The sequence below is a fragment of the Halomonas saccharevitans genome (assembly GCF_900116405.1).
GTDB lineage: Bacteria > Pseudomonadota > Gammaproteobacteria > Pseudomonadales > Halomonadaceae > Halomonas > Halomonas saccharevitans.
This window is the reverse complement of sequence record NZ_FPAQ01000003.1, coordinates 55,022-110,547: the sequence shown is the minus strand read 5'-3', so window position 1 is coordinate 110,547 and position 55,526 is coordinate 55,022. Positions and strand designations below refer to the sequence as shown.

Here is a 55,526-nt window from a genome sequence, read left to right as displayed (position 1 = left end):
GCTGGCGAGCACTCGTCCCATGGCCTCGGCGAGGCCATGGGGGGTGTCCTGTTCGCTGCCAAGCCCCTGCTGCCAGGCCAGCTCGGCCACCCAGGGGGAGTGTTCGTAGATCTCGCCGTACTGCTCGATAAAGCGCGCCTGATCGAGCTCGCTGGGGCGAGGAGAAAGGGTGTTGTCGCTCATGCCGTGACCTCCGTTGCGGGTGGTGATGCGTGTCTCGCAAGACAGACTTAGACTGTATACAAAAAATGCTTTGAAATGTACTCCCTTTCGAGCTAAAAATGTGTGTATCGCCATCCGGGGGAAGACGCCCGGCAGTACCATTCACTTGCTTGCCGGCCACCCGCGCCATGGGAGCCGGCTATCGCGGAGAGGAGAGACTCATGGGACGCTTGACCACACACGTGCTGGACACGGCACAGGGCCGGCCGGGGCAGGGCATTCGCATCGAGGTCTATCGCATCGAGGGCGAGAGCCGCAGCCGCATCGGCGAGGTCGTGACCAACGACGACGGCCGTTGCGACGCGCCGATCCTGGAGGGCGAGGCCCTCACGACGGGTGAATACGAGCTGGTCTTCCACGCCGGTGAATACCTCGATCGCCAGGGCCTGGCCGGCGACACCCCGCGCTTTCTCGACGTGATTCCGCTGCGCTTCGGCGTCGCCGACGCCTCCCAGCACTATCACGTGCCGCTGCTGGTATCGCCCTACAGCTACTCCACCTATCGCGGCAGCTGAGCCCACTCGGCGCCGCCTGCCCGGGTCTCCCCCTGCCCGGGCGATGACTAACAACGCACAAGACGAGAGCTGACTCATGCAAGCGTATCTACTGGACTTTGCCAACCTCCTGCTACGGTGGTTGCATGTGATCGCCGCCGTCGCTTGGATCGGCGAGTCCATCTACTTCGTGATGCTGGACAACGGCCTGCGACCGCCCAAGGCGGACGAGGACAAGAAGAAGGGCGTATTCGGCGAGATGTGGGCCGTGCACGGCGGCGGCTTCTACCACAACCAGAAGTACGCCAGTGCCCCGGCCAAGCTGCCCGCCGATCTGCACTGGTCGTTCTGGAAGGCCTATACCACCTGGCTCTCCGGTTTCGGCCTGTTCGTGCTGCTCTACATGACCAACCCCGGCTTCTATCTGGTCAACCCGGGCAGCGACTGGGCCTGGGCCGCCGAGCTGACCGGCTGGCAGGCCAACGCGGTGGCGCTGCTCTTCCTGCTGTCGGGCTGGGTGGTCTACAACGAGCTGTGCAAGCGCATCAGCCCCAACATGGAACGCGACGGCATCCTGAGTCTGGCCGTGGCGGTGATGATGGTGGTGGTCGCCTACCTGAGCACCCAGATCTTCGCCGGCCGCGCCGCCTTCCTGCTCACCGGTGCGGTGATGGCCACCGCCATGTCGGCCAACGTCTTCTTCTGGATCATCCCGGGCCAGCGCCGCATGGTGAAGGCGATGAAGGCCGGCGAGACCCCGAACCCGATCGACGGCAAGCGCGGTAAGCAGCGTTCGGTTCACAACACCTACTTCACGCTGCCGGTAGTGCTGCTGATGCTCAGCAACCACTACTCCTTCACCTACACCCATGAGCTCTCCTGGGTGATCATGGCGCTGTTCATCTTCGCCGGCGCGCTGATCCGCCAGTTCTTCGTGCTGATGCACGCGGGCTCGATCCAGCCGGCCTATCCGGCCGCGGGCGTCGCGCTGATCCTGGTGGCGATCTGGGTCGGTGCACCGACCGGCAACGACAACGTGGCCGCCGCTCACTCAGTATCCTCCTCGGTGAACGACGAGGAGCGGGTGCTGGCCGCATCGAGCTCGCTCAGCGAGGTGCACGAGATCATCGAGCAGCGCTGCGTGAGCTGTCACGCCCAGGCGCCCGAGCATGCCGGCTTCGCCGCGGCACCGGCCGGGGTGATCCTCGAGACCGAGGAGCAGCTGCTGCGCCAGATCGATCAGGTCCGGCAGGTGGTGGCGAGCGGCTACATGCCGCTGGGCAACATCACCCAGATGACCGATGCGGAGCGTGCCGAGGTGGCCGCCTGGACCCCGTGAGCTGAGGTCGCGCCATTCCGACGTTGACAGCCGCCCGCCATTTTGGCGGGCGGCTGTCGTGTTGGGGACCGAAAAGCGTATACAATGGCTGGAATATCGGGTTTTTCACGGAGGCGTAGCGTCCATGAACCAGCGTCAGTTCGTTGCCGAGGGCAAGTCCAGCGACGGCGGCGGTCGCTCCGGCAAGAACGGCGACGGCACCAAGCGTCACGAGGCGATCTATCAGTCGATCAGCGATGCGATCATCGAGCATCGCCTCAAGCCCGGGGCGCGCCTTCGCGAGGACGCCCTGGCCGAGGTGTTCGGTGTCAGCCGCACCGGGATTCGCAAGATCCTCCAGCGCCTGGCCTTGGAACACCTGGTGACCCTGACGCCGCGCCGCGGGGCCAGCGTGACGCGGCCTACCGCCGACGAGGCCAAGGACGTCTTCGATGCGCGGCTGATGGTCGAGTGCGGCCTGATGCCCGAGATCGCCAGGCGCATCACCGACGAGGATGCGATCGCGCTGCGTGACATGGCCATGCGCGAGCGCCAGGCCCTGAGAGCCGGCGAGCAGAGCACGGCGATCCGGCTTTCGGCGGATTTCCATACGCGCCTGGCGAGCATCTCGGGCAACGCCACCCTGGCCGGCTTCGTCGAGGGGCTCTGCTCGCGCTCCTCGCTGATCCTCGCCGTCTACGGCAACGCCGGCCACCTGGGCTGCGAGTCCCACGACCACGACGACCTGATCGGCTATCTCGAGGCCGGCAACGGCGAGCGTGCCGAGGCCTTCATGGGCCGGCACCTGAAGGCCATCGAGGCCTCGCTGTCGATCCACGTCGAGGAGGACGAGGCGCCGGACCTGTTCGAGATATTCTCCGGCTGACGCTTCTTCTCGCCGCGCCCGAACGACGACGCGCCCCGTGCCACTGGCACGGGGCGCGTCGCGTTGTGGGGCCGGGAAGGGCGGGACCCGCTACGACGGGCTCAGGAGTGAGCGGCGATCGGCTCTCGCTGGGTATGCATCAGCAGGAAGTAGAAGGCGCCGCCCAGGGCCGCCCCGATCAGCCAGGCATAGCCGCCCAGCGCTTCCAGGGCCGGCACCCACACCGAGGAGATCGAGAACAGCGCGGCGATGAATAATCTCCAACTCTCGGTCCGTCACGGCAGAGGGCGTCGCACTGATCATAATATTGTTCCATCGCGTTATCGGGGTCAGTTAATCTTCACTCCGTATTGCCTCGACCGCTGCCCGAGCCGCGGCATTGACGGCGACCACCAGCGGGACATCGAAGCGATGCTGCAGCCGCAGGGCGGAGGCCGAAAGCGGGCCACCACCCATGATCACGGCCTGGGCGCCATCCTCCTGGATGGATTCCTGCACCGCCTCCGCCAGAGCGGCATCGAGAGCGTCAGGTGACTGCACCAGCTCGGTGGGATCGCCCGGAGTGACCCTGACACCACGATAGAGGTGCTCATAGCCGAGGGATGCGGCCTTTTGCCGGAATGATTCGATAAGCGCCTCGTCAGGGGTCACGGTAACGATGCCGAATTCGCGACCATCGCGTGCCGCCTCGTGAAACACCTCCTCGCCAATACCGAAGACGGGGAGGTCGACTTCGGCTCTGAGCTCCTCGAGACCGGGGTCGCTGAAGGCCGAGACGATAATGGCAGCTACCCGTTCGTCCCGGGCTGCCTCGACGCCGATGGCAACGACGCCTGGCGTGGCGTCCACCATATCCTGGGGCGTGGTCAGCAGTGCCGGGGCACCGGTGTTGCTACGTTCGACGACAGTCGCCACGCCCTCGGTCTCTAGCCGGGCTAGCTCGGCCATCGAGCGGGTGGCATCGGCATTTGAGTTGGGGTTGATCAGCACGATGGCGCGGTCGGGGTCGGAGGCATTCGTGGCACTCACCGCCGGTGTGAAGACGGCGCAAAGGCAGGCGCCCAGCAGGCCATAGGCGGCCAGCTTGAGGCCCGAGATGGGAAGGGGATGCTTGCGCATGATGGAAGTACTCCGTTCGTTGTCGTTATTTTCGGGGTAAACACCGACGGGAATGTCGCTACCCGTCGGAGAGGAGCGCCCTATACGACGCCCCGGGGTTACAAAATTCCGTATCGATCAGCTGCAGAAGCGCTGGCAGGGGGCCCAGTGTTTCATCAGCAGGTAGTAGGTGAGGCCGGCCGGAATCAGGCTGGCGTACCAGGAAACGGAGGAGAAGGAGAGGGCGGCGAAGATGCCCACCACGGTGGCGATCAGGGCCGCGGGGTTGACGCCGCGGTAGGGCCCCTGCTCGTCGTAGAGCTTGCCGAGGTCCAGGGTGCGGCGGCGCACCAGGTAGTAGTCGACCACCAGGATGGCGAAGATCGGACCGAGGAAGGCGGAGTAGGTCTGCACGAACAGCTGCAGGCCGTCGGCGGAGTCCGGCTGCACCAGCTCCCAGGGGAAGGTCGCGAAGGCCAGCAGGCCGACGATCACGGTGGCGGTGCGGAACTTCAGCTTGAAGGCGTCCATCAGCACGTAGGTCGGCGGCACCACGTTGTTGAGCACGTTGGTGGTCACCTGGGCGAAGGCGATGAACAGCAGGGTGGTCATCAGCAGCGGGGTGTTGTCCACGGCGTTGGCGAACACCTGGACCGGGTCGGCGACGCCGGTGGCCTCGGAGACCATGTAGCCGATCAGGCCCATGAACAGGGTGCAGGGCAGGATCGACATGGCGTAGAGGGTGGTCAGCAGGCCCGGGCCGCTGCCTTCCTTGTGCTCGCGGGAGTAGTCGCTGACGTTGAGCATCATGGTGCTGTAGATGCCCAGGAACAGCATGGTGGCGCCCCAGAAGGGCATCCCCCAGGAGCCTTCCATGGTCAGCATGCTGGCCGAGAGCTCGTCGCCGTAGCGCTGCACGGTGCTATAGAACATGTAGACCAGCGAGGCCAGGATGAAGGCGCTGCCGATGTTCTCCAGCCACTTGATGCCCTGGAAGCCCAGCACCGAGAGGGCGATCTGCAGGAACTGGAAGGTGATGAAGAAAAATATCAGGTTGTCGAAGCCGAACAGGGTCGCCGAGACCATGTTCAGCGCGCCGGCGCCGATCCAGCTCTGGAAGCCGTACCAGACGATGGCGGGCACGGCGCGCACCAGCCCCGGCAGGCGGGTGCCGGCGAAGCCGAAGGCGCTGCGCGCCTGGACCATGAAGGGGATGCCGTACTTGTAGCCGGCGGCGCCGTTCAGGGCCAGGGCGATGCCGATCACGAAGCAGCCGATGGCGATCGCCAGGGTCGCCTGCAGCAGGTTCAGCGTGCCGACCACGCTGGAGCCCATGGTGAAGGTGCCGATCGAGACGCAGCCGCCGAACCAGGCCAGCAGGTAGGAGGTGCGCCCCATGATGCGGGTCTTCTGGGGGGCCAGCGATTCGCTGCCGGCGGCCTTGGTGTCGTGGGAAGCGTCGTGGGTCACCCGGGTATCATCGCCGGGGGCGGCGCGGGAAGTCGAGAGTGTCATGGTGCTCTCCTCGCAAGATGCTGCAGTCGTTGTGGTTGTTGTCCGACCCGCTCGGGGGCCGGGGCGCTTGCGGTGCGCTACCGGCGGGACCGGCGATGCAAGCGTCGGCGTCAGCGCAGGCCGGCGCCGTGGGACAGGTGCTCGAAGCGCCCGGTGAATGCCTTGGCGCGCGGGAAGGCGAGATCGCCCACCTTGCTGGTGCCGAGTCCCAGGCCGACCAGCGCCTCGGTCAGCTTGACCGCCGCGGTCACGCCCTCGACCACCGGCAGGCCGACGGCCTCGCTGATTTCGTCGGTGAGGTCGGCCATGCCGCCGCAGCCCAGCACGATGGCGCCGATACCATCCTCGTCCCGGGCGCGGCGGCCCTCTTCGATGATGCGGGTGAGCGCGGCGTCGCCGTCGTCTTCCAGGTCGAGCACCGGGATCTCGGCGGCGCGGACCCGCCGGCAGTGATGGCTGAAGCCGTACTGCTCGAGCAGGTGCTCGGCGATGATGCCGGTGCGGCCCAGGGTGGTGACCACCGAGAAGCGGGTGCTGATCAGCGTGGCCATGTGGAAGGCCGCCTCGGCGATGCCGATCACCGGGGCCCGGGTCAGCTCGCGGGCGGCCAGCAGGCCCGGATCGCCGAAGCAGGCGATGATATAGGCATCCACGCCGTCGCGCTCGCCGGCCATCACTTCTTCGAGCACGCCGACGGCGCTGATGGCCTCGTCGAAGTGACTCTCGATGGAGACCGGCCCGTGGGCCGGCTGGGTGGAGGTGATAACGGTGCCGGGGGCGGCGATGCCCTGGGCGGCGCTACCGATGGTGTCGGTCATGCCGCGGGTGGTGTTGGGGTTGATGACGCGAATCTGCATGGGGTCTCTCGCTGTGTCGTTATTCTTGTGAACAAGGAATTTGTTTCTTGTACACAAAATAGGACGGCGAGATCGGCAAATCAAGTCCGAACCGGGTGGCAGGTGTGTCCAATAAACCCATTAAAATCAGTGGTATAAATAATAGTTAGAGAAAATTTCGTGACCTCATTCTGTGTATACAATTAAGTGTCTATACCTTGTCTGCCAAAATGCATACATTTTTAATTGTGTAATGAATACAATGATGGTGATGACGATTCGCCGCTCCTGCCACCGGCTCCTGTCAGGGTCGGCTATTGCCGAGCGAGACGCTGAGGCGGGCAGCGTGTCGTGAGACGAGGGGGGCACTTACCTCTCGGTCGGGGGGTTGATTTCTTGTATACAAAAACGGATTCTGAGGGACGCGCCTCAGCTTTACCGGAGGAGACGCGATGCGCCTGCTGATGCTCAACGGCAACACCAATGCCGCCATGACCGCCGCCATGGCCACCCGGGCCAGGGCGTTTCTCGGCGAGGCGGTCGAGGTGGATGCCGAGACGGCCGAGCAGGGGGTGGCCTACATCGGCTCGCGGCGCGACTGTGCCCTGGCCGGCGCCGCCGTGGTGGCGAGCCTCGAGGCGCGTGCCGCGCAGGAGTACGAGGCCGTGCTGCTGGCCTGCTTCGGCGAGCCGGGGTTGGCGGCGGTGCGCGAGATCAGTTCGGTGCCGGTGGTTGGCCTGCTCGAGGCCTCGGTGCTCTCGGCGCTGCAGCTCGGCGCGCGCTTCGCGATCGTGACGCCGGGGCACCGCTGGCCGCGGATGATCGAGGACGTGCTGCACGACCTGGGCGCCGCTCGCCACTGCCTGGGCATCACGCCGGTGGAGATCGGCGACCTGTCCCTGCCGGCCGAGCGCGATGCCGCCCGCGAGCGGGTCCAGGCGGCCGTCGACGATCAGCAGGCGCGGCTATCGCCCGACGCGATCATCGTTGGCGGCGCCGCCTTTGTCGGCCTGGCCGCGGAGCTCTCCGCGCCCCCCGGGACCCGGCTGATCGACTCCCTGGACGCCGGCCTGGCCCAGAGCCTGGCGCTGATGCGGCTGACCGCCGACTGAAGGTGGGGATCTTGCAACTATAATGGGCACACCCTATCCTTTTATTGTATACATTTAGTGTTGCTCAAAATGGCCGCCATGTGCCATCGAGCCAGCCCCTAACAATCGGCCCTAACACCCGGCCTCTAACAAGAAGGAAGCTACGCCATGACCTCACCGATCCGAGGCGACTATCCGCGTGACCTGATCGGCTATGGCCGCACGCCGCCCCAGGCCAACTGGCCCGGCAAGGCGCGCATCGCCGTGCAGTTCGTGCTCAATTACGAAGAGGGCGGCGAGAACTGCGTGCTGCATGGCGACGAGGGCTCCGAGCAGTTCCTCTCCGAGATCATCGGCGCACCCTCCTTCCCCGATCGCCATCTGAGCATGGAGTCGATCTACGAGTACGGTTCCCGCACGGGCGTGTGGCGGATCCTGCGCGAGTTCGAGCGTCGCGGCCTGCCGCTGACCGTGTTCGGCGTGGCCATGGCGCTGGAGCGCAACCCCGAGGTGGCCCACGCCTTCAAGGAGCTGGGGCACGAGATCGCCTGCCACGGCTATCGCTGGATCCACTACCAGAACGTCCCGGAAGAGCTCGAGCGCGAGCACATGCGCAAGGCGATCGAGATCTTCCAGTCGCTGTACGGCGAGAAGCCGCTGGGCTGGTACACCGGCCGCGACAGCCCCAACACGCGCCGGCTGGTGCTCGACGAGGGCAACTTCCTCTACGACAGCGACTACTACGGCGACGACCTGCCGTTCTGGACCCGCGAGGCGGACAGCCAGGGCCAGGAGCGTAGTCACCTGGTGGTGCCCTACACCCTGGACACCAACGACATGCGCTTCGCCGCCCCCCAGGGGTTCAACACCGCGGATCACTTCTTCACCTACCTGCGTGATGCCTTCGACGTGCTCTATGCCGAGGGTGAGGACACCCCGAAGATGCTTTCCGTGGGCATGCACTGCCGGCTGCTCGGCCGTCCCGGACGCTTCCGCGCCCTGCAGCGCTTCCTCGACCACATCGAGGCCCACGATCGCGTCTGGGTCACCCGCCGCGTGGACATCGCCCGCCACTGGGCCGATCACCACCCGGCGCCCTGAGTCGGCGTCATACACCGCGCCGGGGCAGGCGGTTCGCCGCCCGCCCCGGCCTGCATTCTTCAGGAGCCGTCATGCTTGAACTCGAGGCCCAGCCCCTCACCCCGGAGGCCTTCGCGCCCTTTGGCGACGTGATCGATACGCGCACGTCCGACTACTTTCACATCAACGCCGGCCGCACCCGGCGCTACCACGACCTGGCCCGGGTCGAGACCCTCGGCGAGCAGGCCCACACGCTGATCAGCATCTTCGTCAGCCAGCCGGTCGAGGCGCCCCTCGAGCTGCCGTTCCTCGAGCGTCATCCCCAGGGCAGCCAGGCCTTCGTGCCGATGCACGAGGAGCGCTTCATCGTGGTGGTGGCGCCGCCCGGCGAGGCCATCGAGCCCGCCGCGGTGCGCGCCTTCGTGACCGACGGCCGTCAGGGCGTCAACTACCGTGCCGGTACCTGGCACGCCATCCAGTCGGTGCTCGAGCGCGAGGGCGAGTTCCTGGTGGTCGATCGCGGCGGCGAGGGCAACAACTGCGACGAGTACCCCATCGACATCCGCGTGACCCTGCCGCAAGGCGAGGCCGTCGCGCCGACCAGTAGCGAACAGGAGTCCACTTCATGAGTCAGCCGCGTCAGTCCTCTCACCAGTACTATGCCCCCCAGGGCGGCCACCCGAGCCAGAAGGTGATGACCACCGACCGCGCCATGTTCACCGAGGCCTTCGCGGTCATCCCCAAGGGCGTGTATCGCGACATCGTCACCAGCAAGCTGCCGCACTGGGAGAACACCCGGCTGTGGGTGCTGTCGCGTCCGCTCTCCGGCTTCGCCGAGACCTTCTCCCAGTACATCATGGAGGTCTCCCCGGGCGGCGGCAGCGAGCGTCCCGAGACCGACGCCGGTGCCGAGGGTGTACTGTTCGTGGTGGACGGCGAGATGACGCTGACCCTCAAAGGCGAAAAGCACCGCATGGTGCCCGGCGGCTACGCCTTCCTGCCGCCCGGCAGCGACTGGCAGCTGCGCAACGAGGCCGACGCCCCGGTGCGCTTCCATTGGATCCGCAAGGCCTACGAGTACGTCGACGGCATCGACGTGCCCGAGGCCTTCGTGGTCAACGAGAACGACATCGCGCCGACGGTGATGCCGGACTGCAACGAGGTATGGGCCACCACCCGCTTCGTCGACCCGGACGACCTGCGCCACGACATGCACGTGACCATCGTCACCTTCCAGCCCGGCGGCGTGATCCCCTTCGACGAGACCCACGTCATGGAGCACGGCCTCTACGTGCTCGAGGGCAAGGCGGTCTACCACCTCAACCAGCAGTGGGTCGAGGTCGAGGCCGGCGACTACATGTGGCTGCGCGCCTTCTGCCCGCAGGCCTGCTACGCGGGCGGCCCGGGGCCCTTCCGCTACCTGCTCTACAAGGACGTCAACCGGCATATGGCGCTGCCCTATAGCCAGCGCCGCTGAGGCTGAGGCCACGACTGCGCGACACGACGACACCCGCCAACAGGCGGGTGTCGTCGCTGTGGGGGAGGGTTGTGGAAGAGGTGAGGCGTCAGTCGCGATTGATCTGGGTGATCGACTCGCCGGTGTGCTGGACGTGATCGGCGAGCAGGCGCCGCGCCCGCTCGCCGTCGCGAGCCTTCAGGGCCTCGAGGATGGCGCGGTGCTCGTCGGTGGACTCCTGCCAGCGGCCGATGCGCTCCAGCGCCAGGTAGCGGGCACGCTCCAGGCGGCCGAGCAGCCGTCGGTGGGTCTCCTCCAGCACCGGGTTCTTGGCGCCGGCCACCAGCAGGGCATGGATCCGCTGGTTGAGCGCGAAGTAGCCGTCCCGGTCGCCCTTCTCGTGGAGCTTCTCCAGGCGCTCCTGCAGGGCCTCCAGCTGCTTGAGCTCGGTGTTGGTCATGCGCTCGGCGGCCAGGCTCACGGCGAGGCTCTCGATGCCGGCCTCGACCTCGAACAGGTGCTCGAGCTCGCGGGGGTCGATCCGCGTGACCACGGCATTACGGTTGCGCCGCGTGGCGATCAGGCCGTCGCTTGCCAGCATGCGCAGCGCCTCGCGCAGCGGCGTGCGGGAGATGCCCAGCTGCTCGCAGAGCGCCGGCTCGGCGATGCGCTCGCCGGGGGCCAGCTCACCGCGCACGATCATGCGCTGCAGCACCTCGTAGGCCTCCTGGGCCAGCGAGGTGGTCTGGATGCGGCGTCGGCCGGGCGGCGAGTCGGCGATGTCGGGTGCGGGGACGGCATCGCTGTCCATGGTCATGGGCAGGGCCTCCTTGGAGGGGCAGGAGCGGTGAGCAGGAAGAAGCCCGTCGGGCGAATGTGCTCAGTATAGGGTGCGTCACGGCGGGGCGGGAAGGCCGCCGGGGGGGTCCCGGCGGCCTGCTCCGCACGTGCTCAGGCCTGCGTGGTGGCCAGCGGCTGGCGGCCGACCAGTCGCGAGAGGGCCTCGCCCAGGCCCAGGCAGTCCTTGCTGGGCGGCACGGCGAAGCTTCCGCCGCGGGGCGCGGTGGGGGCCAGGTCGATCATCGCCTGGGCCTGGTGCAGGGCGCAGGTCACCCCGTCCAGTGCCGGCACCGGCAGGCGATGCGCCACCGTGCGGGCGAGCCCCGCCAGCGGCGCGCCGGCGAGTATCAGCACGTCGGCGCCGTCGTCGGCCACCGCCCGCTCGGCCAGCGCCACCAGGCGATCGCCCTGATCCTCCTGGACGCGGCCGATGTGGGCCAGCGGCTCGTCCAGGGCGCGGATGCTGGCCAGCCGGTCGGCGAAGCCGTAGCCCGCGATGGTCTCACGGTACCAGGCCTGGATGCGCTGGGAGATGGCGATCACCGAGAAGCGGCTGCCCTGCTGGCAGGCAGTGACCAGGGCGGCCTCAGTCATGCCGACCACCGGGATCGGCAGGATCTCGCGCAGCGCGGCAAGCCCGGGGTCGCCGAAGGCGGCGACCACTACGGCGTCGTGGTCGGCATGGGCCTCGGCGGCGACTTGCATGGCCGCGTAGCCGCCGACCTGGGACTCGGCCCGGGTCTCGATGTAGGCCACGCCGAAGGGCGCGGTGGCCATGGTCAGCTCGGTGCCGGGGCGGGTGCTGCGCCGCGCCTCGGCCTCGATCAGGCGGGTCACGTCGGTGGAGATGTTGGGGTTGATGACCAAAAGTTTCATGGCGTGCTCTCGTGTTCGGGTGTCGATGCCGCGCCCTGGGCGCAGGATCCCTCGCAACCCGCCCGTGAGGGTAGGCGGCGCGGCGTTCTCGTTATGGTCGGGTGTTCGTCAGTAGCCCAGGGTGCGGGGCAGCCAGGTGACGATGCCGGGGAAGGCGATGCAGGCGATCAGCACGGCGTACTGGAAGAGGATGAACGGCCAGGCACTCTTCATCAGCTCGTTGAGGCTGAGGTTGGAGATGCCGCACATCACGAACAGCAGCACGCCCACCGGCGGCGTCATCATGCCGACCACCAGGTTCATCACGAACAGGAAGCCGAACAGCAGCGGGTCGACGCCGTAGGCCAGGGCGATGGGGGCCAGCAGCGGGACCAGCATGATGTAGGCGGCGTTGGACTCGATGAACATGCCCACGCCGATCAGCAGCGCCATGACCAGCAGCAGGAACATCAGCGGGTCGTCGGTGAGTCCCTGGATCCAGTTGGTGAGCTGCATCGGGATCAGGTCGATGGTGAAGGCGAAGGTCATCGTCGAGGCGAAGGCGATCAGCGCGCCGACCATGGCGGCGGTCACCGCGGCGTTGAACATCGCCTTGGGCAGGTCCGAGAGGCGCAGCTGGCGAGTCACGAAGAAGCCGATCAGCAGCGCATAGACCACGGCGATGGCGGCCCCCTCGGTGGGGGTGAAGGCGCCGGCGACGATGCCGCCGACCACCACGATGGGCATCAGCAGGATCGGCAGCGCGCGCCAGGTCTGCACCAGCACGTGGCGCAGCCCCACCACGCCGCCGACCAGCGGATAGCCGCGGCGCATCGACAGGAAGCTCGCCAGGCCCATAAAGCCCACAGCAAGAATCACACCGGGTATGACTCCTGCCATAAACAGCCCGCCCACCGAGACCGAGGAGCCGGCCATCAGGGCGTAGATGATCATGGCGTTGCTGGGCGGGATGATGGCGCCCAGGTTGGCGGCCGAGGCCACCACGGCGCTGCTGTAGCCGGTGTCGTACTGCTGGCGCATGGAGGGCACCAGCGAGCTGCCCAGCGCACTGGCGCTGGCCACCGCGGCGCCGCTGACCGCAGCCAGCACCATGCCGGCGACGATGGCGACGTGGGCCAGGCCGCCGTGGACGCGACCGATCAGCGAGTTGGCGAAGTCGACCAGGCGCTGCAGGATGCCGGCGGCAACCATCAGCTCGCCGGCCAGCATGAACAGCGGGATGGCCATCAGCGGGAAGCTGTTGACCGAGTGCATCATGCGCTGGGGCATCACCGAGAAGTCCATGCCGCCGACGTAGAGGCCGACCAGCGAGGCCAGGCCCAGGGCGAAGGCCAGCGGCATGCGCAGCAGGGCGAAGCCCAGGAAGGTGAAGATGATGGCGGGGGTCATGAGGCGATCCCTCCTTGACGCTCCGGCGGGGCGCTTTGCAGCGGCTCCAGCCGGCAGGCCTGGGCGATCAGGTGCAGGCAGCAGTGGACGGCACAGACCAGCACGGCGATGTAGAAGACGGCGGCGGTGATCGGCAGGGTCGGCATCATCTCCTGCCACTTGTCGGCCACCGCGCCGAGGCTGATCCAGGCCAGCACCGCCATCAGCACGGCGCCGACCAGCGCCATCAGGCGCGCCAGCGAGTCCCGCACGCTCTTCGGCAGCAGGCTCACCAGGGCGTCGATGCCGACGTGGATGCCGACCTTGATGCCGTGGGGAATGGCCAGGAAGATCGCCCACACGAAGCACAGGCGCGACAGCTCATCGGCGGAGTCGATGGAGGTGCCGAGCACGTAGCGGGCGAACACCTGGGACGAGACCAGCACGGTCATCAGCGTCATGGCCAGCAGGATGGCGAAATAGGAGCTGCGATCCAGCAGCGCCAGGCCGTGCAGGAAATGGCGGGTGAGCGGGCTGGAGGCATGCGCCTCCAGCCGGTGCCAGGCGGGTGTCATGACCCCAGCTCCTCGAGCACCCGGTCAACGATCTCCGCGCCGATCTTGTCGCGCAGGTCATCGACCACGCCCTGGCTGGCGTCACGCAGCGCGCTGCGGGTCTCGTCGCTGATCGGGGTGAACTGCATGCCCCGCTCGATCAGCGTCTCGCGGGCCGCCGTGTCCTCTTCGGCGGCGGTCTCGCGCTGCCAGGCCACCGCCTCGGCCATCGCCTCGTTCACCGCCTGCTGCTCGTCCTCGCTCAGTCCCTCGAACTTGTCGCGATTGGCGACCACCACGATGTAGTCGTAGAAGTGGCCGGTATCGGAGAGATAATTCTGCACCTCGTCGAGGCGCTTGGTGCTGATGATGCTGTAGGGATTCTCCTGGCCGTCGAGCACGCCCTGCTGGAGGGCCCCGTAGACCTCGTTGATGTCCATGGAGACCGGGTTGGCGCCGATGGCCCGGAAGGTGTCCAGGTGGGTCTGGTTGGGCTGCAGGCGGATCTTGAGGTCCTGGAAGTCCTCCACGGTCTCGAGGGGGTGGACGCTGTTGGTGACGTGGCGGAAGCCGAGCTCCATGTAGCCGAGTGCCGTGAAGCCGGCCTCGGCGAGCTTCTCGTCGAGCAGCTCGCCGACCTCGCCGTCGATCAGCGCGAAGGCGTCCTCGCGGCTGTCGAAGGCGAAGGGCAGGCTCAGCGCCTCGAGCTCGGGCACGGTGCGCGACAGGTAGGAGATGCCGATCCAGGTGCCCATGATGGCGCCCGAGTTCACCTGGTCGACGTTCTCACCGGCGCCGCCTAGCTGCATGTTGGGGAACAGTTGGGCGGTCAGGTCGCCGTCGGTACGCTCGGCGAGCTGCTCCTGGAAGATCTCCATGGCGCGGCTGCTGGAGTGATCGTCGGTGAAGTTGCCACCGAAGCGCAGGGTGTCGGCGCCGGCCATCAGCGGCGCGCCGAGGCCCAGGGCCAACAGCAGGGGGGTGGTGTAACGAATGGTGCGCGTTGTTGTTGTCATCCGAAAATCCTTCGCGGCAATTGAGGAGGAAGCGGGGGGTGCCCAGGGGCAAGCCGACGCTTCAGGGAAACCATAGGCTAGCGTTTCTAAAAATTCAAAATACAGAATACGGTTTTTTTACTTATTCAATAAAATCATCAGATTGTGTTTTTACAAATTCCGAGCAGATAAGCGGCTGGGTGCATGTGGGCATGCGATCGCATCACTCGCCGAGAGGGCACTCGGCTCCAGTCGGCCCTCTGGGCGATGGGGCGATGGAGCAATGGATCGAAAGGGCGAAGGGGCGAGGAGGGAGATGGCCCAGCCGGCGCTAGGCAGCGGCCGGCCAGCGCCGGCAGGGCTCAGCGCGATGCCAGGCCCTCGAGCACCGCGTCGCCCGTCTTGCGCATGTGGTCGCGCATGGCGCAGGCCAGGGCCTCGCCGTCGCGGCGCTCCAGGGCGTCGAGGATGCGCTCGTGCTCGCGGGCCGACTCATCCCAGCGGCCGAGCTTCATGTTGGCCGCGTAGCGGGCGCGGGTGATCTTGAGGTTGAGCGCGGTCTCGAGCTCGAGCAGCACGCCATTGCCCGAGATCTCGGCCAATCGGCGGTGGATCCGCTGGTTGAGGCGGAAATACTCGGGCCGTTCCTGGCGCCGGTAGTGATCCAGCATCTGCCGGTGCAGCGCGCGCAACTCGGCGATCTCGGCCTCGCCGGCGCGCCGCGCGAGCAGGTGCCCGGAGAGCGCTTCCAGCTCCACCATCACCTCGAACAGGTCGGCGACCTCCCGCGGATCCACCTCGGTCACCTTGGCGCCGCGATTGGGCAACAGCTCCACGAGCCCCTCGTTGGCGAGCACCTTGAGGGCCTCGCGCAGCGGGGTGCGCGAGACCTCGAAGGACTCGCAGAGGCGCTTCTCGGAGATCCGGCTGCCCGGCAACAGCTCGCCCTCGAGCACCATCTCGCGAAGCTGCTCCGCCACCACCTCGTAGAGTGACAGGCGGCGAAGCGGCGCCGAGCCGGCGAGGGCCTCGGGGGCGTTCACATCTGCGGTGTCGTCCATGGACGTCTCCTGTTGGGAGGCGACGCGAACCCGCGTCGCCGGTTGCCGAAAAGTGTACTTGCAAAATCTGGATCTTGTGCGAGTCTTTGCATAATATATTTTGAATTCAAAATTCAGAGCACGCCAGAAGCCCGATAAGCGCGTCCAATAACAACGCCAACACGAACGCCGACAAGAACAAGGATCCTGCCCATGTCACGCACCCTGATCGGGATGCTCACTCCCTCCTCGAATACCGTGCTGGAGCCCTATACCGCGGCCCTGCTCGGCGAGCTGATGCCCGAGGTGACCGCCCACTTCCAGCGCTTCACGGTCAAGGAGATCTCCCTGAGCGACCAGGCGCTGGCGCAGTTCGACCCGGCCCCGCTGCTCGAGGCCGCCGGCCTGCTCAACGACGCCCGCATGGACGTCATCGCCTGGAACGGCACCTCGGCGAGCTGGCTGGGCTTCGAGGCCGACCGCCGGCTGTGCGCCGCCATCACCGAGGTGACCGGCGCGCCGGCGACCACCAGCGTGCTGGCGCTCAACGAGGCGCTCGAGCGCACCGGGGTGACCCGGCTCGGGCTGGTGACGCCCTATCTCGACGGCATTCAGGAGGCGATCGTCGCCAACTATCGATCCGAGGGGATCGAGGTGGTCGCCGAGCGCCACCTCAACGATCGCGGCAACTTCTCCTTCTCCGAGTATGACGAGGCCACCCTGGCCGAGATGGTGCGCGAGGTGGCCAAGGCGAACCCTCAGGCCATCACCATCCTCTGCACCAACCTGCGTGGCGCCGGCATCGTGCCCGAGCTCGAGCGCGAGCTCGGCATTCCCATCTACGACTCGGTCAGCGTCACCGTGTGGAAGACGCTGGCCCTGGCCGGGATCGATCCCGCTCGCATCACAGGCTGGGGAGGGCTGTTCCAGGATCCGCGCCTGACGGCCTGAGTTCGGCAACGCTCCCCGACATCAACGGCAAGACCACCACCAATAATCCCAATCACGAGGTGACCCGATGCCAACCATGACCCCCAAACAGATCGCACTCGGCGTATCGATGGCCGGCGGCCTGCTGATCGGCGGCCTGGCCCAGGCCGAGACCATGCTGCGAACCGTGGGCAATTTCTCCGGCAACAAGCTGCACGTCGAGCAGGTCGAGCGGCCCTTCTTCAACGAGCTGAATGCTCGGGACGACCTGGCGGTCGTCTACAACCCCATGGACGCCATCGGCGTCGAGGCGGCCGATGCCCTGCGCCTGATCCGCTCCGGCGCCTTCGACGTGATGTCGGTGCAGATCGGCATGGCCTCCCGGGACGAGCCGTTCTTCGAGGGCATCGACCTGGCCGGCGTGTCGCCGAGCCTGGATGCCCAGGGCGAGGCGGTCGATGCGGTGCGTGAGGCGTTCGATGCGCGCCTGCAGGAGCGCTTCAATGCCAAGCTGATGACGCTGTGGCCCTTCGGCCCGCAGATGATGTTCTGCAACGGCGACATCGACGGCGTCGAGGACCTCGCCGGCAAGAAGGTGCGCGTCTTCACCCCCTCCATGTCACGCCTGGTGGAAGGCCTTGGCGCCATCCCGGTGACGCTGCAGTTCAGCGAGGTCTACCTGGCCCTGCAGCGCGGCGTGGCCGACTGCGGCGTGACCGCGCCCTCCGCCGGTAATAACGGCAAGTGGCCGGAGGTCACCGACACCTTCGTGCCGCTGCCGCTGGCCTACTCGGTGCAGGGTCACTTCATGAACCTCGACACCTGGAACGGCTTCAGCGAGGAGCAGCAGCGTGAACTCACCGAGGCCTTCGCGCGTCTGGAAGAACAGATGTGGGGGCTGGCCTCCGACGTCAACGATGACGCCATCGCCTGCAACACCGGCCAGGAGAGCTGCACCAACCACGAGGCCTACGACATGGACCTGGTGGAGATCGATCCGAGCTCTCGCGAGCTCGTCGAGCAGATCACCAGCGAGGCGGTGCTGCCGGTGTGGGCCGAGACCTGCAGCAAGCAGTACGACGACTGCGCCGCGGTCTGGAATCGCACCGTGGGTGAGGCCTCCGGCCTGAGCATCCAGTAAGCGTCGTCAACCCGCGCCCCGGCCGCGGCCGGGGCGCCCCTGGAGGTGCCCGATGCTACCCCGGAATCCCTACTGGCTCGCCCGCAGCCTGGCCCACGGCGCCGCCGTGGCCGCCGGCTACGCCGCGCTGGGCCTGTCACTGTTGATCACCTTCGAGGTGATCGCGCGCAAGCTCTTCAACTTCTCCCTGCAGGGCGTCGACGAGATCGGCGGCTACGTGCTGGCGATCGGCGTCTCGTTCAGTTTCGCCTACGCCCTGCTGCACCGTGCCCACACCCGGGTCGACGTGCTGATGGCGCGGCTGCCGGCCGTGCTGCAGGCGCCGCTCAACGCCGCGGCGATGCTGATGCTCGCCGCCTTCTCGCTGTTCATGCTGTGGCGGGCGATCGAGACCCTCCACGAGACCCTGGAGTTCGGCAGCCTGGCCAGCACCCCGCTGCAGACCCCGCTGTGGATTCCCCAGAGCCTGTGGGTGATCGGCCTGGGGGTCTTCGCCCTGCTCACCAGCCTGCTGGCCCTGCACGCCCTGGCGCAGCTGGTCACCGGTCGTGTGCGTGCGCTCAACCGGGATTACGGTCCGCGCAGCGCCCAGGATGAGCTGGACGAGGCCCAGCAGGACTATGGCGGCAGCGTGTCCAACACCGCCACCCCCGCCACCCAGGGAGGAGACGCGACATGATCGGTGCATTCGAGGTCCTGATCGGTTTCGGCATCATGCTCGGCATGATGGCGGCCGGTATCCACGTGGCGGTGGCGATCTTCTCGGTCGCCGCCCTGGGTACCCTGATGTACCTGGGTACGCCGCTGCTCTACTCCTTCGGCGACACCCTGTGGGGTACCCTCAACGACTTCATCCTCACCGCCATCCCGCTGTTTATTCTGCTCGGCGAGCTGCTGCTGCGCAGCGGCATCACCGAGCGGATGTACAGCGCGCTCTCGGTGTGGCTCAACCGCATGCCCGGCGGGCTCCTGCACACCAACATCGGCGCCTCCTCGGTGTTCGCCGCCATGTCCGGCTCGTCGGTCGCCACCGCCGCTACCATCGGCACCGTGGCGCTGCCGGCCTTCGCCGAGCGGGGCTACAGCGAGCGCCTGGCGCTGGGTACCCTGGCCGCCGGGGCAACGCTGGGCATCCTGATCCCGCCCAGCATCAACATGATCATCTACGGCGCGATCACCAACACCTCCATCGGCAAGCTGTTCATCGCCGGCATCCTGCCGGGGCTGGCGCTGGCCGGGGCCTTCATGCTGGCGATCATGGCCTTCAGCCTGCTGCGCCCCGAAGTGGCCGGCGAGCGCGAGCCCAGGGTGGCGCTGCGTGCGCGCCTGGCCTCGCTGGTGGACCTGCTGCCGCCGGCCTTCGTCTTCGCCATCGTCATCGGCAGCATCTACAGCGGCTGGGCCACGCCCACCGAGGCCGCGGCGCTCGGCGTGGTCGCCGCGCTGCTGCTGGCCGCGATCAATCGCAAGCTGACGCTCACCATGCTCCACGAGTGCTTCCTGTCGATGGCGCGGACCACGGCGATGATCATGCTGATCATCGTGGCGGCCTTCTTCCTCAACTACATCGTCGGCATCCTCGGCATCCCCCATACCCTGACCCAGTGGGTCGCCGACCTGGGGCTCTCGCCGCTGGGGCTGATCCTCGCGCTGGTGATCTTCTACCTGGTGCTGGGCTGCTTCCTCGAGACGCTGTCGATGATGATCGCCACCGTGCCCATCGTGGTGCCGATGGTGGTGCAGTTCGGCTTCGACCCGGTGTGGTTCGGCATCTTCCTGGTGATCATGATGGAGATCTCGCTGATCACCCCGCCCATCGGCATGAACCTCTACGTGGTGCAGGGCGTGCGCGGACGCGGCTCGATCTCCGACGTGATGATCGGCAGCCTGCCGTTCCTCGCCATCATGCTGGCCTTCGTGGCGCTGATCATCATCTGGCCGGGCCTGGTGCTGTGGCTGCCCGAGGCCATGGGCTAGGACATGCCCGATGGCCATTTTGGCCTTTCCTAACGCTCGACGTTGACGGGCGCCGGGGGCAAGGCGACGCGAGGGTCTTTTGCCATGGATGGCAAAAGTAGCGCCCAGGGAAGGGTTTACAGCGCTCTCGCGAAGCTTGCCGCCGGATAAGCCCATCACGATCGAGGACCGTGGAAGGATTCCTGATTCGCTCCGGTCGGCCTCTGCGCCGGCTCATTCCGACACTTCAGACGAGGCACGCGACATGTCACGCTTCGACACCATCATCAAGAACGGCCAGCTGATCACCGCGGCTGACCGCTACACGGCCGACATCGGCATCAAGGGCGGGTGCATCATCGCCCTGGGCCAGGAACTGGGTGAGGCCGACGAGATCATCGACGCCCAGGGGCTCTGGGTGATGCCCGGCGGCATCGACGCCCACTGCCACCTCGACCAGCCGCTCGGCGACGGCGCGGTGATGGCCGACGACTTCTACACCGGCACCCGCTCGGCGGCCTGTGGCGGCACCACTACGGTGATTCCCTTCGCCGCCCAGCAGAAGGGCCAGAGCCTGCGCGCCGCCGTGGAGGACTATCACCGGCGCAGCGACGGCAAGGCCTTCATCGACTACGCCTTCCACATGATCGTCACCGACCCCACCGAGACGGTGCTCAAGGAGGAGCTGCCGGCGCTGATCAACGAGGGCTACAGCTCCTTCAAGATTTACCTGACCTACGACGACCTGAAGCTCAACGATCGTGAGGTGCTCAACGTGCTGGCCATGGCCCGCCGCGAGGGCGGCATGGTCATGGTCCACGCCGAGAACGCCGACTGCATCGCCTACCTGACCGAGCTGCTCGAGGCCCAGGGCCAGACCTCGCCCTACTACCACGGCGTGGCGCACTCGGCGATCGCCGAGCGCGAGGCCACCCACCGGGCCATCTCGCTGGCCGAGCTGATCGACGTGCCGCTGTTGATCGTGCACGTCTCCGGCCCCGAGGCGATCGAACAGATCCGCTGGGCCCAGGGGCGCGGGCTGCGCGTCTACGGCGAGACCTGCCCCCAGTACCTGATGCTGACCGCCTCCGACCTGGACCAGGAGGGCTTCGAGGGCGCCAAGTGCGTGTGCAGCCCGCCGCCCCGCGACAAGGCGGCCCAGGAGGCGGTATGGCAGGCACTGGAGAGCTGCGTCTTCCAGGTGTTCTCCTCGGACCACGCGCCGTTTCGCTACGACGATGCCCAGGGCAAGAAGCTGCACGGCGAATCGGCCAGCTTCGAGCACATCCCCAACGGCATCCCGGGGCTCGAGACGCGGCTCTCGATCCTGTTCTCCGAGGGGGTGGTCAAGGAGCGCATCGACCCGACGCGCTTCGTGGCCCTGACCGCGACCAACCCGGCCAAGATCTACGGCCTCTATCCGCAGAAGGGCACCATCGCCATCGGCAGCGACGCCGACCTGACGCTGTGGGATCCCGCCGCCCGCTCCACCATTCGCAACGCCGACCTGCACCATGCCGTCGACTACACCCCCTACGAGGGCGTGGAACTCACCGGCAAGCCGGTGCTGACGCTGTCCCGCGGCCAGGCGGTCTACCGGGACGGCGCCTTCACCGCGCCGGCCGGACACGGTCGCTTCCTGACCTGCGACAAGCCCACGCCCGCCCGGCCGCGTGGCCAGGCGAAGGGGTTCTGAGGATGGCGCAGCAAGAGCGAATCGACGAGCGGATCGACCGCGCCGCAAGGCGCCTGCTAGCGGCCTATCCCCCCGGAGCGATGATCCCGGTGCCGACCGACCTGGCGCTTGCGGACGAGCGCACGGCCTATGCCGTCCAGGCGCGGGTATCGGCCGCGCTGGGCACGCCCAGCGGCTGGAAGCTCGGCGGTATCGTGCCGGGCGAGACGCCACGCTACTCGCGGCTGTTCGCCGAGTGGAGCCAGGTCTCTCCGGCGTGCTTCTCGCGTGACGCCTTCCATCGCGTCTTCCTGGAGCCGGAGCTCGCCGTGGTCATGGGCGAGGCTCTGCCTTTTCGCGAGACGCCCTATCGGCTTGACGAGGTCGTCCCCCGCGTCGCGAGCCTGCACGCGGCCATCGAGCTGGTGGACAGCCGCTTCGACGAGTGGCCGGCGGTGCCGGCGCTCTGGCAGCTGGCCGACGGGCTCAGCCACGGCGCCTTCGTGCTGGGCGAGGCGGCGCCGGCGGGGGACCTTCGTCAGATGCGCGACGCCGCCTACCGCCTCGAGCTCGACGGCGAAACGGTGCTCGACGGCCAGGGCGGCCACCCGGGCGGCGACCCGGCGCGGCTGCTGGTGGAGATGATCAACGACCACATGGCGGCCACGGGGCAGGGCATCGCGGCCGGCGAGGTGATCACCACCGGCACCTTCAACGGCGTGGTGGAGATGCGCGCCGGCCAGCGGGCAAGGCTCGCCTTCGCCGGCATCGGCGAGGCCACGCTGGATCTCGACTAGCCTGACCTCGCGCCGCCTGGACGCGACGAACCGTGGCGCCTCGAAGGCGCCGCGGTTCGTCGCGTCATGCTGTGTCTTTCCCTCTCGAATCTCGCCCTCTCGAGCCTTCGCGATCCGAGCCACCGCCGCCTGGCGCTGGCTCGGGAGTCGCTGGGCGTTGCTCTGGAGTCTCTTGTGAGTCTCTTGTGAGAGGGGAGGCCGCTCAGAACGGCTTGTAGGGCAGGAACTTGCCGTCGAGGGTGATCACCGCGCGGGAGCCGCCCTCGGGATCTTCCACCTTCTGCACGTCGAGCTTGAAGTTGATGGCGCTGATGATGCCGTCGCCGAACTCCTCGTGCACCAGGGCCTTGAGGGTGGTGCCGTAGACCTGAATCATCTCGTAGAAGCGGTAGACGGTCGGATCGCTGGGGATGGCTTCCTCGAGGCTGCCGCGCAGCGGGATCGTCTGCAGCAGCGCCACGTCGTCGGCGTCGAGCTCGAGGGTCTTGCCCACGACCTCGGCGGCCTCTACGGGCAGGGGGTGCTGGCCCAGCAGCGCGGCGGTGACGAAGGCCTTGCTCAGGCCGGTGCCCGCGGTGATCTCGGCGAACGACAGGTCCTTCCTGGCCTTGGCGATCAGCACGCGGTCGGTCAGTGCCTGACGGGCGGCCTGGCGGTTCTGGGATTGCAGCATGATGGTATCTCCTTGGGTGATCAGACAGCTGCGGGCAGCTGCTCGGGGGTGGCGCGGGCCGTGGTGTGGTCCGCGAGGGAAACGAAGGTGTTGGTGCGGGCGTCGAGGGCGTCGATCTGGCCCGAGGCGATGTCGTAGACCCAGCCGTGCAGGGCCAGGCGTCCCTCATCGAGGGCGAAGCACACTGAGGGATGCGTCTTGATGTTGGCCAGCTGGGCGATCACGTTCTCGCGGACCAGGCCATCGACGCGTTCACGCTCGCTGTCGTAGTGGCGTGCCCGGTTGACGATCCGCGCGGAGTCGGCGTAGCGCAGCCACTTGTCGACGGCGGGCATGTGCTCCATGCACTGGCAGCTGGCGATGGCCGTCATGGCGCCGCAGTCGGAGTGGCCGCAGATCACGATGTCGGCCACGCCTAGGGCCGTCACCGCATACTCCACCGCGGCGGAGACGCCGCCGGGCTCCGGGCCATAGGAGGGCACGATGTTGCCGGCGTTGCGGATCACGAACAGGTCGCCGGGCTCGCGCTGGGTGACCAGCTCCGGGACCAGGCGGCTGTCGGAGCAGGAGATGAACAGCGCCCGAGGCGCCTGTCGGGAGGCCAGATCCTGGAACAGGGCGGCGCGCTGCGGGAAGGCGTCGCGCTGAAAGGTCAAGAAACCGTCGATGATGTCCTGCATGGTGGGCTCCGTCTGCGTCGTTGCGATGCAGGGAAATCTACGCCCGCCTTCCGATAAGGTAAAAGACCCATATACAATGATAGCCATAAGTATCAATTATGGTAATCAGGCATGCTGCTGCGTCATATCCACTACTTCCTCGCCGTCGCCGAGCACCGCGGCTTCACCCGGGCGGCCGCCGCCCTGCACGTCTCCCAGCCGGCGCTCTCTCAGCAGATCAAGCAGCTCGAGGAGCGGCTGGGGGCGCCGCTGTTCGACCGCTCCGGGCGCGCGATCCGCCTCACCGATGCCGGCGAGGTCTACGCGCGCTTCGCCCGGCTCGCCCTTAAGGATCTGGAGGCGGGCGAGCGCGCCATCCACGACGTCGGCGACCTCAGCGAGGGCAGCCTGCGCCTCGCGATCACGCCGACCTTCACCGCCTACCTGGTGGGCCCGCTCGTCGCCGCCTTCCACGCGCGCTATCCCGAGATCACGCTGAGCGTCGGCGAGATGTCTCAGGAGCGCATGGAGGAGCTGATCAACGACGACCGGATCGACGTGGGGATCGCCTTCGACGAGGTGCACTCCGCGGATCTCGAGGCGACCGAGTTGCTCGTCGAGACGCTGACCCTGGGGGTGGGGCGGGAGCATCCACTGGCCGGGCAGGCGCGCGTGGCGCTCGCCCGGCTCGACGCCCAGCCGATGATCCTGCTCGATGACGAGTTCGCCACCCGCGAGCGCATCGATCGCTACTGCCGCCAGCACGGCGTCTATCCCCGGGTGATGATGGAGGCCAACTCGATCAGCGCGGTGGTCGAGATCGTGCGCCGAACGTCTCTGGCGACCCTGCTGCCGGAGCCGATCGTCCGGCAACACGACGACCTGCTGGCCCTGGCCCTCGAGCCGGCCTCCTTCTTTCGCACGGCCGTTCTGCTGCAGCGCCGGGGCGCCTATCGCACCGCCGCGGCGCGCGCCTTCGTCGATCTGGCCCTGGAGCACTGTCGAGACCTCGCGCCGTCGCCCTGACCCCCGGTCGGGCTACGCCATCGCCACCCTCGCTACCCCCGCGAAACGCCGTGCCCCGCTGCCGTCGGGCGCGATCTGTCGCCACAATGCCGAAGGATTGCATACATAAATCTGAAGACTGTGCCGACAGTCGTCGGTGCGGCGCGGATGATGAAGCGGCATGCCATTGCCGCGGTGAACATTTTATATCTCGACAACCACCTGATATATAAGTGAGTTTTTTCGCCGAAAAATAAGCTGGAAATGTTTTCCAGAAAATCTTGACGGACCCCGGGAGTGGCGCCTAGTCTCTGTATACAGAAATATTTTCCAAAGAATAAAACCCGCCACTGGAGGAATCGTCATGGCTCGCATGACCGCCGCGGAAGCTGCCATTCACGTGCTGCGCAAGGAGGGCGTCGATGTCGCCTTCGGGGTGCCCGGCGCCGCCATCAACCCCTTCTACGCCGCGATGCGCAAGGTCGGAGGCGTCGATCACGTGCTGGCGCGCCATGTCGAAGGCGCCTCGCACATGGCCGAGGGCTATACTCGCACCCAGCCGGGCAACATCGGCGTGTGCATCGGTACCTCCGGCCCGGCCGGCACCGACATGATCACTGGGCTCTACTCTGCCTCGGCGGACTCCATCCCGATCCTGTGCATCACCGGCCAGGCACCGACCGGCAAGCTGCACAAGGAAGACTTCCAGGCGGTCGACATCCAGGCCATCGCCGGTCCGGTCACCAAGTGGGCAGTCACCGTGCTGGAGGCCGCCCAGGTGCCGCGCGCCTTCCAGCAGGCCTTCCAGCTGATGCGCAGCTCGCGTCCGGGTCCGGTGCTGCTCGACCTGCCCATCGACGTGCAGATGACCGAGATCGAGTTCGACCCGGACACCTATGAGCCGCTCCCCGCCTACAAGCCGGCCGCCAGCCGCGCCCAGGTGGAGAAGGCGCTTGGCATGCTCAACGAGGCCGACAAGCCGCTGCTGGTGGCCGGGGGCGGCATCATCAACGCCGATGCCGCCGACCAGCTCACCGAGTTCGCCGAGCTGACCGGGGTGCCGGTGATTCCGACCCTGATGGGCTGGGGCACCATTCCCGACGATCACCGCCTGATGGCGGGCATGGTCGGCCTGCAGACCTCGCACCGCTACGGCAACGCGACCATGCTCGAGTCCGACTTCGTGATGGGCATCGGCAACCGCTGGGCCAACCGCCACACCGGCACGCTCGAGACCTACACCAAGGATCGCAAGTTCGTTCACGTGGACATCGAGCCGACCCAGATCGGGCGCATCTTCGGCCCCGACTATGGCATCGTCTCCGACGCCAAGGCGGCGCTCGAGCTGTTCATCGAAGTGGCCCGCGAGTGGCAGGCCGAGGGTAAGCTCAAGGATCGCAGCGCCTGGGCCGAAGAGTGCCAGGAGCGCAAGCGCACCCTGCTGCGCAAGACCCACTTCGACGAGGTGCCGGTCAAGCCGCAGCGCGTCTACGAGGAGATGAACAAGGCGTTCGGCAAGAACACCCGCTACGTCAGCACCATCGGGCTCTCGCAGATCGCCGGCGCGCAGTTCCTGCACGTCTACAAGCCGCGCCACTGGATCAACTGTGGCCAGGCGGGGCCGCTGGGCTGGACCATCCCGGCCGCCCTGGGCGTGCGTCGCGCCGACCCGGATACCGATATCGTCGCGCTCTCCGGCGACTATGATTTCCAGTTCATGATCGAAGAGCTGGCGGTCGGGGCACAGTTCAACCTGCCCTACATCCACGTGGTGGTGAACAACTCCTACCTGGGACTGATTCGCCAGGCACAGCGCGGCTTCGAGATGGACTACCAGGTGCAGCTCGCCTTCGAGAACATCAACTGCCCGGAGATCAACGGCTACGGCGTCGATCATGTCTCCGTGGTCGAGGGCCTGGGCTGCAAGGCGATCCGCGTCACCGAGCCCGATCAGATCGCGTCGGCCTTCGCCGAGGCGCGTGAGCTGATGAAGGAGCATCGCGTGCCGGTGATGGTCGAGATCATCCTCGAGAAGGTGACCAACATCTCCATGGGCACCGACCTGGGTGGCATCAACGAGTTCGAGTCGCTGGCCGAGAATCCCGCTGACGCTCCGAGCTCCATCGCCGCCCTGCGCTGAGCCGCTCTTCGCTGAAGGGCAGGAGGCTCGCCGCCGGTGGGGACCGGCGGCGAGCGCTCCGGAAAGACCGCTGAAATACATGAAAAGAGACAGGGAGATGCACATGGCCAAGTTTGCCGCCAATCTCAGCATGCTGTTCACCGAGGTCGACTTCCTCGACCGCTTCGAGGCCGCCGCCAAGGCCGGCTTCAAGGGCGTGGAGTACCTCTTCCCGTACGACTTCGAGGCCGCCGATATCAAGCGTCGTCTCGACGACAACGGCCTGACCCAGGTGCTGTTCAACCTGCCGGCCGGCGACTGGGGCGCGGGTGAGCGCGGTATCGCCTGCCATCCGGATCGCGTCGAGGAATTCCGCTCGGGCGTCGATCGCGCGATCGCCTACGCTAAGGTGCTGGGCAACACCCAGGTCAACTGCCTGGCCGGCATCAAGCCCGAAAACGTCAGCGACGATCAGGCGCGCCAGACGCTGGTCGAGAACCTGCGCTTCGCCGCCGAGAAGCTCGCGGCCGAGGGCATCCTGCTGATCGCCGAGCCGATCAACACCCGCGACATCCCGGGCTTCTTCCTCAACCGCACCGCCCAGGCCCTGGCGCTGTTCGACGAGGTGGGCTCGAACAACCTGAAGCTGCAGTACGACATCTATCACATGCAGATCATGGAAGGGGATCTGGCCCCGACCATCGAGGCGAACCTCGCGCGCATCGCCCACGTGCAGCTGGCCGATAACCCCGGCCGCCACGAGCCGGGCACCGGCGAGATCAACTATCCCTTCCTGTTCGCGCACCTCGATCGTCTCGGCTATGACGGCTGGATCGGCTGCGAGTACAAGCCCAAGGCGGGCACCCAGGAAGGCCTGGGCTGGCTGGACGGCGTTCGCTGAAACGTGACTGCGCTCGGCTTCTCGATCGCCGGCGGTGCTCGGAGTCCTCATGTACTGACGTACACTCCGGCTCCTCCGCTCCGGCGGCGACCGACCTGCCATCGCTCGTAACGCGTTTCGCACCAGGAAAGATCGAGAAACAATGCGACGCATCACGCAAGTGACAGGAGAGATATCATGAGCAAGATCGGATTTATTGGACTGGGCATCATGGGTCGTCCCATGGCGGGCCACCTGCTGGACGCCGGCCACGAACTGACCACCGTCAAGCGCGGTACCCTTGACGAGACCCTGGCCTCCAAGGGCATGCAGGCGCTCGCCGATCCCAAGGCGGTCGCCGAGGCCTCCGAGGTGATCATCACCATGGTTCCGGACACCCCGGACGTCGAGAACGTGCTGTTCGGCGAGGGCGGCGTGATCGAGGGCCTGAAGCCCGGCACCCTGGTGATCGACATGAGCTCCATCGCGCCGATCCCCACCCAGGAGTTCGCCAAGCGCGTCCATGAGGCGGGTGGCGAGTACGTCGACGCCCCGGTCTCCGGCGGCGAGGGCGGCGCCATTAACGCCGCGCTGACCATCATGGTCGGTGCCACCGAAGAGGGCTTCAAGCGCGCCACACCGGTCCTCGAGGTAATGGGCAAGACCATCACCCACATCGGTGGACACGGCGCCGGCCAGACCTGCAAGGTGGCCAACCAGATCGTCGTCGCCCTGACCATCGAGGCGGTCTCCGAGGGTCTGCTGTTCGCCTCCAAGGCCGGCGCCGACGTGGCCAAGGTCCGCGAGTCGCTGCTCGGCGGCCTGGCCCAGTCGAAGATCCTCGACGTGCACGGTGAGCGCATGATCAAGCGCACCTTCGATCCGGGCTTCAAGGTCAAGCTGCACCAGAAGGACCTGAACCTGGCACTCGAAGGCGCGCGCACCCTCAACCTCTCACTGCCCGGCACCGCCAACGCCCAGCAGCTGTTCCAGGCCTGTGCCGCGCAAGATGGCGCCGACTGGGATCATGCCGGCATGGTCCGGGCCCTGGAGTCTCTGGCCAACCACGAGATCGGCCAGGACTGAGTGACGACACGTCCAGCGACAGGTCGTGAGCTCTACCCGTCGGCTGTCATTGTGGGCCGACGGGTGACAGGGAGGTGACTGCTCCCTGACGGCAGGCGTCGGGTCGTCGTCTGCCGGATCGCCGCTGGCGATCGTTGCCCGGTGGTGGGTTCCCCCTGAAGTACCCTCCCGTCACCGGGCCTTTTTCGTGAAGGAGACTCCCATGAACACACTCAGCCCCCAGGTATCTCACGGCGCTCTCGCGGCGCCGAGCGACTGGCTCCGGCAGCTGGCGGATACCGCCATCGCGGCCGTGCATCCCGATACCCTGCTGCCCGACCGGCTCCCCGAGCCGCCTCGCGGGCGCACCCTGGTGGTCGGCGCCGGCAAGGCCGCCGCCGCCATGGCCGCGGCCCTGGAGCGCAGCTGGCAGGCCCATCAGCCCGAGGCGCCGCTCGATGGCCTGGTGGTGACCCGCTATGGCCATGGTCCTCAAGAACAGGGTCCACAAGGGCAGGGTCCTCAGGGGCCGCAGAGCGAGTGCCGGCGCATCGAGGTCCTCGAGGCCTCGCACCCGATGCCCGACGACCTGAGCGAGCAGGCGGCGCGCCGCATGCTCGAGGCCGTGCAGGACCTGGGGGAAGATGACCTGGTAATCGCGCTGGTCTCCGGCGGCGGCTCGTCGCTGATGACCCTGCCGGCACCCGGCGTGAGCCTGGCCGAGAAGCAGGCGATCAACAAGGCGCTGCTGAGAAGCGGCGCACCGATTCGCGAGATCAATACCGTGCGTCGCCACCTCTCCGCCATCAAGGGCGGACGCCTGGCGGCTGCCGCGCACCCGGCCCGGGTGCTGACCTGGCTGATCTCCGACGTGCCCGGCGACGAGGCCTCGCTGATCGCCTCCGGGCCGACCTTGCCCGACGCGAGCCGCCCCGCTGAGGCGCTGGCGATCCTCGAGCGTCACGGCATCGAGGTCTCCGACGGCGTGCGTCAGTGCCTGGCCGGCCAGAGTACGCCGCCGCGGCCCGACGACGCCGGCTTCGCCCGGGATTCAAGCGAGATCCTCGCCCGCGCCCGGGACGCCCTGGCGGCCGGGCAGGCCGCCGCCGAGCACGATGGCATCGAGGTGCGCCTGCTCGGCGACGATCTGGAAGGCGAGGCCCGTGCGCTGGGCCGTGCCCAGGGCCGCATGGCCCTCTCCGCCCAGGACGGCCTCGAGCGGCCGCTGCTGATTCTTTCCGGCGGCGAGACCAGCGTGACCGTCGAGGGCGACGGCCGCGGCGGACGCAACGTCGAGTACCTGCTGGGGCTGTTCACGGCCCTCAAGGGCGCTCCCGGCATCCACGCCGTGGCGGTGGATACCGATGGTATCGACGGTTCCGAGGATAACGCCGGCGCACACTGCTCCCCCGAGGATTGGGGCAGGGCGCAAGCGGCGGGGCTCGATCCCGACGACTACCTGTCACGCAATGACGCGTATACTTTCTTCGAGGCCCTGGACGACCTGATCGTCACCGGGCCGACGCGCACCAATGTCAACGATTTTCGTGCCATCCTGGTACTGCCGAGGACCTCATGACGCTGCCGACTCACGCCCCGATTCACGCCCCCATTCGCCGCACCAAGATCGTCGCCACCCTGGGTCCGGCCAGCGACCGGGAGGGCGTGCTGGAAGAGATGCTTTCCTCCGGCGTCGATGTGGTTCGCCTCAACTTCTCCCACGGCTCGGCCGACGATCACCGCCAGCGCCTGGCGCGGGTGCGCGAGATCGCCGCGCGCCTGGGGCGCAGCGTCGCCGCGCTGGGTGACCTGCAGGGCCCCAAGATTCGCATCGCCCGCTTCAAGGAGGGCGCCGTGACCCTGGAGGAGGGCCAGTCCTTCATCCTCGACATGGGCCTGGACGGCGATCAGGGTGACGCCACCCGCGTCGGCTGCGACTACAAGACCCTGGCCGACGACGTCGCCCCGGGCGATCGCCTGCTGCTCGATGACGGCCGGCTGGTGCTCGACGTCAACCGCGTCGTCGACCACCTGATCCACACCAGCGTGGTGGTGGGCGGCAAGCTCTCCAACAACAAGGGCATCAACAAGCAGGGCGGCGGCCTCTCCGCCCCGGCGCTGACCGACAAGGATCGCGCTGACCTGAAGACCGCCGTCGACATCGGCGTCGACTACCTGGCGATCTCCTTCCCGCGCAGCGCCGCCGACATGCTCGAGGCCCGCGAGCTGCTCGGCGAGGCCGGCGCCGAGATCGGCCTGGTGGCCAAGCTCGAGCGCGCCGAGGCGGTGGCCAGTGACGAGACCCTGGACGGCATCATCCGCGCCAGCGAGGCGGTGATGGTGGCCCGCGGCGATCTCGGCGTGGAGATCGGCGATGCCAAGCTGATCGGCACCCAGAAACGCATCATCAAGCATGCCCGGACGCTGAACCGCGCGGTGATCACCGCTACCCAGATGATGGAGTCGATGATCGAGTCGCCGCTGCCCACCCGGGCCGAGGTGTTCGACGTGGCCAACGCGGTGCTCGACGGCACCGACGCGGTGATGCTCTCCGCCGAGACCGCCGCCGGCGACTTCCCGGTGGAGACCATCGAGGCGATGAACCGGGTGTGCATGGGCGCCGAGCGCGAACGCCGCGCCCAGGAGTCCGGCCACCGCATCCACGAGGGCTTCAGCCGCATCGACGAGACCATCGCGCTCTCGGCGATGTATGCCGCCAACCATCTCGAGGGCGTGGCCGCCATCGCCTGCATGACCGCGTCGGGCTACACGCCGCTGATCGCCTCGCGGATCAGTTCGGGGCTGCCGATCGTCGGGCTGGCCCATAACCCGATCGCCCAGCGTCGCATGGCGCTCTATCGCGGGGTGGTCTCGCTGCCCTTCGACACCAGCGAGATGAGCGCTTCCGAGCTCAACGACCGCGCCCTGGCGCTGCTGGTCGGGCAGGGCATCGCCGAACCGGGCGATCACGTGATCCTCACTCGCGGCGATCACATGAACGCCCACGGCGGCACCAACACCCTGAAGATCCTCGATGTGGGGGCGGAGCACCAGGCCGATGCGTGATTCTTGTATACGATAGGTCCGTCTGCTGTGGCCATTCCGGTGACGGGATGAGAAGCTGTCAGCAAACCACCTAGAGGAACGATCATGCACGAGTGGCAGGAGGAGGTGCTGGCGGAGGTCAGGGCCGGGCGTCGCATCAGCGACCGGGACATCGTCGACCAGGTGCGGCGTGCCGTGCTGATGCAGCGCCTGCCGCCGGGCACGCGTCTGCCGGAGGTGACGCTGGGCGAGGTCTTCGGGGTCAGCCGGTCGGTGGTGCGCAAGGCCCTCACCCGGCTCGCTTCGGAGCACGTGGTCGATCAGCGTCCCAATCAGGTGGCGCGGGTGCGGGCGCCGAGCATCGAGGAGACCCGCGAGACCTTCGCCGCCCGGCGTCTGGTCGAGGGCGAGGTGGCCGCGCTGTTGGCCGGCGGTCTCGATGCCGCCTCGACGGCGCGCCTCGAGCAGGAGGTCGAGCGCGAAATCGCGGCCCACCAGCGCGGCGACGAGCCGGCGCGCATCGAGCACTCCCTGGCCATTCACCACCTGCTGGCCGACCAGTCGCCGAATCGCGTGCTGGGCGCGATGCTCACCGACCTGATCCTGCGCACCTCCATCGTGATCGCCCTCTACAAGCGGCCGAGCCTCGGCTCCTGCTACCTCGAGGGGGATCACACCTCGCTGCTGGCCGCCCTCCGGCAGGGCGAGGGCGAGGCCGCCCGGGGCGCCATCCTGGACCACCTGGAGAGCCTCGAGGCGCTCCTCGACCTGAGCGCCCGGGAGACCCGCATCGACCTGATGGCGATCCTCGGGCAGGCCGACGAGGCGCAGGCCTGATCCGACCTTGATGCGCATCAAGGCGGGTAGCGCCCCGGCGCCGCCCGCCTTGTTCCATTCGCGGACCTGGCCGACAATGCGGGCTCGTTGACTCGGGTTCGGGATCTCTTCATGACCGCTGTGCTCCGCCTCGCCCTGGCCGCCTGGCTGCTGGCGATCGCCTCTCCGGCGATCGCGGGGCCGGCCACCGTGGCCGCCGCCTCCTCCCTGCAATTCGCCTTCCCCGAGCTGGTCGAGCGCTTTCGTGCCCAGGGCGGCGCGCCGGTGCGCATCAACTACGGCGCCTCCGGCAACTTCCGGCGGCAGATCGCCCAGGGCGCGCCCTTCGAGCTCTTCCTCTCGGCGGACGAACAGAGCGTGCTGGCCCTCGACGAGGAAGGCTTCACCGAGGATGCCGGGGTGGTCTACGCGGTCGGCCGGCTGGCCTGGATCCAGCCCCCCGGGCGCGGCGCGCTGCCGAGCGAGGAGGACGCGCTCTCCGCCGTCGAGGCGGCCATCGCCACGCACCGCGCGGGGGAGGGCCGCCCGCGGCTGGCCCTGGCCAACCCGGAGCACGCCCCCTACGGCATCGCCGCCCGCCAGACGCTCCAGCAGGCCGGGCTGTGGGAGGACTCTGCGCCGCTTCGCGTGATGGGCGAGAACGTCTCCCAGGCCGCGCGCTTCGCCCTGGCCGACGAGGCCCGCGGCGGCCTGGTGGCCTACTCGCTGGCCCTGGCCCCGACGCTTGCCGCGCGGGCCGAGGTCGTGCTGATCCCCGACGACCGGCACGCGCCGCTGCGCCAGCGCATGGCGCTGATGCCCGACGCCGGCGCGTCGGCCCGCGCCCTCTACGCCTGGCTGCAGGGCAAGGAGGCGCGCGAGATCCTGGCGCGCTTCGGCTTCCAGCCGCCGACCCTGCCCCAGGCCCCGGCGGACGCATCCTGATGGACTGGACGGCGCTCTCGGTCTCGCTGCGCCTGTCGGCCCTGACCTGCCTGCTGCTGCTGCCGGTGGGGCTGTGGCTGGGACGCGCCCTGGCGCTGTCGCGCTTTCGCGGCCGCGCGCTTTGCGAGGCGCTGGTGGCGCTGCCGCTGGTGATGCCGCCCACGGTGCTGGGGTTCTACCTGATGCAGGCCTTCGGGGTGCAGGCGCCGTTCGGCGCCTTCTGGCAATCACTGACCGGCGGCGGGCTCAACTTCACCTTCACCGGCATCCTGCTCGCCTCGCTGGTCGCCAACCTGCCCTTCGCCGTGCAGCCGATCCAGCGCGCCTTCGAGACGATCCCCCCCAACCTGCGCGAGGCGGCCTGGTGCAGCGGCCTCTCGCCGAGCCAGACGCTCTGGCGTATCGAGCTGCCGCTGGTGTGGCCGGGGCTGGTCTCGGCCCTGGCGCTGACCTTCGCCCACACCCTCGGCGAGTTCGGAGTGATCCTGATGGTCGGCGGCGCCATCGACGGCGAGACCCGCACCCTGGCCATTGCCATCTACGATCGGGTCCAGGCCTTCGACGAGTCCGGCGCCGCGGTGATGTCGGCCATGCTGCTGCTGGTCTCCTTCCTGACCATCGGCGTGGTCTATGGGCTCGCCGGGCGACGCAGGTGGCGCCGTGGCTGAGTCGAATCGAGGCGTTCGGTCCGAGGCGAACGGCCAGCGGGATCGATCCGGGTTGGCGGTCAGCCTGCACCAGCCCGGGCCGATCCCGCTGGCCGCCGACTTCCACTGCGAGGCCGGGGAGCTGCTGGCCCTGGTGGGGCCCTCGGGCAGCGGCAAGACCACCCTGCTGCGCGCCATCGCCGGGCTCTACCGGCCGGCGGGCGGCGTCATTCGCTGCGCCGGCGAGACCTGGTTCGATGCCGCGGCAGGGCGCTCGCTGCGCCCCCAGCAGCGCCGGGTGGGGCTGGTGTTCCAGGACTATGCGCTCTTCCCGCACCTGACGGCGCGGGGCAACGTCATGGTCGCGCTGGATCACCTGCCCGCCGCCGAACGGCGCCTTGCCGCCGAGCAGTGGCTCGCCCGGGTACGTCTCGATGGGCTCGCCGACCGCCATCCCGCGGCGCTCTCCGGCGGCCAGCGTCAGCGCGTCGCCCTGGCTCGGGCGCTGGCGCGCAACCCGCGGGTGCTGCTGCTCGACGAACCCTTCTCGGCGGTGGACCAGGTCACCCGGCGGCGGCTGCAGAGAGAGCTGGCCCTGCTGCGTGACGAGATTCGCATTCCCATCGTGCTGGTCACCCACGACCTGGACGAGGCCGCTGCCCTGGCCGATCGGCTCTGCGTGCTGCATGCCGGCCGCAGCCTGCAGCAGGCGCCGGCCGAGGCGCTCTTCCGCTGGCCCGCGAGCCCCGCGGTGGCGCGGCTGCTCGATCGCCACAATGTCTTCGCGGGCCGCGTGGCGGACGACGCGTCCGGTCGCTGGCTGCAGTGGGGGCCCTGGCGGCTGGAGGTGGCGAGTGGCCTCGAGCGGCTGTCGCCGGGGCAGCGGGTCAGCTGGTACCTGCCGCCGTCGGACGTAGTGCTGCACCGCCGCGGCCGTCCCTCTCGGGGAGAGCGTGAGAACCCCGTTCAGGGCCGAGTGGTGGAGATGGCGGTGCTGGGTGGCATTACCTTCGTGGCGCTGGCCTTCGATCACTGCGACGATACCCTGCGCTTCGAACTGCCCACCCATGCGGCGCGTCGCAACGGCCTGGCTCAGGGCGAGCGGGTGAGCGTCTCGCTGCTCGCCGCCGGGATCCACCTGATGCCCGGCGCCCGGCCCGTCGATGACGAGCCCGTCGATATCGAACCCGCCGATCTTTCCGGCCGCTGAGGAGACCTCAATGAATGCCACCCGCCGCCAGCTCCTGCTGGGCCTGGCCCTGCTGCCCGCGGCCGGCCTGCTGCCGCGTCCGCTGCTCGCCGCCGACCCCGATGCTGCCCCATCCCTTGAGAGCGTGCCGCTGGTCATCCACGGCGCCCGGGGGCCGCAGCGCCTCGAGGTGGAGGTGGCGCGAAGCATCCGCGAGCGCAGCCGCGGCCTGATGGAGCGCGACCACCTCGACGAGGGGGCCGGCATGCTCTTCCTCTACGATCGGCGCCAGCCCTCGCGCAACGGCTTCTGGATGTATCGCACGCGGATCCCGCTGGACATCGCCTTCATCGATGAGGCCGGCCGTATCGCCGAGATCCACCAGATGGCGCCCTGCACCGCTGGCGCGCCCGGCGACTGCCCGGTGACTCGTCCCGGCGTGCCCTACCGCGCGGCCCTGGAGGTGAACGCTGGCGCCTTCGCGGCGATGGGCGTGGCGGCGGGGGACTGCGTCAGCTGGCCGGGCGGCGGCGGGCTCTGTGCGGGCCGGGCCTCCGAATCGTCCGCCCCCTGAACACGTCGCCGGCGCCCTGGTCGGGTCACTCCTCGATCAGGATGCCGGGCGGCGCGGTCCGAAGCGCAGCGTGATCAGCGCCAGTCCCGCGAGGACCAAACCGCCCCCGGCCAGCTTGTTGATACCCAGACTATCGCCCAGCAGCCAGGCCCCCAGCAGCACCGCTCCCACCGGCATCAGCAGCGTCAGCGGCGTGACCCGGCTCACCGGGTGGCGGCGCAGTAGCCCGTACCAGAGGCCGTAGGCCAGGATGGAGGACATCACCGCGGTGTAGAACACCGCGCCCCAGCCGGCCCATCCGGCCGCCTGGATGGCCTGCCACTGGCCCTGCTCGAACCACCAGGAACCCAGCGCCACCTGAGGCGTGGCGAACAGCGCCACCCAGCCGGCCAGCGCCATGGGCGAGACCTTGGGGCCCTGCTTGATCAGCAACTGCGAGATGGCCCAGCCCAGGGCGCTTAACAGTAGCAGGGCGGTGGGCAGCGGCGAGGGCAGGGTAGGGCCGCCGGCCAGTACCGCGACCCCGGCGAAGGAGAGCGCCAGGCCGGCCAGTCGACGCGGCCCCAGGCGCTCCTTGAGGAACACCACGGCGAGCAGGGTCGCGAAGGGCGTGCCCATCTGCACCAGCAGCGCGCCGGTGCCCGCCTCGGCTTGACCGAGCCCGATGAACAGCAGGGCGAAGTGCAGCGAACCGAAGGTCACCGAGAGCAGCGCCAGGAAGGGCAGCTGGTGACGCGCCACCGGGTGGAACGGTACCAGCAGTACCGCCACCAGGGCGAAGCGCAGCGTGGTCAGCAGCAGCGGGGGAAGCTCGGCCACCCCCAGCTTGATGACGATGATGTTCAGCGCCCAGATGACGATGACGGCGAGGCCCAGGGCCAGGTCACGGAGCGGCACGGTGTCTCCTCGGGGGAATGAGCGCAAAGCCTGACAGCATAGCAACTTCGTTGAATCCGGGGACAGCCGGCGGGCTTCGTGTCCCTTGCATGACGCTTGGATGACAGGGCATCTTGAGGCTCGCGGCGTCGATGACGCCCTGACAACAACGATGCCGGGGAGGCCACCGCTGGGCTCCCCGCGCCCAACACCGCAAGGACACGCCATGCCTTCATCATGCCCCGCACGCAGAGTGGCCGCCGCCCTAGCCGGCGTCCTGCTCGTCAGCGCTTCCCTCGCCATCTCCTCGTCCGTCGAGGCCCGCGAGCTCTCCGTCTCCACCGTGCTCTCCGACGCCTTCCCCTGGGGACAGGCCGCCGAGAAGTGGGCCGAGCGGGTCGCCGAGCGCTCCGGCGGCGAGCTGACCCTGCGGGTCTATCCCAACTCCCAGCTGGTCAGCGGCGACCAGACTCGCGAGTTCTCGGCCATGCGCTCGGGACTGATCGACGCGGCCGTGGGCTCGACCATCAACTGGTCGCCCCAGGTACCGGAACTGAACCTCTTCTCGCTGCCCTTCTTCATGCCCGACGTCGAGTCGGTCGATGCCGTCACCGGCGGTGCGGCCGGCGAGATGGTCTTCGAGGCCATCGCGTCGCGCGGCGTGGTGCCGTTGGCCTGGGGCGAGAACGGCTTTCGCCAGCTCTCCAACTCCCAGGGGCCCATCGACGAGCCGGCCGACCTCGAGGGCCTGAAGATCCGCGTGGTGGGCTCGCCGCTGTTCCAGGACACCTTCACGGCGCTGGGCGCCAACCCGACCCAGATGAGCTGGGCCGATGCCAAGCCGGCGTTGACCACCGGCGCGGTCGACGGCCAGGAGAATCCGCTGTCGGTGTTCGACGTGGCGCGCATCGACCAGGTGGGGCAGGAGCATCTGACCCTCTGGAACTACATGAACGATCCGCTGGTGTTCGCGGTGAACCGTCAGGTGTGGGAGTCGCTCAGCGAGCAGGAGCGCACCATCCTGCGCGAATCCGCCGAGGAGGCCGGTGCCTGGGAGATCGCCATGACCCGCGAGGAGGAGCCGGCGCGGCTGGCGGCGATCCAGGAGCGCGGCGTCACGGTCACCGAGCTCGACGAGGCACAGCACCAGGCCTTCGTCGAGGCGACCGAGGCGGTCCACGACGAGTGGGTGCCGCGCATCGGCGAGGCGATCGTCGAGGCCGCCCGCAGTGACATGCAGCCGGACTGACCTCCTGGTATTCCATCCCATCGGTCCCTCTTTTCGGCCCTTCTCATCGTCCCTTCTCATCGTCCCTTCTCATCGGCCCCATGCGGGGCCGATCCCGTCTCGACTCCTCTGATAGCGCGACTCCCATGAAACGTCCCGACGCAAGACTCGAACGCCTGCTGGCGACCCTGGCGATCCTGATCATCAGCCTGATCAGCCTGGCCAACGTGGTGGTGCGCTACCTCACCGGCGGCTCCTTCGCCTTTACCGAGGAGTTCTCGGTGTTCCTGCTGGTGGTGCTGACCTTCGCCGGCGCCTCGGTGGCCCTGCGCCACCACCGCCATATCCGCATCGGCCTGCTCGAGCGGGCCCTGCCGGCGGCGCCGCGCCGCGTCCTGATCCTCTTCCAGGGAGCCTGCGGCCTGATCGTACTGGGGCTGATCACCTGGTTCGGCGCCCGGATGACCTGGCAGGAGGTCCAGTGGGGCTCGCTCTCACCGGGGCTCGGCCTGCCGCAGTGGTGGTACCTGGCCTGGCTGCCGCTGCTCTCGGCGCTGATGATGCTGCGCCAGGTGCAGCAGACTTGGGATCGCCTGCGCGGGGGGCTCGAGGATGACGCCTGATCTGTGGATGCTGCTGGCCTTCGCGGGCCTGCTGATCGCCGGGGTGCCGGTGGCCTTCTCGCTGGGGCTGTCCGGGGCCGTGGGCATCCTCGCCGGCCTTTCGCCCGCCATGCTGGCCACGCTGGGCACTAACACCTACAACGGCGTGGCCAAGTACCCGCTGATCGCCATCCCGCTGTTCATCCTCACGGGCCTGATCTTCGAGCGGGCTGGGGTGGCGGCGCGGCTGGTGCGCTTCGCCCAGGCGCTGATCGGCCCGCGCCACGGAGGCCTGGCCGTGGTGGCGGTGCTGGTCTGCATGATCATGGGCGGGATGAGCGGCTCGGGTCCCGCCGATGCCGCGGCGGTGGCCATGGTGATGCTGCCGAGCATGACCAAGGCCGGCTATCCCAAGCCCTTCTCGGCCACGCTGATCGCCGCCTCGGCTTCCACGGCGATCCTGATCCCGCCCTCGGTGGCGCTGATCCTCTACTCCATCGTGGTGCCGGGGGTCGACCTGCGGGCGCTGTTCGCGGCGGGGCTCTTCCCCGGCATCCTGGCCGGGCTGGCCCTGCTCGGGCCGGCGGTGCTGGTCTCGCGCCGCTACCGTTGGGAAGGGAATGGCTGGGAAGGGAGTGGTGGAGAAGGCGGCAGCCAGGAGCGGGCGGCGGCACGCCCGCAGGTGGGGGAGAGCTTCCGGCAGGCGCTGCCGGCGCTCTTCGCCCCGGTGCTGATCCTCGGCGGGTTGCGCAGCGGGCTATTCACGCCCACCGAGGCGGCCGTAGTGGCGGTGACCTACGGCGCCCTGGTCGGCCTCTTCCTGACTCGCGAGATGCGCTGGCGGGATCTCTGGGAGCTGCTCGGCGAGGCGGCGGTGATCTCCGGTGTGGTGATGCTGATCATCGCCCTGGCCGGCATCTTCGCCTGGGCCGGCACCATGCTCGGCACCTTCCGTCACCTGGCGGAGTGGATCGTCGGGCTCACCGACAACGGCACGCTGCTGCTGGTGCTGATCATGCTGGCGGTGCTGCTGGCCGGCATGGTGCTCGATGCCATCTCGATCTACCTGATCATGATGCCGATCCTGATCCCGGTGATGCAGCACTTCGACTGGAACCCGGTGTGGTTCGGCATCCTGCTGGCGATGAACATCGCCATCGGCCAGTTCACCCCGCCGGTGGCGGTGAACCTGATGGTGACCACCGAGGTGGCGAAGATCCGCCTGGAGCAGACCGTGGGCTGGGCGCTGCTGTTCGTGGCGGCCATGGCGGCCGCCCTGGCGCTGGTGGCGCTGTTCCCCGCCATCGCCCTGTGGCTGCCCGGGGTGCTGGGCTACAACGTCTAGGCCAGGGGCGCGTAGCAGGGGCCGCGGCGCTCAGCCGTCGTGCGGGGCCTGGCCATCCTGCAGGGTGGCCAGGGTGCGCCGATGCAGGTCCCGGCTGGTGGCGTCGAAGAGCACGAAGCGCACGCGCTCGATGCCGGGGCAGCGGGGCAGGGTGGTGAGCACCGTCGAGATCGCGATGCGCGCCGCCTCGGCCGGCGGATAGCCGAAGGCCCCGGCGGAGAGGGCCGGGAAGGCGATCGAGCGGACCCCGTGGCGCTCGGCCAGCGCCAGGGCATGGCGGTAGCAGGCCGCGAGCAATTCGTCGGCGGGCTCGTCGACGCCATAGACCGGCCCCAGGCAGTGGATCACGCGACGGTTGGGCAGCGCGAAGGCCCCGGTGATCACCGCCTGGCCGGGGCGGATCGGCGCCAGCGGCCGGCACGCCTCGGCGAGTTCGGGGCCGGCGGCCCGGTGCAGGGCGCCGGCCACGCCGCCGCCGCTTCTCAGCTGGGCGTTGGCGGCATTGACCACGGTATCGATATCGTCCTGGCGGGCGATATCGCCCTGTTGGCATTCGATGCGCTCAGTCATGGCGGCACTCCTTCGTTGCCTGGCCTCTTCTCAGTCTGGTGTCCACAGCGGCAGGGCATCAAGGTCCGCCCGACGGTCCTTGCCCAGCGGCAGGCGGCGGCGCGCCTCGCGAAGCGCCGCCTTGTCCAGGGTAAGTCGCTGCCACTCCTCGCCGGTGCCGAAGGTAAGGGCGGGGTGGTCGTCGTCGACCAGCGGCGGGCAGAACAGCGACCGGCCCCACTCGGCGCCGGCGCGATTCAGGCTCAGCCAGTAGAGCTGGTTCTCCATGGCGCGGGTGGTGACGAAGGCGTGCCAGCTGGCGAAGCTGAAGTCGTGGGTGAAGGCGACCGGATGCAGGATCAGCTCGACCCCCTCAGTGGCCAGGCGCCGCGCCAGCTCCGGGAAGCGCAGGTCGTAGCAGATGACCACGCCGACCCGCCAGCCGGCGATCTCGGTGACCAGCAGCTGCTCGCCGGGCGAGAAGTGGGCCGCCTCGCCCGAGGCTCCGAACTGGGCGCAGTGGAGCTTGTCGTAGACGCCGGCCAGGCGGCCGTCGGGGCTGACCAGCACCTGGCTGATATGGCGGCGGCCGCCCGCGCGGCGCGCCATGCCGAAGGCGATGGCGGTGCCCAGTTCCCGGGCCAGCTCGGCGAAGGCCTGGACCACCGGGCCGCCGAGATCGTCATCCAGCGCCGCGAGGCAGTCGAAGGCGTCGTCGCTGTATTCCTGGGCGGCGAGCTCGGGCAGCACGATCAGATCCGGCACGCCATCATCACAGGCCGCGTGCATACGCTCCGCCAACCGGCTCAGGTGACTGAGCTGGTCGGCGCGACAACGCGTCGTCGGAATGCTGATCTGACCGGCGAGTATCTGCATGGTGTCTCCTGTGGCGAGGCCTGGCATTCGGGATCCAGGCCACTGCTTTTCGATCCTCATCTCAGTCTATTCGTGAGAACGTCTCGCCGCCGCTACGTGGACAGCGCCGCGAAAAATTAACGCTCGCGTGATCTACGCTGTGTCTAGACTCCCTCGTAAGCAAAAAGGCCTCATCATACGACCGCTTTTTTCGCTAAAGTAGGGGGGAGCGGCTAAGAGCCGTTGGCGGTTCAGGATCGGGACCGCCACTACACGGAATCCGTTTTCACAACACAAGAGGTGTGTTCATGAAACGTCATGCTTTCTCCGCCGCTGCCTTTTCCGGCGCGCTGCTGGGAGCCGCGATGTTTGCATCGCCGGCCATGGCCCAGGACGAGAAGTTCATCACCATCGGTACCGGTGGTCAGACCGGCGTCTACTACGTGGTTGGCCAGTCCGTCTGCCGCCTGGTGAACCGTCTGGAAGACGCGAACATCAAGTGCAACGCCCCCTCCACCGGCGGTTCGGTGGCCAACGTCAACGGCATCAAGTCCGGCGAGCTGGACATGGGCGTGGTGCAGTCCGACGTTCAGTACCAGGCCTACAACGGCACCGGCAACTTCGAGGGTGATGCCTACGAAGAGCTGCGCGCCGTCTTCCGCGTCCACGGCGAGCCGCTGACCATGCTGGCCCGCGCCGATGCCGGCATCGAGGGCCTCGACGACCTGGAAGGCAAGCGCGTCAACATCGGCAACCCGGGCTCCGGCCAGCGCAACACCATGGAAGTTGTCATGGATGCCAAGGGCTGGACCATGGATACCTTCTCCCTGGCCTCCCAGCTGGACGCCGCCGAGCAGGCCGCGGCCCTGTCCGACAACAACATCGACGCCATGGTCTATGTGGTCGGTCACCCCAACGGTTCCCTGCAGGAAGCCACCACCACCGTCGATGCGCGTCTCGTCCCGCTAGATGGGCCGGCCATCGAGCAGATCGTCGAGGAGCATCCCTACTACTCCATGTCGGTCATCCCCGGCGGTCTCTACAAGGGCAACCCGGACGACGTGCCCACCTTCGGCGTGGCGGCCACCTTCGTGACCGACAGCAACACCGACGACGAGGTGGTCTACCAGACGGTCAAGGCGATCTTCGACAATTTCGACCGCTTCAAGCGTCTGCACCCTGCCTTCGAGAACCTCGATCCGCAGGAGATGGTCAGCTCCGGTCTGTCGGCGCCGCTGCATGAGGGTGCCGCACGCTACTATCGCGAGCAGGGCTGGATCGAGTGATCTTCGGCATCTGAGATCACCTCATCCAGGTGTTGAGTGCGCGGTCATCCCGAGAGGTGGCCGCGCACTCTGGTTCTGACGAATGATTACCAGTGTCAATCGATAACTTAGAGCAGGGCTCGCTTATGACCGAGGACAAGATGAGGTCTCCGGGTGACGAGGTCGACCTGGAGGATATGGTCGCCTCTACCGACTCGGGGGCGCGCAAGCCGGCCGGAATGCCGGGCAAGTTGCTGGTCAGCATCGCCGCGGTGTGGTCGCTCTTCCAGCTGTGGATCGCCTCGCCGATCCCCTTTATGCTGGGCTTCGGGGTCTTCAATGCCACCGAGGCCCGATCGATTCATCTGGCATTCGCCCTCTTCCTGGCCTATATGGCCTACCCGGCGCTGCAACGCTCGCCGCGAGACCGCATTCCCATCCAGGATTGGGTGCTGGCGGCGGTCGCGGCCTTCTGCGGCGCCTATATGTTCATGTTTTACGAACAGCTGGCTCAGCGTCCCGGTGCGCCCATCCTGCAGGATGTGATCATCGGGGTGATCGGCATCCTGCTGCTGCTCGAGGCGACGCGTCGCGCCCTCGGACCGCCGTTGATGATCGTGGCCATGGTGTTTCTCGTCTACAGCCTCGCCGGTCCCTGGATGCCGGGCATTCTGGCTCACGGTGGGGTTAGCCTGTTCGGCCTGGTCAACCATCAGTGGCTGACCACCCAGGGGGTCTTCGGCATCGCCCTGGGGGTCTCGACCAGCTTCGTCTTCCTGTTCGTGCTGTTCGGCGCCCTGCTCGACAAGGCGGGCGCGGGTAACTACTTCATCAAGGTCGCCTTCTCGCTGCTCGGCCACTACAAGGGCGGGCCCGCCAAGGCCGCCGTGGTGGCCTCCGGCATGACCGGCCTGATCTCCGGCTCCTCGATCGCCAACGTGGTGACCACGGGCACCTTTACCGTGCCGATGATGAAGCGCGTCGGCTTCCCCGCCGAGAAGGCGGGCGCGGTGGAGGTGGCTTCCTCGGTCAACGGCCAGATCATGCCGCCGGTGATGGGGGCCGCGGCCTTCCTGATGGTCGAGTACGTCGGCATCTCCTATGTCGACGTGATCAAGCACGCCTTCCTGCCGGCGCTGATCTCCTACATCGCGCTGATCTATATCGTGCACCTCGAGGCCCTGAAGGCCAACATGCAGGGCCTGCAGAGCAGCAATCCGCCCAAGCCTCTGGTGCGCAAGGTGATCGGCTTCCTCGGCGGCCTGCTGCTGATGATGATCACGGCCCTGGTGGTCTATTACGGCCTGGGCTGGATCAAGCCCTTGATGGGCGATGCCACCCCCTGGTTGGTGGCCGTGGTCCTGACGGCGGTGTACGTAGGGCTCTTGAAGCTGGCCTCCGGCTACCCCGAGCTCGAGCTCGACGATCCCAATGAACCGGTCTATACCCTGCCGCAGACGCGCCCCACGGTGATGGTCGGCCTGCAGTACATCCTGCCGGTCGTCGTGCTGATCTGGTGCCTGATGGTAGAGCGCCTCTCGCCGGGGCTGTCGGCCTTCTGGGCCACGGTGCTGATGGTCTTCATCATGATCACCCAGCGCCCGATCACCTCGATCTTCCGCGGCCGTAGCGACATGGCGAAGGATATCCGCGAGGGGCTGCTGGATCTGTGGAGCGGGCTGGTGACCGGTGCGCGCAACATGATCGGCATCGGCATCGCCACGGCCACCGCTGGCATCATCGTCGGCGCCGTCTCCCAGACCGGCGTGGGCCTGGTGCTGGCCGACGTGGTCGAGGTGCTCTCCATGGGTAATCTCATGCTGATCCTGCTGCTCACCGCGGTGCTCAGCCTGATCCTCGGCATGGGTCTGCCCACCACCGCCAACTACATCGTGGTCTCGGCGCTGCTGGCCCCGGTGATCGTCCAGCTGGGCGAGCAGAATGGCCTGCTGGTGCCGCTGATCGCGGTGCACCTGTTCGTATTCTACTTCGGCATCATGGCCGACGTGACACCACCGGTGGGCCTGGCCTCCTTCGCCGCGGCGGCGGTGTCGGGCGGTGACCCCATCCGCACCGGTTTCCAGGCCTTCTACTACAGCCTGCGGACCGCGGCGCTGCCGTTCCTGTTCATCTTCAACACCGATCTGCTGCTGATCGATGTCTCCTGGCTGCAGGGGATCCTGATCTTCGTGGTGGCCACGGTGGCGATGCTGATCTTCGCGGCGGCCACCCAGGGCTTCATGGTGACGCGTAGCCGCTGGTACGAGTCGATCCTGCTGCTGCTGGTGGCCTTCACGCTGTTCCGGCCGGGGTTCTGGATGGACATGATCCACGATCCCTACCAGGACATCCCTCCAGCGCAGTTCGTCGAGACGCTGGGTAGCGTCAGCGATGACACCACCCTGCGGCTGCAGATAGCGGGTCTGGACGCCTACGGTGATCCCATGACCACCTACATGACGCTGCCGGTGCCGGAGGGCGAGACCGGCGAGGAACGCCTTGAGAACCTGGGGCTGGAACTGTTCATCGACGATGAGAAGGCGGTAGTCGACATGGTCGCCTACGGCAGTCAGGCCGCCGACATGGGCTTCGACTTCGATCAGGAGATTATCCAGGTCCTGGCTCCGGTGGATCGCTGGACCAAGGAGTGGATGTGGATTCCCGCCTTCCTGGTGTTCGGCCTGGTCCTGATGCTGCAACGGCGGCGGCGTGGTCGCGACGCCGCCCTGGCTCAAGCCTGAAGGAGGCGCAACCATGTACCAGAAGATCATGTTGCCGGTGGATCTCAACGAGGAGGCGTCATGGGAGAAGGCGCTGCCCACGGCCCTGTCGCTGTGCCAGAGCTTCGGTGCCTCGCTGCACGTGGTGACGGTGCTGCCCGACTACCGCATGCCGCTGGTGGGCTCCTACTTCCCCAAGAACTTCGCCGCGAAGGCGCACAAGGCGGTCTCCGAGGCCCAGCACGAGTTCATTCGTGAGCACGTGCCGGAGGACATCACCGTCCAGAGCGTGATCGTCGATGGCTCGCCATGGGAGGCGATCATCAAGGCGGGGAAGCAGCTCGAGATCGACCTGATCGTCATGGCCTCCCACAACAAGCGCAAGTTCGTCGACTACGTGCTCGGCCCAAATGCCGAGCATGTCGTGCATCACTCGAAGGTGTCGGTGATGATCGTGCGCTGAGTGGGCGCCATGCCGCTTGCGATGCCGTCGTTATTGATGGCATCGCGATCAAGGCAACGCGCAGCATCCCGCGAACGCCTCCCTCAAGGGAGGCGTTCGCGTAAGGTGGCGTCGCGCGGGTGGTGACTCCGGGCAAGACAGCTGGACTCGCGCTCTCGTGAGGATACGGTGCGTTGAGGGGCGCGTATCCGCGAGTTCTGCGTCAACGGCGGTCGTCGTCTATATTAATTAGGCGTTAAGTGATGACGGGCGCCTGTCGGCTACGCGTCGAGATGCGCCCCGAACCGGCCCGGCAGAACCGGGACACCAAAGGCGGAAACAGGGGTGTGACCATGAATGCGGCAACCAGAGAGCAGGACAAGACTGCTGCGCCCAATGTCAGGATCAACATCCGGTCAGTGGATATGGACAAGCCACGTGCCTGGTTGGCGGCGGGCTTCGAGGATTTTCGCCAGGCCACCTCGGTCAGCCTTGCCTACGGCATGTTCTGGGTGGGGCTGAGTATCGCCATCACCGCCGGCGCCTTCACGCTGGGGCTGTGGCACTGGTTGCTGCCGCTGATTGCCGGGTTCATGTTCCTCGGACCGCTGGTGGCGGTGGGATCCTACGGCATCAGCCGGGCGATCGAGGCGGGGCGCGTTCCCAACCTCGGTGATGCCTTCGGCGCCTGGAAGGGGCACGCCGGACAGCTGGCGATGATGGGCGTGATGATGATGATCTTCTTTCTCGCCTGGATTCGCCTGGCCACGCTGCTGTTTGCGCTGTTCTTCGGCCTCGAGGCACCCAATCCCGAGACGCTCTATTCCTCGCTGTTGACCACCCCCGACGGTCTGATCATGCTGGCGGTGGGTACCGCGATTGGCGGCGTGCTGGCCTTCGGCGCCTTCACCATCAGCGTGGTGGCGATCCCCACCCTGATGGATCAGGACCTCACCTTCATGGAGGGCATCGAGGCCAGCATCCGCTCGGTGGCCAAGAATTTCCGGCCGATGCTGCTGTGGGCGGCCATCCTCACCGGCTGCGTGCTGGTCGGGGTCATGACCTTCTATATCGGCCTGGCCCTGATCCTGCCGGTACTGGGCCATGCCAGCTGGCACGCCTACGAGGACCTGGTGCGCATCGAACCGCTCGAGAAACTGGAAAGCTGAGTCGATATTCGTCGCCGGAGGCAGTGGCATCGGTGGCATGACATGCATCCAGACAGGAGGGGCGCCTTGGCGCCCTTCATGCTTTGTGGCTCGCCACGTCCTGACCTCGGACGCCGAGTGACGTACTCTGTGCCGGTCTTCTTGTCTCAGGAATCCCGCTCATGTCGACCGGATCCATCGTTCGCCGGCTGGCACCGCTGCTGTGGCTGCTGTTCGCGCTGCCTCACGCCCAGGCTCACCCCCACGACCGGGACCACCCGTCATCGTCAGATCAAGCCCAGCCGGCGTCCCTGCCCGAGCCCACCGGCAGGGTGATCCTGACCCTCAGCGGTGATATCGCCCGTTCCAACGTGGGTGACGAGGCGCACTTCGATCGCGCCATGCTCGAGGCCCTGCCGTCGCGGATCATCGAGACCCGTACGCCCTGGCATAGCGACAAGGGGCGCTTTGAGGGGCCCCTGGTCCGGGCTCTGCTCGAGGCCGTCGGTGCCGACGGCGACTCCCTGCAAATCCGGGCCCTCAACGACTTCGAGGCGCAGGCCCCGCTGTCCGACTTCTACGCTCACGACGTGATCCTCGCCATGTCCCGCGACGGCGAGCCGCTGGGCATCCGCGACTATGGCCCGCTGTTCGTCGTCTATCCCTTCGATGCGCATCCTGAGCTCTTGACCGAGGCGGTGCGCTTCCGCTCGGTCTGGCACGTCGAACGGATCATCGTGCCCTGAGGGGCCCCGGGCGAGGAGGCCTGATGCCGCACTACCCCCTGCGTCTGAAACTGGGCGCCATCGCCGCCCTGCTGTTCTTCGCCGCCGCCCTGGTGGTGGTTGGCCTGGTTGCCTGGCGCCAGCACGCCCTCTCCGAGAGCGTGGGCGGCAATGCCGTCTGGCACGCCTACAAGCTCGATCGGGACACCGTGGAGCTGCGCAGCTTCATGGCCCGCCCCAATCCGGCTGCAAGGCGGCCGCTGCTGGCCATGCGCATCCGTCTGGAGCTTCTCTACAGTCGCCTCAACCTGCTGAAGGAGGGTGACATCACCCGGCTGCTCGCCGAGATCGACATCGCCGGAGAGCTGGTGGCGCAGGTCGAGTCGCATCTCGACGCCATGGATGAGCAGTTGCGCCGCCTGGAGAGCCTCGACGGTGATGCCCGGAGCAACCTGATCTCGCGACTGGGGATCCTGGGGGGCGTCACCGAGCGATTGATCATCGCCATCAATGGCCATCTGGCCGAGGCCACCACCGGCGAACGACACGCGCTGCAGACGCTCTACGTTGTGCTGCTGCTGCTGATCCTCGCGATGAGCCTGGCGGCATCGCTGGTAGTGGTCTTCCTGTTCCGCGAGTCTCGCGACAACGCCGCCGCCCGACGCGAACTGGAGACCCTGAGCCGCGAGCTCGAGGTCACCGCGCAGCGCGCCGAGTCGTCGAGTCGCGCCAAGTCGGAGTTCCTGGCGACCGTCAGCCACGAGATCCGTACCCCGCTCAACGGCGTGATCGGCATGAGCGACCTGCTGCAGGATCAGCCGCTGCCCGTGAAGGCGCGTCACTTCGCCGACACCATTCACGACAGCGCCCAGCGGCTGCTCGAGCTGATCAACGATATCCTGGATTTCTCCAAGATCGAGGCCCAGCGCCTCGAGTTCGAGGCACGCCCCTTCGACCTGGACGAGCTGATCGACGGGGCGGTCGCGCTGTTCGTGCCGCGAGCCCAGGCGCGGGGGCTGCACCTAAAGTGTGAGCTGGATCCTCGGCTGCCGACACGCCTCGTGGGCGATGCCGGCCGCCTGCGCCAGGTGCTACTCAATCTGCTCTCCAATGCCATCAAGTTCACCGAGCAGGGAGAGGTCCGGCTGGGCGTTCGCGCCCTGGGTGAGGGGTCGGTGCTGTTCGAGGTCGTCGACACGGGCATCGGCATTGCTCCCGAGAGCCAGCATCAGCTGTTCGAGCCCTTCCAGCAGGGCGATCCTTCCACCGCGCGCCGCTTCGGCGGCACCGGGCTGGGGCTTGTCATCAGCAAGCGCCTGATCGAAGCGCAGGGCGGACGACTCGCCTTCGAGAGTGAGCCGGGCCGAGGCAGCCGCTTCTGGTTCGTGTTGACGCTGCCGAAGGCGACGGCCGATGAGATCGCGGCCGACGTGGATGTGCCCGCCGCGCAGGGGGGCCTGGCCGACGCCCGGCTGCTGGTGGTCGAGGACGACCCGGTCAACCAGCAGGTAGCCCGCGCCATGCTCGAGCGCCTGGGCTGTCGGGTCAGCGTCGCCGAGGCCGCGGACGTGGCGCTTGCCTGGGCGGCTCGTGAGCACTTCGATCTGATCTTCATGGATGTGCAGCTGCCCGGCATGGATGGGCTGGAGGCGACCCGGCGGCTGCGCGCCCGGGGCGGCTGGTCGGCCGAGGTGCCGGTCGTGGCCATGACCGCCGGCGGGCCGAGCGGCGATCAGGCGCGCTGCCTGGCCGCCGGCATGAACGGCTACCTGACCAAGCCACTCTTCCAGCAGGCCCTGGTGGCACTGCTGCAGCGCTATCTACCGCGCGGCGCATCGCCTCCCGCGGTCGAGTTGCCCCTCGAGGAGGCGGCGCTGTCGTCGCTGGAGGAGAGCCTGGGTCGGCAGGGGCTGACGGCTCTGATCACCCTCTATCGGCAACAGGCGGCGGAGCACCTGGCAGGACTCGAACAGGCCCTGGCCGACGGGGACACCCGCCAGGTCGAGTATCTCGCCCACCGGCTCAAGGGGGAGTCCTCGAGCCTGGGGGCATCGCGGCTCGCCGGCCTGGCCGGCCAAGTGGAACGGCTCGGTGCGCAGGAGCGTCTCGACGAGGTCGCCGTCATCGTAAGCGAGCTGCATCGCTGCCTGGCCATGACGCTGGTGGCGCTGGAGGCCTGGTCGCCAGCCGACTGAAGCGGGCCCGGGACGAGTTGAGCCGAGCCGAGTCGTAGCGTCGAGGCCGCTTCGTGGCGTGTCAGGTGCCCACGGCCGCACGCTGGGTCTGATCCCGAACCTCCTCGAGGAGCCGGCATTCGTGACGCTTGCCGTCGACGAACCGCGCGAGCAGGGCATCGAGTCTCGTCAGCTGGCAGTGCCTTGCCATCAGCTCGCTGAACTGCAGCGAGTGCTGGGCGAAGGCCAGGGCGTAGCTGAGGGTCTGGGAGGCCATGGCGTCGTCGCTGATGAACAGGTGCAGCCGGTACTGCTCCGCGAGGACTCGGCGCCGGGCCAGGGTCACCGGCAGGCAGTGACGCCGCTGCAGCTGCTCGGCGAGGGTCTCCAGGGCGCCCAGGCGTTGCTCGCACTCGATGCCCAGGGTGGCCATCAGGCGGCTGACGTGGGGGCGGGTCGGCAGGAAGCTCAGGGCCAGGCCGCGGTAGCGTTCCATCTCGCGCGACTCGTGGTCGTAAGTAAGCGACAGAGGCTGATCGGCGGGGCTGGGACGAGCGTGCATCTCGGGCGGGCAGGCAGGCATGGGCATCTCCGTTTTTGTCATCCGGGCCTCTTCCGGGCACCGTTTAACTAAGGTAGACGCACGGGGTTCTCTCCCTCCTTGATGTCGGTCAATTTCGGTCGCGGATCAGCAGAAAGTACCAGGCCGCCACTGCTCCCCGCGACGCGATGAATCAGCACCACGGCCCGGCATTGTCGCCCCCGGCCCCGGGGCATACACTGCCCGAAACCCGACAGGCAGGCCGATATGCGCGAACCTTTCCCCGCCAGCCCCGGGCTCGCTGGCATGGCAGTCGAGGGCGCGGTAGACGATGGCACGGCCGACGAGGGGCCGGCAGACGAGAGCGTGCCGCTGTACACGGCCGTGAGCCAGCGGGGCGATCCCCGTGCCGCGGCGCGGGAGCTGGCCGATGCGCTGTGCCACCCCGAGCTCGGCTTCGTGCTGTTCTTCTGCAGCGCCGAGTATCCCCTGGCGGCGCTCTCCGAGGCCTTAAACGCGGCCTTCGCCGGCGTGCCGGTGGCGGGCTGCACCACCGCCGGGGAAATCGCACCCGAGGGCTACGGACGCGGCTGCATCGTCGCCATCGGCCTCGACCGGCGCCACTTCGCGGTCTCCTGCGCGCTAGTCGATGATCTGGGAGGCTTCGATCTGATGCGCGCCCAGCGCCTGGTCGATGGCCTGCTCGACGACTGTCGCGATCGCGCCCTGGCGCCACTGGCCGAGCACAGCTTCGCCCTGACGCTGCTCGACGGCCTCTCCAGCTGCGAGGAGCAGGTGCTGGCGACTCTGGATGCCGCCCTGGGGCGCATCCCCAGCTTCGGCGGCTCCGCCGGTGACGATAATCGCCTGGCCCATACCCATGTGCATGCCGAGGGCCGCTTCCACGGCCAGGCCGCGGTGGTGGTGCTGATCAACACCCGGCTGCCCTTCGAGGTCTTCACCACTCACCACCTGCGCCCGCGCGGCGAAAAGCTGGTGGTCACCCGGGCCGATCGCGAGCGCCGCCGGGTGCTGGAGCTCAACGCCCTGCCGGCCGCCGAGGAGTATGCCCGGCTGGTGGGCCTGCCGGTCGCGGCCCTGGATGCCGCGGTCTTCGCCCGCCATCCCCTGGCGGTGCGGCTCGGTGAGGCGTACTTCGTGCGCGCCATCCAGCGAGTCAACGACGATGGCAGCCTCAGTTTCTACTGCGCCGTGGAGAACGGCATCGTGCTCACCGCCATGCGCCCGGCGCCCCTGCTCGAGGATCTCGAGGCGGTCTTCGATGGGCTCACCGAGCGGCTTGGCGACCCGGCGCTGATCATCGCCTGCGACTGCTTCCTGCGTCGGCTGGAGCTGGAAACGCTGGAGCGCGTGGACGCGGCCTCGCGGCTGATGGCGCGCTCGCGGGTGATCGGCTTCAACTCCTATGGGGAGCAGCATCATGGCATGCACATCAACCAGACCTTCACCGGGGTCGCCATTGGATCTCGACCGGCCGCGGGCGGTTCCTGAAGACGCCTCCCCCCGCGAGCGGGAACTGCTCGAGGAAAACGCGCGCCTGCGCCGGATCGCCGCCGCGCTGATGGAGCGGGTGGAATCCGTGGGGGTGGCGGGCGCCGCACCCTATGCGGCCTTCGAGCATGCCGTGCTGCTCGCCGAGCAGGTCCGCGAGCGCACCGAGGCCCTGCAGCAGACCCTGGCCGAGCTGCATGCCGCCAAGGCCGAAGCCGAGGCGGCCAACCTCTCCAAGACGCGCTTCCTGGCCGCGGTCAGCCACGACCTGATGCAGCCGCTGAATGCCGCTCGGCTGTTCACCAGCGCCCTGGAGGATCACGACCTGCCCGCCGCGTCGACTCGCCTGGTGGGGCATGTCGGCCGCTCGCTCACGGACGTGGAGGCTTTGCTCGGCACCCTGGTGGATATCTCACGGCTCGACGCCGGCGTGCTCGAGCCGGACACCGCCCCGTTCCCCGTCGCCCGGCTGCTCGACGTGCTGGCCGAGGAGTTTCGTCATATGGCCGCGGCCCGGGGGCTCGCGCTGCACTACGTCGGCAGCGAGGCGATCATCGCCTCGGACCTGGCGCTGCTCGCGCGGGTGGTGCGTAACTTCCTGACCAATGCCATTCGCTACACCGAGCATGGCCGGATCCTGCTGGGCTGCCGTCGCCGCCCCGACGGTCTCGAGATCCTGGTGGGCGATACCGGACCCGGCATTCCCGAAGCGCAGCGCGAGGCGATCTTCCTGGAGTTCCAGCGCCTGGGCGAGCGCCGCGACGCCGAGGATCGCGGCCTGGGGCTAGGCCTGGCGATCGTCGATCGCATCGCCGGGATCCTCGACCATCCCCTGCGCCTGGCCTCGGTGCCGGGGCGCGGCTCGCTGTTTGCGGTGCGCGTGCCCTTCGGCCGGCTGCCGTCATCGCCGGCGCGCGCCCCGGCCTCGGCGCCGGCCTGGGAGGGCGACGTCCTGGCGGGCATGCGGGTCTGGGTCGTCGACGACGACCCCGAGATCTGCGAGGGGATGGCGGCACTGCTCGCCGGCTGGGGCTGTGGGGTGCGCACCGCCACCTGTCTGGCCGACCTGGACACCGCTCTGGAGACCCAAGCCCCCGGCGAGGCCGCCGAGGTGCTGCTGGTCGACTATCACCTGGGGGAGGGCGACCCCGATGGCCTCTCGGTGGCCGCGCGGCTGCGCGAGCGCCAGCCCGGGCTGGCGGTGGTGGTGATCACCGCCAATCATGACGCCTCGATCAAGAGCCTGACCCGCCAGCTGGGCTACGGCTGCCTGCTCAAACCCGTGAAGCCGCTGCGGCTGCGCATGCAGCTGGTCGGACTGCGAGGCGGTGGCTCAGTGTGACGGGGCGTGGCGCTCGGCCAGCAGCGCCTCGAGATCGAGGGCGCCGGCGGCGAGTATTGCCTGGACGCGGCCCGAGACGTGAAGCTTGCGCAGGATCGCCGAGACGTGGGTCTTCACCGTGGTCTCGGCGATATCCAGTTCGCGGGCGATCACCTTGTTGGAGGCGCCTCGGGAGAGGCGGATCAGCACCTCGAGCTGCTTGTCGGTGAGCTCGGCCAGGCGCTGGGCGTTCCGTGGCCCCTCCTCGTCTGCAGGCGGCCGAGCAGGGGCAGCCGGAGCACAGCGCATGACGTCCGCCGGCAGGTAGAGCTGGCCCTCCAGCAGGCGGGTCAGGGCCGCCTGCAGTTCATGGCGCGGCGTCGACTTCGGGATATAGCCCACCGCACCGAGATCGATGGCCTCGAGCACGGTGCGCCGTTCCTGGTCGGCGGAGAGGATCGCCACCGGCAGCGCGGGATACGCCTCGCGCAGCGCCCGCAGTCCTTCGAGCCCGCTGGCATCGGGCAGGCCGAGATCCAGCAGCACCAGGTCGAGGTCTGCATGCTCCCCGGCTCGCTGCAGGGCGTGGGCCAGGCTCTCGGCCTCCAGCAGTCGGCTGTCGGGCAGCCCGGCGGCGATCACCGCGCCGATGGCCTCGCGAAACAGCGGATGGTCATCGGCGACCATCAGGGTGTGCATGGCAATCCTCCTGGCATCGTCTTGCCTCCTACCGAAGGGGGAGGCGCTCTCCTGCCACCGCAGTATGTCCCACAAGGCCCCGCTGATCAAGACTGGGGAGTAGGTCGCGATCCCTACCTTCGCGCGACCCTTGAAAAGGCAAAGGAGATTCGAGATGGACGCAACGATGAAAGCCGCCGTGGTGCGCAAGTTCGGCGAACCGCTGACCATCGAGGAGGTCCCGACGCCTCGGCCGAAGCGCGGGGAGATCCTGGTCAAGGTGGCGGCCTCGGGGGTTTGCCATACCGACCTGCACGCCGTCCACGGCGACTGGCCGGTCAAGCCTGAGCCCCCGTTCATCCCCGGCCATGAGGGCGTGGGGCACATCGTGGCCGTGGGCGAGGGGGTCAGCCACGTCAAGGAGGGCGATCGCGTCGGGGTGCCCTGGCTCTACTCCGCCTGCGGCCATTGCGAGCACTGCCTAGGCGGCTGGGAAACCCTCTGCGAGTCGCAGCAGAACACCGGCTACTCGGTCAATGGCGGCTTCGCCGACTACACCCTGGCTGACGCCGGCTACGTGGGACGCCTCCCCGACAACGTCGACTTCCTCGAGATCGCCCCGGTGCTGTGTGCCGGCGTCACGGTCTACAAGGGGCTGAAGATGACCGACACCCGCCCCGGCCAGTGGGTGGTGATCTCCGGCATCGGTGGGCTTGGTCACATGGCCGTGCAGTACGCCAGGGCCATGGGGCTCAACGTGGCGGCCGTCGACATCGACGACGCCAAGCTGGCGCTCGCTGAGCGGCTGGGCGCCGCGGTGACGGTCAACGCCATGCAGACCGACCCGGCGGCCTATATCAAGAAGGCGATCGGCGGGGCCCACGGGGCGCTGGTCACGGCGGTCTCGCCCAAGGCCTTCGACCAGGCCCAGGGCATGCTGCGCCGGGGCGGTACCCTGGTGCTCAACGGCCTGCCGCCGGGGGACTTCCCGCTGCCGATCTTCGGCACCGTGCTCAACGGCCTGACCATCCGCGGCTCCATCGTCGGCACTCGCCAGGACCTGCAGGAGTCGCTGGACTTCGCCGGCGAGGGCAAGGTCAAGGCCACGGTGGCCACCGACCGGCTTGAGAACATCAACGATGTCTTCCAGCGCATGATCGAGGGCCGCATCGAAGGGCGCGTGGTCCTCGACATGACGTCGTGAGACGCCACCGGTAACGCTCATCGAGGTGCGATCGCATCGCGCCTTCGTGGCGGCGCACCGAGCGCGACGCCTGGGCCTCCTCCCGAAGGAGGAGGCCGGCTCCTGCCACCGGAGTATGTCGCGAACGGCCGCGCTCACCAAGACTTAGAGATGAACCTCCATCACGACACCATAACGACAATAGCCAGGAGTCACGCCATGATCTATGCCAACCCCGGCCAGGCCGGTTCGGTCGTCAGCTTCGAGCCGCGCTACGGCAACTACATCGGCGGCGAGTTCGTGCCCCCGGTGAAGGGCCAGTACTTCGACAACGTCAGCCCGGTCAACGGCGAGGTGTTCTGCCAGATTCCCCGCTCTACCGCCGAGGACATCGACCTCGCCCTGGACGCCGCCCACCAGGCCGCCCCGGCCTGGGGCAAGACCTCGGCCGCCGAGCGCTCCAACGTGCTGCTCAGGATCGCCGATCGCATGGAGCAGAACCTCGAGATGCTCTCCGTGGCCGATACCTGGGACAACGGCAAGGCGGTCCGCGAGACCTTGAATGCCGACCTGCCGC

General features: G+C 67.9%; 55 protein-coding genes (2 of these 55 running past the window's edge). 37 read left to right on the top strand and 18 right to left on the bottom strand.

Annotated features, from left to right (window positions below; translation table 11 throughout):
- Window positions 1–183, bottom strand: partial view of a 2-oxo-4-hydroxy-4-carboxy-5-ureidoimidazoline decarboxylase gene (uraD, locus tag BM388_RS02570; protein WP_089846894.1) — the 5' portion only. The gene continues 342 nt to the left of window position 1, outside the view; the window shows 183 of its 525 coding nt (coding positions 1–183); its start codon is at window positions 181–183; the stop codon falls past the left edge of the window.
- Between the two features lie 200 nt (window positions 184–383).
- Between uraD and uraH the strand changes: the two genes are divergently transcribed.
- From uraH to BM388_RS02555, 3 genes are all read left to right on the top strand, one after another.
- Complete coding sequence (gene uraH, locus BM388_RS02565) at window positions 384–737, top strand: hydroxyisourate hydrolase (protein ID WP_089846892.1); 354 nt, start codon at window positions 384–386, stop codon at window positions 735–737.
- Between the two features lie 76 nt (window positions 738–813).
- Complete coding sequence (locus BM388_RS02560; RefSeq protein ID WP_089846890.1) at window positions 814–2,055, top strand: urate hydroxylase PuuD; 1,242 nt, start codon at window positions 814–816, stop codon at window positions 2,053–2,055.
- A 124-nt stretch (window positions 2,056–2,179) separates the two neighbouring features.
- Window positions 2,180–2,920, top strand: coding sequence for a GntR family transcriptional regulator (locus BM388_RS02555; protein ID WP_089846889.1), 741 nt, complete (start codon window positions 2,180–2,182; stop codon window positions 2,918–2,920).
- A 101-nt stretch (window positions 2,921–3,021) separates the two neighbouring features.
- On the opposite strand, the gene BM388_RS18160 is transcribed toward BM388_RS02555, so the two are convergent.
- The 4 genes from BM388_RS18160 to BM388_RS02540 form a co-directional block, all read right to left on the bottom strand.
- Entirely contained in the window at window positions 3,022–3,144 is a 123-nt protein-coding gene (locus BM388_RS18160) for a hypothetical protein (protein WP_281245169.1), read from the bottom strand.
- Between the two features lie 109 nt (window positions 3,145–3,253).
- Window positions 3,254–4,039, bottom strand: a complete 786-nt coding sequence (locus BM388_RS02550) for an aspartate/glutamate racemase family protein (RefSeq protein ID WP_089846887.1) — start codon at window positions 4,037–4,039, stop codon at window positions 3,254–3,256.
- Window positions 4,040–4,156: 117 nt separating this feature from the next.
- Entirely contained in the window at window positions 4,157–5,533 is a 1,377-nt protein-coding gene (locus tag BM388_RS02545; protein WP_245781442.1) for an NCS1 family transporter, read from the bottom strand.
- A 110-nt stretch (window positions 5,534–5,643) separates the two neighbouring features.
- Complete coding sequence (locus tag BM388_RS02540) at window positions 5,644–6,390, bottom strand: aspartate/glutamate racemase family protein (protein WP_089846885.1); 747 nt, start codon at window positions 6,388–6,390, stop codon at window positions 5,644–5,646.
- 431 nt (window positions 6,391–6,821) lie between these two features.
- Here BM388_RS02540 and BM388_RS02535 point away from each other — a divergent pair, with 431 nt between their 5' ends.
- The 4 genes from BM388_RS02535 to BM388_RS02520 all read left to right on the top strand — a co-directional run bounded on the left by BM388_RS02535 (window position 6,822) and on the right by BM388_RS02520 (window position 10,017).
- Complete coding sequence (locus BM388_RS02535; protein WP_089846883.1) at window positions 6,822–7,481, top strand: aspartate/glutamate racemase family protein; 660 nt, start codon at window positions 6,822–6,824, stop codon at window positions 7,479–7,481.
- Between the two features lie 147 nt (window positions 7,482–7,628).
- Window positions 7,629–8,561 carry an allantoinase PuuE gene (gene puuE, locus BM388_RS02530; protein WP_089846881.1) on the top strand — a complete coding sequence of 311 codons (933 nt, stop codon included), beginning with the start codon at window positions 7,629–7,631 and terminating at the stop codon, window positions 8,559–8,561.
- A gap of 71 nt (window positions 8,562–8,632) precedes the next feature.
- Window positions 8,633–9,169, top strand: a complete 537-nt coding sequence (locus tag BM388_RS02525; protein WP_089846879.1) for an ureidoglycolate lyase — start codon at window positions 8,633–8,635, stop codon at window positions 9,167–9,169.
- Window positions 9,166–10,017, top strand: a complete 852-nt coding sequence (locus BM388_RS02520) for a bifunctional allantoicase/(S)-ureidoglycine aminohydrolase (protein ID WP_089846877.1) — start codon at window positions 9,166–9,168, stop codon at window positions 10,015–10,017. The genes BM388_RS02525 and BM388_RS02520 overlap by 4 nt, the downstream gene beginning before the upstream one ends.
- Window positions 10,018–10,105: 88 nt before the next feature.
- On the opposite strand, the gene BM388_RS02515 is transcribed toward BM388_RS02520, so the two are convergent.
- The 6 genes from BM388_RS02515 to BM388_RS02490 all read right to left on the bottom strand — a co-directional run bounded on the left by BM388_RS02515 (window position 10,106) and on the right by BM388_RS02490 (window position 15,690).
- Window positions 10,106–10,813, bottom strand: coding sequence for a GntR family transcriptional regulator (locus BM388_RS02515; protein ID WP_089846875.1), 708 nt, complete (start codon window positions 10,811–10,813; stop codon window positions 10,106–10,108).
- A gap of 134 nt (window positions 10,814–10,947) precedes the next feature.
- The gene (locus tag BM388_RS02510) at window positions 10,948–11,712 is read right to left on the bottom strand and encodes an aspartate/glutamate racemase family protein (RefSeq protein WP_089846872.1); all 765 of its coding nucleotides are present in this window, start codon (window positions 11,710–11,712) and stop codon (window positions 10,948–10,950) included.
- Between the two features lie 108 nt (window positions 11,713–11,820).
- Window positions 11,821–13,101, bottom strand: a complete 1,281-nt coding sequence (locus BM388_RS02505) for a TRAP transporter large permease (RefSeq protein ID WP_089846870.1) — start codon at window positions 13,099–13,101, stop codon at window positions 11,821–11,823.
- Window positions 13,098–13,655 carry a TRAP transporter small permease gene (locus tag BM388_RS02500; RefSeq protein ID WP_089846868.1) on the bottom strand — a complete coding sequence of 186 codons (558 nt, stop codon included), beginning with the start codon at window positions 13,653–13,655 and terminating at the stop codon, window positions 13,098–13,100. The genes BM388_RS02505 and BM388_RS02500 overlap by 4 nt, the downstream gene beginning before the upstream one ends.
- Window positions 13,652–14,650: a TRAP transporter substrate-binding protein gene (locus BM388_RS02495; RefSeq protein ID WP_089846866.1), complete on the bottom strand. Its 999-nt coding sequence runs from the start codon at window positions 14,648–14,650 to the stop codon at window positions 13,652–13,654. Before BM388_RS02495 ends, BM388_RS02500 begins: the two co-directional genes overlap by 4 nt.
- 341 nt (window positions 14,651–14,991) lie before the next feature.
- Window positions 14,992–15,690 (bottom strand): GntR family transcriptional regulator, encoded by a 699-nt coding sequence (locus BM388_RS02490; RefSeq protein ID WP_089846864.1) that lies wholly within the window; start codon window positions 15,688–15,690, stop codon window positions 14,992–14,994.
- A 192-nt stretch (window positions 15,691–15,882) separates the two neighbouring features.
- Between BM388_RS02490 and BM388_RS02485 the strand changes: the two genes are divergently transcribed.
- From BM388_RS02485 to BM388_RS02460, 6 genes are all read left to right on the top strand, one after another.
- Window positions 15,883–16,620 carry a maleate cis-trans isomerase family protein gene (locus BM388_RS02485; RefSeq protein ID WP_089846862.1) on the top strand — a complete coding sequence of 246 codons (738 nt, stop codon included), beginning with the start codon at window positions 15,883–15,885 and terminating at the stop codon, window positions 16,618–16,620.
- A 76-nt stretch (window positions 16,621–16,696) separates the two neighbouring features.
- Window positions 16,697–17,740 (top strand): TRAP transporter substrate-binding protein, encoded by a 1,044-nt coding sequence (locus tag BM388_RS02480; RefSeq protein ID WP_217641035.1) that lies wholly within the window; start codon window positions 16,697–16,699, stop codon window positions 17,738–17,740.
- 52 nt (window positions 17,741–17,792) lie between these two features.
- Window positions 17,793–18,419 (top strand): TRAP transporter small permease subunit, encoded by a 627-nt coding sequence (locus BM388_RS02475; protein WP_089846860.1) that lies wholly within the window; start codon window positions 17,793–17,795, stop codon window positions 18,417–18,419.
- Complete coding sequence (locus BM388_RS02470; RefSeq protein ID WP_089846858.1) at window positions 18,416–19,717, top strand: TRAP transporter large permease; 1,302 nt, start codon at window positions 18,416–18,418, stop codon at window positions 19,715–19,717. The genes BM388_RS02475 and BM388_RS02470 overlap by 4 nt, the downstream gene beginning before the upstream one ends.
- Window positions 19,718–19,961: 244 nt before the next feature.
- Window positions 19,962–21,392: a dihydropyrimidinase gene (gene hydA / locus BM388_RS02465; RefSeq protein ID WP_089846856.1), complete on the top strand. Its 1,431-nt coding sequence runs from the start codon at window positions 19,962–19,964 to the stop codon at window positions 21,390–21,392.
- A gap of 2 nt (window positions 21,393–21,394) precedes the next feature.
- Window positions 21,395–22,168: a 2-keto-4-pentenoate hydratase gene (locus tag BM388_RS02460; RefSeq protein ID WP_089846854.1), complete on the top strand. Its 774-nt coding sequence runs from the start codon at window positions 21,395–21,397 to the stop codon at window positions 22,166–22,168.
- Between the two features lie 202 nt (window positions 22,169–22,370).
- Here the strand turns inward: BM388_RS02460 and cynS are convergent, their stop codons facing one another.
- Together cynS and BM388_RS02450 are read right to left on the bottom strand one after the other, a co-directional pair.
- The gene (gene cynS, locus BM388_RS02455) at window positions 22,371–22,841 is read right to left on the bottom strand and encodes a cyanase (RefSeq protein ID WP_089846852.1); all 471 of its coding nucleotides are present in this window, start codon (window positions 22,839–22,841) and stop codon (window positions 22,371–22,373) included.
- Between the two features lie 20 nt (window positions 22,842–22,861).
- On the bottom strand, window positions 22,862–23,521 hold the full coding sequence (locus BM388_RS02450) for a carbonic anhydrase (RefSeq protein ID WP_089846850.1): 660 nt from the start codon (window positions 23,519–23,521) through the stop codon (window positions 22,862–22,864).
- 111 nt (window positions 23,522–23,632) lie between these two features.
- Here BM388_RS02450 and cynR point away from each other — a divergent pair, with 111 nt between their 5' ends.
- The 11 genes from cynR to BM388_RS02395 all read left to right on the top strand — a co-directional run bounded on the left by cynR (window position 23,633) and on the right by BM388_RS02395 (window position 35,785).
- Window positions 23,633–24,526, top strand: coding sequence for a transcriptional regulator CynR (gene cynR, locus BM388_RS02445; protein WP_089846848.1), 894 nt, complete (start codon window positions 23,633–23,635; stop codon window positions 24,524–24,526).
- A 343-nt stretch (window positions 24,527–24,869) separates the two neighbouring features.
- A complete protein-coding gene (gene gcl / locus BM388_RS02440; protein ID WP_089846847.1) occupies window positions 24,870–26,645 on the top strand; it encodes a glyoxylate carboligase in 1,776 nt (591 codons plus the stop codon).
- A gap of 103 nt (window positions 26,646–26,748) precedes the next feature.
- Window positions 26,749–27,525: a hydroxypyruvate isomerase gene (gene hyi / locus BM388_RS02435; RefSeq protein WP_089847035.1), complete on the top strand. Its 777-nt coding sequence runs from the start codon at window positions 26,749–26,751 to the stop codon at window positions 27,523–27,525.
- 177 nt (window positions 27,526–27,702) lie between these two features.
- Window positions 27,703–28,590, top strand: coding sequence for a 2-hydroxy-3-oxopropionate reductase (locus BM388_RS02430; RefSeq protein WP_089846845.1), 888 nt, complete (start codon window positions 27,703–27,705; stop codon window positions 28,588–28,590).
- A gap of 202 nt (window positions 28,591–28,792) precedes the next feature.
- On the top strand, window positions 28,793–30,148 hold the full coding sequence (locus tag BM388_RS02425; RefSeq protein ID WP_089846843.1) for a glycerate kinase type-2 family protein: 1,356 nt from the start codon (window positions 28,793–28,795) through the stop codon (window positions 30,146–30,148).
- Window positions 30,145–31,635 (top strand): pyruvate kinase, encoded by a 1,491-nt coding sequence (gene pyk / locus BM388_RS02420; RefSeq protein ID WP_089846841.1) that lies wholly within the window; start codon window positions 30,145–30,147, stop codon window positions 31,633–31,635. Before BM388_RS02425 ends, pyk begins: the two co-directional genes overlap by 4 nt.
- Before the next feature lie 84 nt (window positions 31,636–31,719).
- Window positions 31,720–32,451 carry a GntR family transcriptional regulator gene (locus tag BM388_RS02415; RefSeq protein WP_089846839.1) on the top strand — a complete coding sequence of 244 codons (732 nt, stop codon included), beginning with the start codon at window positions 31,720–31,722 and terminating at the stop codon, window positions 32,449–32,451.
- 111 nt (window positions 32,452–32,562) lie between these two features.
- Entirely contained in the window at window positions 32,563–33,375 is an 813-nt protein-coding gene (gene modA / locus BM388_RS02410) for a molybdate ABC transporter substrate-binding protein (RefSeq protein WP_089846837.1), read from the top strand.
- On the top strand, window positions 33,375–34,043 hold the full coding sequence (gene modB / locus BM388_RS02405; RefSeq protein ID WP_089846835.1) for a molybdate ABC transporter permease subunit: 669 nt from the start codon (window positions 33,375–33,377) through the stop codon (window positions 34,041–34,043). The genes modA and modB overlap by 1 nt, the downstream gene beginning before the upstream one ends.
- A 52-nt stretch (window positions 34,044–34,095) precedes the next feature.
- Window positions 34,096–35,232 carry an ABC transporter ATP-binding protein gene (locus tag BM388_RS02400; protein WP_245781441.1) on the top strand — a complete coding sequence of 379 codons (1,137 nt, stop codon included), beginning with the start codon at window positions 34,096–34,098 and terminating at the stop codon, window positions 35,230–35,232.
- 10 nt (window positions 35,233–35,242) lie between these two features.
- Complete coding sequence (locus tag BM388_RS02395) at window positions 35,243–35,785, top strand: DUF192 domain-containing protein (protein WP_089846831.1); 543 nt, start codon at window positions 35,243–35,245, stop codon at window positions 35,783–35,785.
- A 36-nt stretch (window positions 35,786–35,821) separates the two neighbouring features.
- Here BM388_RS02395 and BM388_RS02390 read toward each other — a convergent pair whose 3' ends face one another.
- Window positions 35,822–36,682 carry a DMT family transporter gene (locus tag BM388_RS02390; protein ID WP_089846829.1) on the bottom strand — a complete coding sequence of 287 codons (861 nt, stop codon included), beginning with the start codon at window positions 36,680–36,682 and terminating at the stop codon, window positions 35,822–35,824.
- A gap of 205 nt (window positions 36,683–36,887) precedes the next feature.
- Here BM388_RS02390 and BM388_RS02385 point away from each other — a divergent pair, with 205 nt between their 5' ends.
- The 3 genes from BM388_RS02385 (at window position 36,888) to BM388_RS02375 (ending at window position 39,836) form a co-directional block, all read left to right on the top strand.
- Window positions 36,888–37,910 carry a DctP family TRAP transporter solute-binding subunit gene (locus BM388_RS02385; protein ID WP_089846827.1) on the top strand — a complete coding sequence of 341 codons (1,023 nt, stop codon included), beginning with the start codon at window positions 36,888–36,890 and terminating at the stop codon, window positions 37,908–37,910.
- Between the two features lie 125 nt (window positions 37,911–38,035).
- Window positions 38,036–38,512, top strand: a complete 477-nt coding sequence (locus BM388_RS02380; protein ID WP_089846825.1) for a TRAP transporter small permease — start codon at window positions 38,036–38,038, stop codon at window positions 38,510–38,512.
- Window positions 38,502–39,836, top strand: a complete 1,335-nt coding sequence (locus BM388_RS02375) for a TRAP transporter large permease (RefSeq protein WP_089846823.1) — start codon at window positions 38,502–38,504, stop codon at window positions 39,834–39,836. The genes BM388_RS02380 and BM388_RS02375 overlap by 11 nt, the downstream gene beginning before the upstream one ends.
- Before the next feature lie 30 nt (window positions 39,837–39,866).
- Here BM388_RS02375 and BM388_RS02370 read toward each other — a convergent pair whose 3' ends face one another.
- Window positions 39,867–40,406: a macro domain-containing protein gene (locus BM388_RS02370; RefSeq protein WP_089846821.1), complete on the bottom strand. Its 540-nt coding sequence runs from the start codon at window positions 40,404–40,406 to the stop codon at window positions 39,867–39,869.
- A 30-nt stretch (window positions 40,407–40,436) separates the two neighbouring features.
- Entirely contained in the window at window positions 40,437–41,261 is an 825-nt protein-coding gene (locus BM388_RS02365) for a carbon-nitrogen hydrolase family protein (RefSeq protein WP_175535021.1), read from the bottom strand.
- A 287-nt stretch (window positions 41,262–41,548) separates the two neighbouring features.
- Between BM388_RS02365 and BM388_RS02360 the strand changes: the two genes are divergently transcribed.
- The 6 genes from BM388_RS02360 (at window position 41,549) to BM388_RS02335 (ending at window position 49,735) form a co-directional block, all read left to right on the top strand.
- Window positions 41,549–42,526 carry a TAXI family TRAP transporter solute-binding subunit gene (locus BM388_RS02360; RefSeq protein WP_089846815.1) on the top strand — a complete coding sequence of 326 codons (978 nt, stop codon included), beginning with the start codon at window positions 41,549–41,551 and terminating at the stop codon, window positions 42,524–42,526.
- A gap of 125 nt (window positions 42,527–42,651) precedes the next feature.
- A complete protein-coding gene (locus tag BM388_RS02355) occupies window positions 42,652–45,246 on the top strand; it encodes a TRAP transporter permease (RefSeq protein ID WP_089846813.1) in 2,595 nt (864 codons plus the stop codon).
- A gap of 13 nt (window positions 45,247–45,259) precedes the next feature.
- A complete protein-coding gene (locus tag BM388_RS02350; protein ID WP_089846811.1) occupies window positions 45,260–45,688 on the top strand; it encodes a universal stress protein in 429 nt (142 codons plus the stop codon).
- Window positions 45,689–46,020: 332 nt separating this feature from the next.
- On the top strand, window positions 46,021–46,836 hold the full coding sequence (locus BM388_RS02345) for a DUF2189 domain-containing protein (RefSeq protein ID WP_089846809.1): 816 nt from the start codon (window positions 46,021–46,023) through the stop codon (window positions 46,834–46,836).
- A gap of 161 nt (window positions 46,837–46,997) precedes the next feature.
- Complete coding sequence (locus tag BM388_RS02340) at window positions 46,998–47,561, top strand: putative pterin-binding protein (protein WP_245781440.1); 564 nt, start codon at window positions 46,998–47,000, stop codon at window positions 47,559–47,561.
- Window positions 47,562–47,584: 23 nt separating this feature from the next.
- Window positions 47,585–49,735, top strand: coding sequence for an ATP-binding protein (locus tag BM388_RS02335; protein WP_089846807.1), 2,151 nt, complete (start codon window positions 47,585–47,587; stop codon window positions 49,733–49,735).
- 61 nt (window positions 49,736–49,796) lie between these two features.
- Here BM388_RS02335 and BM388_RS02330 read toward each other — a convergent pair whose 3' ends face one another.
- A complete protein-coding gene (locus BM388_RS02330; protein WP_089846805.1) occupies window positions 49,797–50,297 on the bottom strand; it encodes a hypothetical protein in 501 nt (166 codons plus the stop codon).
- Between the two features lie 225 nt (window positions 50,298–50,522).
- Between BM388_RS02330 and nosP the strand changes: the two genes are divergently transcribed.
- Both nosP and BM388_RS02320 read left to right on the top strand, forming a co-directional pair.
- On the top strand, window positions 50,523–51,767 hold the full coding sequence (gene nosP / locus BM388_RS02325) for a nitric oxide-sensing protein NosP (RefSeq protein WP_245781439.1): 1,245 nt from the start codon (window positions 50,523–50,525) through the stop codon (window positions 51,765–51,767).
- A complete protein-coding gene (locus BM388_RS02320) occupies window positions 51,697–53,109 on the top strand; it encodes an ATP-binding response regulator (protein WP_089846801.1) in 1,413 nt (470 codons plus the stop codon). The genes nosP and BM388_RS02320 overlap by 71 nt, the downstream gene beginning before the upstream one ends.
- Here the strand turns inward: BM388_RS02320 and BM388_RS02315 are convergent.
- Window positions 53,101–53,787, bottom strand: a complete 687-nt coding sequence (locus BM388_RS02315; RefSeq protein ID WP_089846799.1) for a response regulator — start codon at window positions 53,785–53,787, stop codon at window positions 53,101–53,103. The two genes, BM388_RS02320 and BM388_RS02315, sit on opposite strands and share 9 nt — an antisense overlap.
- Before the next feature lie 154 nt (window positions 53,788–53,941).
- Between BM388_RS02315 and adhP the strand changes: the two genes are divergently transcribed.
- Window positions 53,942–54,970, top strand: coding sequence for an alcohol dehydrogenase AdhP (gene adhP / locus BM388_RS02310; protein WP_089846797.1), 1,029 nt, complete (start codon window positions 53,942–53,944; stop codon window positions 54,968–54,970).
- Between the two features lie 198 nt (window positions 54,971–55,168).
- On the top strand, window positions 55,169–55,526 hold the 5' end (the start) of the coding sequence (gene exaC / locus BM388_RS02305; RefSeq protein ID WP_089846795.1) for an acetaldehyde dehydrogenase ExaC. The gene runs 1,163 nt beyond the window's last position; the window shows 358 of its 1,521 coding nt (coding positions 1–358); its start codon is at window positions 55,169–55,171; the stop codon falls past the right edge of the window.

Excerpts from the sequence above, each read along its gene's own strand:
- BM388_RS02515 (WP_089846875.1), bottom strand. The coding sequence starts at position 10,813 with ATGACCATGGACAGCGATGCCGTCCCCGCACCCGACATCGCCGACTCG.
- BM388_RS02355 (WP_089846813.1), top strand. The coding sequence starts at position 42,652 with ATGACCGAGGACAAGATGAGGTCTCCGGGTGACGAGGTCGACCTGGAG.
- BM388_RS02425 (WP_089846843.1), top strand. The coding sequence starts at position 28,793 with ATGAACACACTCAGCCCCCAGGTATCTCACGGCGCTCTCGCGGCGCCG.
- BM388_RS02470 (WP_089846858.1), top strand. The coding sequence starts at position 18,416 with ATGATCGGTGCATTCGAGGTCCTGATCGGTTTCGGCATCATGCTCGGC.
- BM388_RS02485 (WP_089846862.1), top strand. The coding sequence starts at position 15,883 with ATGTCACGCACCCTGATCGGGATGCTCACTCCCTCCTCGAATACCGTG.
- modA (WP_089846837.1), top strand. The coding sequence starts at position 32,563 with ATGACCGCTGTGCTCCGCCTCGCCCTGGCCGCCTGGCTGCTGGCGATC.
- uraH (WP_089846892.1), top strand. The coding sequence starts at position 384 with ATGGGACGCTTGACCACACACGTGCTGGACACGGCACAGGGCCGGCCG.
- BM388_RS02520 (WP_089846877.1), top strand. The coding sequence starts at position 9,166 with ATGAGTCAGCCGCGTCAGTCCTCTCACCAGTACTATGCCCCCCAGGGC.
- BM388_RS02335 (WP_089846807.1), top strand. The coding sequence starts at position 47,585 with ATGCCGCACTACCCCCTGCGTCTGAAACTGGGCGCCATCGCCGCCCTG.
- cynR (WP_089846848.1), top strand. The coding sequence starts at position 23,633 with ATGCTGCTGCGTCATATCCACTACTTCCTCGCCGTCGCCGAGCACCGC.
- BM388_RS02500 (WP_089846868.1), bottom strand. The coding sequence starts at position 13,655 with ATGACACCCGCCTGGCACCGGCTGGAGGCGCATGCCTCCAGCCCGCTC.
- BM388_RS02535 (WP_089846883.1), top strand. The coding sequence starts at position 6,822 with ATGCGCCTGCTGATGCTCAACGGCAACACCAATGCCGCCATGACCGCC.
- BM388_RS02360 (WP_089846815.1), top strand. The coding sequence starts at position 41,549 with ATGAAACGTCATGCTTTCTCCGCCGCTGCCTTTTCCGGCGCGCTGCTG.
- BM388_RS02380 (WP_089846825.1), top strand. The coding sequence starts at position 38,036 with ATGAAACGTCCCGACGCAAGACTCGAACGCCTGCTGGCGACCCTGGCG.
- gcl (WP_089846847.1), top strand. The coding sequence starts at position 24,870 with ATGGCTCGCATGACCGCCGCGGAAGCTGCCATTCACGTGCTGCGCAAG.
- cynS (WP_089846852.1), bottom strand. The coding sequence starts at position 22,841 with ATGCTGCAATCCCAGAACCGCCAGGCCGCCCGTCAGGCACTGACCGAC.
- BM388_RS02345 (WP_089846809.1), top strand. The coding sequence starts at position 46,021 with ATGAATGCGGCAACCAGAGAGCAGGACAAGACTGCTGCGCCCAATGTC.
- BM388_RS02540 (WP_089846885.1), bottom strand. The coding sequence starts at position 6,390 with ATGCAGATTCGCGTCATCAACCCCAACACCACCCGCGGCATGACCGAC.
- adhP (WP_089846797.1), top strand. The coding sequence starts at position 53,942 with ATGGACGCAACGATGAAAGCCGCCGTGGTGCGCAAGTTCGGCGAACCG.
- BM388_RS02365 (WP_175535021.1), bottom strand. The coding sequence starts at position 41,261 with ATGCAGATACTCGCCGGTCAGATCAGCATTCCGACGACGCGTTGTCGC.
- BM388_RS02340 (WP_245781440.1), top strand. The coding sequence starts at position 46,998 with ATGTCGACCGGATCCATCGTTCGCCGGCTGGCACCGCTGCTGTGGCTG.
- modB (WP_089846835.1), top strand. The coding sequence starts at position 33,375 with ATGGACTGGACGGCGCTCTCGGTCTCGCTGCGCCTGTCGGCCCTGACC.
- BM388_RS02560 (WP_089846890.1), top strand. The coding sequence starts at position 814 with ATGCAAGCGTATCTACTGGACTTTGCCAACCTCCTGCTACGGTGGTTG.
- BM388_RS02555 (WP_089846889.1), top strand. The coding sequence starts at position 2,180 with ATGAACCAGCGTCAGTTCGTTGCCGAGGGCAAGTCCAGCGACGGCGGC.
- BM388_RS02330 (WP_089846805.1), bottom strand. The coding sequence starts at position 50,297 with ATGCCTGCCTGCCCGCCCGAGATGCACGCTCGTCCCAGCCCCGCCGAT.
- hydA (WP_089846856.1), top strand. The coding sequence starts at position 19,962 with ATGTCACGCTTCGACACCATCATCAAGAACGGCCAGCTGATCACCGCG.
- BM388_RS02430 (WP_089846845.1), top strand. The coding sequence starts at position 27,703 with ATGAGCAAGATCGGATTTATTGGACTGGGCATCATGGGTCGTCCCATG.
- BM388_RS02375 (WP_089846823.1), top strand. The coding sequence starts at position 38,502 with ATGACGCCTGATCTGTGGATGCTGCTGGCCTTCGCGGGCCTGCTGATC.
- BM388_RS02350 (WP_089846811.1), top strand. The coding sequence starts at position 45,260 with ATGTACCAGAAGATCATGTTGCCGGTGGATCTCAACGAGGAGGCGTCA.
- BM388_RS02490 (WP_089846864.1), bottom strand. The coding sequence starts at position 15,690 with ATGGACGACACCGCAGATGTGAACGCCCCCGAGGCCCTCGCCGGCTCG.
- BM388_RS02395 (WP_089846831.1), top strand. The coding sequence starts at position 35,243 with ATGAATGCCACCCGCCGCCAGCTCCTGCTGGGCCTGGCCCTGCTGCCC.
- nosP (WP_245781439.1), top strand. The coding sequence starts at position 50,523 with ATGCGCGAACCTTTCCCCGCCAGCCCCGGGCTCGCTGGCATGGCAGTC.
- pyk (WP_089846841.1), top strand. The coding sequence starts at position 30,145 with ATGACGCTGCCGACTCACGCCCCGATTCACGCCCCCATTCGCCGCACC.
- BM388_RS02450 (WP_089846850.1), bottom strand. The coding sequence starts at position 23,521 with ATGCAGGACATCATCGACGGTTTCTTGACCTTTCAGCGCGACGCCTTC.
- BM388_RS02505 (WP_089846870.1), bottom strand. The coding sequence starts at position 13,101 with ATGACCCCCGCCATCATCTTCACCTTCCTGGGCTTCGCCCTGCTGCGC.
- puuE (WP_089846881.1), top strand. The coding sequence starts at position 7,629 with ATGACCTCACCGATCCGAGGCGACTATCCGCGTGACCTGATCGGCTAT.
- BM388_RS02510 (WP_089846872.1), bottom strand. The coding sequence starts at position 11,712 with ATGAAACTTTTGGTCATCAACCCCAACATCTCCACCGACGTGACCCGC.
- BM388_RS02370 (WP_089846821.1), bottom strand. The coding sequence starts at position 40,406 with ATGACTGAGCGCATCGAATGCCAACAGGGCGATATCGCCCGCCAGGAC.
- BM388_RS02320 (WP_089846801.1), top strand. The coding sequence starts at position 51,697 with ATGGCATGCACATCAACCAGACCTTCACCGGGGTCGCCATTGGATCTC.
- BM388_RS02525 (WP_089846879.1), top strand. The coding sequence starts at position 8,633 with ATGCTTGAACTCGAGGCCCAGCCCCTCACCCCGGAGGCCTTCGCGCCC.
- BM388_RS02480 (WP_217641035.1), top strand. The coding sequence starts at position 16,697 with ATGACCCCCAAACAGATCGCACTCGGCGTATCGATGGCCGGCGGCCTG.
- BM388_RS02475 (WP_089846860.1), top strand. The coding sequence starts at position 17,793 with ATGCTACCCCGGAATCCCTACTGGCTCGCCCGCAGCCTGGCCCACGGC.
- BM388_RS02385 (WP_089846827.1), top strand. The coding sequence starts at position 36,888 with ATGCCTTCATCATGCCCCGCACGCAGAGTGGCCGCCGCCCTAGCCGGC.
- BM388_RS02495 (WP_089846866.1), bottom strand. The coding sequence starts at position 14,650 with ATGACAACAACAACGCGCACCATTCGTTACACCACCCCCCTGCTGTTG.
- BM388_RS02315 (WP_089846799.1), bottom strand. The coding sequence starts at position 53,787 with ATGCACACCCTGATGGTCGCCGATGACCATCCGCTGTTTCGCGAGGCC.
- BM388_RS02460 (WP_089846854.1), top strand. The coding sequence starts at position 21,395 with ATGGCGCAGCAAGAGCGAATCGACGAGCGGATCGACCGCGCCGCAAGG.
- hyi (WP_089847035.1), top strand. The coding sequence starts at position 26,749 with ATGGCCAAGTTTGCCGCCAATCTCAGCATGCTGTTCACCGAGGTCGAC.
- BM388_RS02545 (WP_245781442.1), bottom strand. The coding sequence starts at position 5,533 with ATGACACTCTCGACTTCCCGCGCCGCCCCCGGCGATGATACCCGGGTG.
- BM388_RS02415 (WP_089846839.1), top strand. The coding sequence starts at position 31,720 with ATGCACGAGTGGCAGGAGGAGGTGCTGGCGGAGGTCAGGGCCGGGCGT.
- BM388_RS02550 (WP_089846887.1), bottom strand. The coding sequence starts at position 4,039 with ATGCGCAAGCATCCCCTTCCCATCTCGGGCCTCAAGCTGGCCGCCTAT.